The 57,671-nt window shown below is 34.8% G+C and carries 46 protein-coding genes and 1 tRNA gene (2 of these 47 cut by a window edge); 23 read left to right on the forward strand and 24 right to left on the reverse strand.

All coding sequences use genetic code 11. The features are described 5' to 3' along the window. Positions 1-2,038 carry the 3' portion of a PIG-L family deacetylase gene (locus VB264_RS05575; RefSeq protein WP_323247503.1) on the forward strand. The gene continues 455 nt to the left of window position 1, outside the view, so 2,038 of the gene's 2,493 nt are visible here — the last part of the coding sequence; its start codon lies beyond the left edge, outside the window; the stop codon is at positions 2,036-2,038. An 83-nt stretch (positions 2,039-2,121) separates the two neighbouring features. Then, on the forward strand, positions 2,122-2,553 hold the full coding sequence (locus VB264_RS05580; protein ID WP_323247505.1) for a CHRD domain-containing protein: 432 nt from the start codon (positions 2,122-2,124) through the stop codon (positions 2,551-2,553). Positions 2,554-3,061: 508 nt separating this feature from the next. On the opposite strand, the gene VB264_RS05585 is transcribed toward VB264_RS05580, so the two are convergent. Together VB264_RS05585 and VB264_RS05590 are read right to left on the reverse strand one after the other, a co-directional pair. Beyond that, complete coding sequence (locus tag VB264_RS05585) at positions 3,062-5,692, reverse strand: DUF5686 and carboxypeptidase regulatory-like domain-containing protein (RefSeq protein ID WP_323247507.1); 2,631 nt, start codon at positions 5,690-5,692, stop codon at positions 3,062-3,064. 172 nt (positions 5,693-5,864) lie between these two features. Further along, positions 5,865-6,671 carry an alpha/beta hydrolase gene (locus VB264_RS05590; RefSeq protein ID WP_323247509.1) on the reverse strand — a complete coding sequence of 269 codons (807 nt, stop codon included), beginning with the start codon at positions 6,669-6,671 and terminating at the stop codon, positions 5,865-5,867. 261 nt (positions 6,672-6,932) lie between these two features. On the opposite strand from VB264_RS05590, the gene VB264_RS05595 reads away from it, so the two are divergent. The 8 genes from VB264_RS05595 (at position 6,933) to VB264_RS05630 (ending at position 14,237) form a co-directional block, all read left to right on the forward strand. Then, complete coding sequence (locus VB264_RS05595; protein WP_323247511.1) at positions 6,933-7,637, forward strand: esterase family protein; 705 nt, start codon at positions 6,933-6,935, stop codon at positions 7,635-7,637. 63 nt (positions 7,638-7,700) lie between these two features. Continuing rightward, positions 7,701-8,684: an ATP-grasp domain-containing protein gene (locus VB264_RS05600; RefSeq protein WP_323247513.1), complete on the forward strand. Its 984-nt coding sequence runs from the start codon at positions 7,701-7,703 to the stop codon at positions 8,682-8,684. A gap of 73 nt (positions 8,685-8,757) precedes the next feature. Further along, positions 8,758-9,855 (forward strand): carboxylate-amine ligase, encoded by a 1,098-nt coding sequence (locus VB264_RS05605; RefSeq protein WP_323247514.1) that lies wholly within the window; start codon positions 8,758-8,760, stop codon positions 9,853-9,855. Between the two features lie 140 nt (positions 9,856-9,995). Further along, on the forward strand, positions 9,996-10,868 hold the full coding sequence (locus VB264_RS05610) for a type 1 glutamine amidotransferase (protein ID WP_323247516.1): 873 nt from the start codon (positions 9,996-9,998) through the stop codon (positions 10,866-10,868). 24 nt (positions 10,869-10,892) lie between these two features. Continuing rightward, positions 10,893-12,089, forward strand: a complete 1,197-nt coding sequence (locus VB264_RS05615; protein ID WP_323247517.1) for a hypothetical protein — start codon at positions 10,893-10,895, stop codon at positions 12,087-12,089. Between the two features lie 54 nt (positions 12,090-12,143). Further along, positions 12,144-12,800 (forward strand): RpnC/YadD family protein, encoded by a 657-nt coding sequence (locus VB264_RS05620; protein WP_323247519.1) that lies wholly within the window; start codon positions 12,144-12,146, stop codon positions 12,798-12,800. Next, complete coding sequence (locus VB264_RS05625; RefSeq protein WP_323247521.1) at positions 12,781-12,969, forward strand: hypothetical protein; 189 nt, start codon at positions 12,781-12,783, stop codon at positions 12,967-12,969. Before VB264_RS05620 ends, VB264_RS05625 begins: the two co-directional genes overlap by 20 nt. Before the next feature lie 59 nt (positions 12,970-13,028). Beyond that, complete coding sequence (locus VB264_RS05630) at positions 13,029-14,237, forward strand: exo-beta-N-acetylmuramidase NamZ family protein (protein ID WP_323247523.1); 1,209 nt, start codon at positions 13,029-13,031, stop codon at positions 14,235-14,237. Positions 14,238-14,307: 70 nt separating this feature from the next. On the opposite strand, the gene VB264_RS05635 is transcribed toward VB264_RS05630, so the two are convergent. From VB264_RS05635 to VB264_RS05665, 7 genes are all read right to left on the reverse strand, one after another. Then, positions 14,308-14,859 (reverse strand): tetratricopeptide repeat protein, encoded by a 552-nt coding sequence (locus VB264_RS05635; RefSeq protein WP_323247524.1) that lies wholly within the window; start codon positions 14,857-14,859, stop codon positions 14,308-14,310. A 4-nt stretch (positions 14,860-14,863) separates the two neighbouring features. Beyond that, positions 14,864-15,217, reverse strand: coding sequence for an MmcQ/YjbR family DNA-binding protein (locus VB264_RS05640; protein ID WP_323247526.1), 354 nt, complete (start codon positions 15,215-15,217; stop codon positions 14,864-14,866). Positions 15,218-15,224: 7 nt separating this feature from the next. Continuing rightward, a complete protein-coding gene (locus VB264_RS05645) occupies positions 15,225-15,413 on the reverse strand; it encodes a DUF6728 family protein (protein ID WP_323247527.1) in 189 nt (62 codons plus the stop codon). Between the two features lie 55 nt (positions 15,414-15,468). Beyond that, positions 15,469-17,517, reverse strand: coding sequence for a (E)-4-hydroxy-3-methylbut-2-enyl-diphosphate synthase (gene ispG, locus VB264_RS05650; RefSeq protein ID WP_323247528.1), 2,049 nt, complete (start codon positions 17,515-17,517; stop codon positions 15,469-15,471). Between the two features lie 160 nt (positions 17,518-17,677). Further along, positions 17,678-18,538 carry a sugar phosphate nucleotidyltransferase gene (locus VB264_RS05655; protein ID WP_323247530.1) on the reverse strand — a complete coding sequence of 287 codons (861 nt, stop codon included), beginning with the start codon at positions 18,536-18,538 and terminating at the stop codon, positions 17,678-17,680. Between the two features lie 28 nt (positions 18,539-18,566). After that, complete coding sequence (locus VB264_RS05660; RefSeq protein WP_323247532.1) at positions 18,567-19,643, reverse strand: GHMP family kinase ATP-binding protein; 1,077 nt, start codon at positions 19,641-19,643, stop codon at positions 18,567-18,569. Positions 19,644-19,832: 189 nt separating this feature from the next. Continuing rightward, positions 19,833-21,185 (reverse strand): Gfo/Idh/MocA family protein, encoded by a 1,353-nt coding sequence (locus tag VB264_RS05665; RefSeq protein ID WP_323247534.1) that lies wholly within the window; start codon positions 21,183-21,185, stop codon positions 19,833-19,835. 464 nt (positions 21,186-21,649) lie between these two features. Here VB264_RS05665 and VB264_RS05670 point away from each other — a divergent pair, with 464 nt between their 5' ends. From VB264_RS05670 to VB264_RS05680, 3 genes are all read left to right on the forward strand, one after another. Then, positions 21,650-22,069: a 6-pyruvoyl trahydropterin synthase family protein gene (locus VB264_RS05670; protein WP_323247535.1), complete on the forward strand. Its 420-nt coding sequence runs from the start codon at positions 21,650-21,652 to the stop codon at positions 22,067-22,069. Next, positions 22,029-22,733, forward strand: coding sequence for a GTP cyclohydrolase I FolE (gene folE, locus VB264_RS05675; protein WP_309916634.1), 705 nt, complete (start codon positions 22,029-22,031; stop codon positions 22,731-22,733). The genes VB264_RS05670 and folE overlap by 41 nt, the downstream gene beginning before the upstream one ends. Positions 22,734-23,086: 353 nt before the next feature. Continuing rightward, positions 23,087-25,810, forward strand: coding sequence for a T9SS type A sorting domain-containing protein (locus VB264_RS05680; protein WP_323247537.1), 2,724 nt, complete (start codon positions 23,087-23,089; stop codon positions 25,808-25,810). Between the two features lie 140 nt (positions 25,811-25,950). Here VB264_RS05680 and VB264_RS05685 read toward each other — a convergent pair whose 3' ends face one another. Further along, the gene (locus tag VB264_RS05685) at positions 25,951-27,474 is read right to left on the reverse strand and encodes a S10 family peptidase (protein WP_323247539.1); all 1,524 of its coding nucleotides are present in this window, start codon (positions 27,472-27,474) and stop codon (positions 25,951-25,953) included. A 117-nt stretch (positions 27,475-27,591) separates the two neighbouring features. On the opposite strand from VB264_RS05685, the gene VB264_RS05690 reads away from it, so the two are divergent. Next, complete coding sequence (locus VB264_RS05690) at positions 27,592-28,782, forward strand: aspartate aminotransferase family protein (RefSeq protein WP_323247657.1); 1,191 nt, start codon at positions 27,592-27,594, stop codon at positions 28,780-28,782. A 234-nt stretch (positions 28,783-29,016) separates the two neighbouring features. Here VB264_RS05690 and trxA read toward each other — a convergent pair whose 3' ends face one another. The 7 genes from trxA to VB264_RS05725 form a co-directional block, all read right to left on the reverse strand. Continuing rightward, a complete protein-coding gene (gene trxA, locus VB264_RS05695) occupies positions 29,017-29,340 on the reverse strand; it encodes a thioredoxin (RefSeq protein WP_309916624.1) in 324 nt (107 codons plus the stop codon). 135 nt (positions 29,341-29,475) lie between these two features. Beyond that, positions 29,476-30,624: a hypothetical protein gene (locus tag VB264_RS05700; RefSeq protein WP_323247540.1), complete on the reverse strand. Its 1,149-nt coding sequence runs from the start codon at positions 30,622-30,624 to the stop codon at positions 29,476-29,478. A 108-nt stretch (positions 30,625-30,732) separates the two neighbouring features. Next, a complete protein-coding gene (gene dnaE / locus VB264_RS05705) occupies positions 30,733-34,305 on the reverse strand; it encodes a DNA polymerase III subunit alpha (RefSeq protein WP_323247542.1) in 3,573 nt (1,190 codons plus the stop codon). Between the two features lie 76 nt (positions 34,306-34,381). Beyond that, complete coding sequence (locus VB264_RS05710; RefSeq protein ID WP_323247543.1) at positions 34,382-35,182, reverse strand: hypothetical protein; 801 nt, start codon at positions 35,180-35,182, stop codon at positions 34,382-34,384. A 37-nt stretch (positions 35,183-35,219) separates the two neighbouring features. Further along, entirely contained in the window at positions 35,220-36,173 is a 954-nt protein-coding gene (locus tag VB264_RS05715) for an SPFH domain-containing protein (RefSeq protein WP_323247544.1), read from the reverse strand. A 126-nt stretch (positions 36,174-36,299) separates the two neighbouring features. Then, positions 36,300-37,001: an SDR family NAD(P)-dependent oxidoreductase gene (locus VB264_RS05720; RefSeq protein ID WP_323247546.1), complete on the reverse strand. Its 702-nt coding sequence runs from the start codon at positions 36,999-37,001 to the stop codon at positions 36,300-36,302. A 256-nt stretch (positions 37,002-37,257) separates the two neighbouring features. Next, entirely contained in the window at positions 37,258-38,766 is a 1,509-nt protein-coding gene (locus VB264_RS05725; protein ID WP_323247548.1) for a succinate CoA transferase, read from the reverse strand. 364 nt (positions 38,767-39,130) lie between these two features. Between VB264_RS05725 and VB264_RS05730 the strand changes: the two genes are divergently transcribed. Together VB264_RS05730 and VB264_RS05735 are read left to right on the forward strand one after the other, a co-directional pair. After that, positions 39,131-39,919, forward strand: a complete 789-nt coding sequence (locus VB264_RS05730) for a LuxR C-terminal-related transcriptional regulator (protein WP_323247550.1) — start codon at positions 39,131-39,133, stop codon at positions 39,917-39,919. A gap of 90 nt (positions 39,920-40,009) precedes the next feature. After that, positions 40,010-42,337: a TonB-dependent receptor gene (locus VB264_RS05735; protein ID WP_323247552.1), complete on the forward strand. Its 2,328-nt coding sequence runs from the start codon at positions 40,010-40,012 to the stop codon at positions 42,335-42,337. Between the two features lie 387 nt (positions 42,338-42,724). Here VB264_RS05735 and VB264_RS05740 read toward each other — a convergent pair whose 3' ends face one another. Then, positions 42,725-43,696, reverse strand: a complete 972-nt coding sequence (locus VB264_RS05740; protein ID WP_323247553.1) for a glycoside hydrolase family 43 protein — start codon at positions 43,694-43,696, stop codon at positions 42,725-42,727. Between the two features lie 569 nt (positions 43,697-44,265). Between VB264_RS05740 and VB264_RS05745 the strand changes: the two genes are divergently transcribed. The 5 genes from VB264_RS05745 to VB264_RS05765 all read left to right on the forward strand — a co-directional run bounded on the left by VB264_RS05745 (position 44,266) and on the right by VB264_RS05765 (position 49,321). Further along, entirely contained in the window at positions 44,266-45,204 is a 939-nt protein-coding gene (locus VB264_RS05745) for a glycosyltransferase (RefSeq protein WP_323247555.1), read from the forward strand. Positions 45,205-45,307: 103 nt separating this feature from the next. Further along, complete coding sequence (locus VB264_RS05750) at positions 45,308-46,078, forward strand: SGNH/GDSL hydrolase family protein (RefSeq protein ID WP_323247557.1); 771 nt, start codon at positions 45,308-45,310, stop codon at positions 46,076-46,078. A gap of 216 nt (positions 46,079-46,294) precedes the next feature. Then, positions 46,295-46,960 carry a deoxynucleoside kinase gene (locus VB264_RS05755; RefSeq protein ID WP_323247559.1) on the forward strand — a complete coding sequence of 222 codons (666 nt, stop codon included), beginning with the start codon at positions 46,295-46,297 and terminating at the stop codon, positions 46,958-46,960. Between the two features lie 153 nt (positions 46,961-47,113). Further along, on the forward strand, positions 47,114-47,482 hold the full coding sequence (locus VB264_RS05760) for a BlaI/MecI/CopY family transcriptional regulator (protein WP_309916896.1): 369 nt from the start codon (positions 47,114-47,116) through the stop codon (positions 47,480-47,482). Positions 47,483-47,521: 39 nt separating this feature from the next. Next, a complete protein-coding gene (locus tag VB264_RS05765; protein WP_323247561.1) occupies positions 47,522-49,321 on the forward strand; it encodes a M56 family metallopeptidase in 1,800 nt (599 codons plus the stop codon). Positions 49,322-49,373: 52 nt separating this feature from the next. On the opposite strand, the gene VB264_RS05770 is transcribed toward VB264_RS05765, so the two are convergent. Continuing rightward, positions 49,374-49,457: transfer RNA gene (locus VB264_RS05770), tRNA-Leu, on the reverse strand. Positions 49,458-49,597: 140 nt separating this feature from the next. Between VB264_RS05770 and VB264_RS05775 the strand changes: the two genes are divergently transcribed. Then, a complete protein-coding gene (locus tag VB264_RS05775; RefSeq protein WP_323247563.1) occupies positions 49,598-49,999 on the forward strand; it encodes a DUF3127 domain-containing protein in 402 nt (133 codons plus the stop codon). 60 nt (positions 50,000-50,059) lie between these two features. Here the strand turns inward: VB264_RS05775 and VB264_RS05780 are convergent, their stop codons facing one another. The 4 genes from VB264_RS05780 to VB264_RS05795 form a co-directional block, all read right to left on the reverse strand. Further along, positions 50,060-51,388, reverse strand: coding sequence for an ABC1 kinase family protein (locus VB264_RS05780; RefSeq protein WP_323247564.1), 1,329 nt, complete (start codon positions 51,386-51,388; stop codon positions 50,060-50,062). Between the two features lie 129 nt (positions 51,389-51,517). Beyond that, positions 51,518-52,150 (reverse strand): TetR family transcriptional regulator C-terminal domain-containing protein, encoded by a 633-nt coding sequence (locus tag VB264_RS05785; protein ID WP_323247565.1) that lies wholly within the window; start codon positions 52,148-52,150, stop codon positions 51,518-51,520. Between the two features lie 99 nt (positions 52,151-52,249). After that, positions 52,250-53,548, reverse strand: a complete 1,299-nt coding sequence (locus VB264_RS05790; protein ID WP_323247566.1) for a M43 family zinc metalloprotease — start codon at positions 53,546-53,548, stop codon at positions 52,250-52,252. A gap of 113 nt (positions 53,549-53,661) precedes the next feature. Beyond that, positions 53,662-54,624, reverse strand: coding sequence for a PhoH family protein (locus tag VB264_RS05795; protein WP_323247568.1), 963 nt, complete (start codon positions 54,622-54,624; stop codon positions 53,662-53,664). A 255-nt stretch (positions 54,625-54,879) separates the two neighbouring features. On the opposite strand from VB264_RS05795, the gene dnaB reads away from it, so the two are divergent. Beyond that, entirely contained in the window at positions 54,880-56,490 is a 1,611-nt protein-coding gene (gene dnaB / locus VB264_RS05800; protein ID WP_323247570.1) for a replicative DNA helicase, read from the forward strand. A gap of 273 nt (positions 56,491-56,763) precedes the next feature. Here dnaB and rlmD read toward each other — a convergent pair whose 3' ends face one another. Continuing rightward, on the reverse strand, positions 56,764-57,671 hold the 3' portion of the coding sequence (rlmD, locus tag VB264_RS05805; protein ID WP_323247572.1) for a 23S rRNA (uracil(1939)-C(5))-methyltransferase RlmD. Its footprint extends 505 nt past the window's final position; only the last 908 of its 1,413 coding nucleotides appear in the window; its start codon lies beyond the right edge, outside the window; its stop codon occupies positions 56,764-56,766.

Raw genomic sequence — 57,671 nt, forward strand, 5'->3', positions numbered from 1 at the left:
TCTTCGTCCAGATGTAATTATTTGCCGTTTCCCGCCTGATGCTCGTGCGGGACATGGCAATCACTCTGCTTCGGCAGCTTTAGCAGAAGAGGCTTTCAAACTTTCGGGTGACCCTACCAAATTTCCCGAACAATTGAAATACGTAAAACCTTGGCAAGCCAAAAGAGTAGTTTGGAATACCTTTAATTTTGGTGCTGTTTCACAGAAACCTACTGAAGGTACATTTATACAAGTAGAAATTGGTGGATATAATCCATTGTTAGGAAAAGCTTATTCTGAAATTGCGGCAGAAAGTCGTTCACAACATAAATCGCAAGGATTTGGTGTACCTCGCACACGTGGTTTACGACCTGAATATTTTGTACACAAGTTTGGAGAGTTAGCGCAGAAAGATGTTTTTGATGGCGTTGATTTAACGTGGAGTAGGGTAAAAGGAGGGAAGGAAGTAGAATCTTGGATTAACCTTGCCATTAATAGTTATAATCCAGAGAATCCATCTACCATTGTGCCGTCTTTGTTAGAAGCCTATAAAACGTTGATGAAAATTGATGATGAATATTGGAAGGCTCAGAAGAAAAAGGAATTAGAAAACATTATTATTGCTTGCACAGGTCTGTATTTTGAAGCTAATCCTAATGAATATTCAGCTTCGGCAGGGGAAAAAATTAACGTATTGGCGACAGCAGTAAAGCGTTCTGACTTTGCCGTGACTTTACAGAAAATACGTTTAGTTGGTTTGGGAAAAGACAGTACTTTTAATGTTAGTTTGGGTAATAATGAATTACAAAGAATTAGCTTCCCTGTAGAAATTCCTAAAAATCAGCCTCTAACACAGCCTTTCTGGTTAGCAGAAAAGAAAATGGGCAAAGGTATGTATCGTGTAGATGACCAAACATTGATTGGCTTACCCGAAAAACCAGCAGATTTACAAGCAGAATTTACATTTTTGATTGATAATCAACCTTTTACTTTTAGCTCGCCTGTTATCTATAAATATACGGATGAGACCCGTGGAGAATTGTATCGTACTTTTGAGATTCGCCCAGAAGTTACTGCCAATATTTCGGATAAAGTATATGTTTTTGCCAATGACCAAGCCAAAGAGGTAGAAGTAACATTGAAATCAGGTAAAAGCAAAACCTCAGGAAGCGTTAGTTTAGCATTGCCAGCAGGCTGGAAGTCTAACCCTGCAAGCATTGATTTTAATTTGGAAAATAAATACCAAGAAGTTAAGCTAGTGTTTAAAGTAACGCCTTCTAGTACTACTCCCGAAGGTACAGTAAAGGCGGTAATTAAAACAGCGAATGGTACTTATGACAGAGGGATTTTAACAGTAGCTTACGACCATATTCCGCCACAAACACTTTTCCCATTGGCAGAAGCAAAAGTAGTAAAACTGGACATTAAGACGAAAGGCAAAAATATTGGTTATATCGTAGGTGCTGGCGACGACGTGCCAATGGCTTTGCGTCAGATTGGATACAATGTAACGATTTTGACGGAGAAAGAACTGAATGAAGATTTATCTAAATTTGATGCTATCGTAGTAGGAGTAAGAGCTTATAATACTGAAGAACGTATTACTTATTACCAGAAAAAACTGATGGAATATGTAGAAAATGGTGGTAACATGGTTGTTCAATATCAGGTAAATAGCAATTTACAGAAAATAGAAACGGGCATTGGCCCTTATCCGTTTAAATTATCGCGAGATAGAGTAACGGTTGAAGAAGCAGAAGTACGTTTCCTGAAACCTGAAAGTGTTTTATTGAATACGCCTAATAAGATTACAGCCAAAGATTTTGATGGTTGGATTCAAGAAAGAGGATTATATTTCTCAAATGATTGGGATGCAAAATATGATGCTATTCTATCCTCTAACGACCCTAATGAGCCACCTGCCAATGGAGGATTGTTGTATACAAAATATGGCAAAGGGAATTATATCTTTACAGGGTATGCCTTCTTCCGCCAGTTGCCAGCGGGCGTTTCTGGAGCTTATAGATTATTCGCCAATTTGATTTCGGCAGGAAAATAATTTTTCCGACGCAACTAATGTAGAGAAATAGCCGTAAGTGTAAATAAGATGCAAGTCTTCGATTCACTTAAACGAAAATTAACATGAAAAAAACACTATTTGCTTTTTTAATCTCTACATTATTGTTTGCCATTTCTTGTAAAAAAGATGAAGAAGTTTCACCAGAAGTGAAATTTAATGTTGCACTAAATGGCTCTGTAGAAGTACCCGCCAATACTTCAACTGCTACTGGTTCTTTTGTTGGAACTTATAACAAAACAACAAAAGTGATTTCATATACGATTAGTTACAATGGTGTTACTCCTACGGCTTGGCATATTCATAAAGGAGCTGTGGGCGTAAGTGGAGCTGTAATATTTGGTTTAGGAACCACATTTAATACAGCTTACTCTAGCACAACGGCTGCCTTGACTACCGACCAAGAAACGGATTTAATGGCAGGTAATTATTATGTGAATATTCACAGTGCCTCAAAACCTGGAGGAGAAATTCGTGGACAATTGATTTTGAAGTAATTTTAGCTGTGAGCTATAAGCTTTGAGCGATGAGTTTTTTGCTTCTTTTAGCATTAAAAAAAGCGGTCAGAAAATTAATTTTTCTGACTGCTTTTTTGTGACGTTTACTGATGGCATGACTTCAAGTCATGCCATCAATCTTATTTATATAATACTAGCCTGAAAATCATTTCCTATTAGCGGGTGACTTAGGTCCTATTGATTACCCACATCTTTTAAGAAAGTTGAAATGAAGATGTGATTATTGATAGAATTGATTGAAATGGGCTTAAATCGCCTTTCAAACCGAGCTTTGGTCGACTCATGTCACAGCCTGATTACTTGAATCTCTTATCTCTAGCGAGGGACTTAAGTCCCTCGCTAGAGATAAGAGATTGATTGTTAGTTATTTATACACTTGTGGGTAATCAGTAGGACTTAGGTCACCCGCTAATAGGAAGGGCTAGACTTAAAATTTACTAAAAATAAAAAATCTCATGGCTCAAAGCTTATAGCTCACAGCTAAAAACTACCTATTAAACTTAATCCTCAACACAGTAGCATCATATTTGCCATTCACAAAATTGCCTACTACTTCTAAGCCGAACAATTTACCAATGCCAGATAAACCATAGCCAACCTCCACATATTCAAATTGTTGATTAGGCACTTTTAAATAATTGGCAAAAACAGACTCTTTCAACCCATAAATCCTAAGCGGAGTAATTTGAGTTAATAGAAAGTGATTAAAATCATGTTGTGCAAATACTTCTAAATAATTGCCCGTAGTGCTATGTAAATAATAATCTAAGTTTCTAAAAGCATCAAATCTGAAAGAACGGAGGATAGTCTGATTACCATTGAAATGGCGGTAATCAATAAAGTAATTCGGTTTTTGTATAAATCCTCCATAATTAGTCAAAACGTGCAAATTTCCCAACTTCTCTAAATCAAAGAATTGTTCATAAGAACCTTGCAGGCGAGAAAACTGACTTTCAGATAATAATCCATTGGTAGATTTAAGTCTGAAAATAGGATTACCCGTATTAATGGTATATTCACGGTCGTTGAATTTGCGTTTTTTGGCAAAAGGTCTCCAAATGATTTCTCCTTCGGTCAAAAACGTTTTATGTTTTTCAAAGTCAGTATTGGCTAATTCTGCATTCTCAGGAGTATTAGAACTAAAACTTCTGTCTTTTACATCAATCCAAGGCTTAAAAGTCTCCAAATTTTTTAATGCCATTCTTTCAGCATATTCAAGGTTTAATCGAATAGTTACCTTTTCAGATAGTCGATTCCTATATTCAATACTAGCATAATCTTTTTGGTAAATTTTCAGATAATTGCGTTCCGCCAACATCGTATAAATGGTGTTAGCTGGTGTAGAAATAGGTCTGTCGTCATTAAACTGCTGAATGTATCGTCCAGTTTTTACTTCAATTGATTGCTGATTTTTTAAATAATAATACCCAAGATTCCAGTTAAGGGCTTTTCTTCCTAATGCATATCTTAAATCACCATAAAATGATTGCCTTTTAGTGAGTTTCTCTCGAATATCATATCTTAAAGAAGCCTTTAAAAAATATCCATCTACAGTATTAACAAAATCCAAAGAAGGAATTTGATCTAACGGAGAAGTGTAGCTAAGAGATTTATTAAAGAACCCGAACAAATCGTCTCTTTTACCATAGTTATACGTTTTGCCGAAAATCAAATGTGAAAATTTGAAAGCAGGCAAATTTCTGATTGAATCTTTCTGGTATTGCTGTTCGTTGGTTTTAGCGATGCTATCCGCTTGGGCATAACCTTTTATCTCCAAGTCTGTCAATGGCACTTGTCTTTCTTCATTCCAAAAATCAGCACTACGTTTACTGTGGAGGCTATCAATTTCAACGTTATACGACCGTACCAAATCTATATCTTCGCCCTTTTTCTTTCTCTCTTTCTTGTCTTCTTTTTCAGCTTCTTTCAAAAACTTGTTGAGTTGCTTACGAGTAACCTGTTTCTGATTAAGGGCTATTTTGCTGTTTACTTTCTCGCTTTTCAATTCTTTGGCCTCTGCTTTATCAATTTTCTCATCGATTACCACAGGTCGTTGATGATACTTTTCATTGACTGCAACGGTATAATTTCTAACGTTGGTAACATAATTAAAGAAACCTTTGAAGCCAAAAGCATCAAAATCAGAACGGAAAGTATAATTGATGGGTAACCAGATTTCTTTGTTAGGTGCAAAAATCATTTTAATTCTGTTTGAAATATTGTCGCTACTAAAGTGTAAATCCAAACTGTGGATATACCAAGAATCTTCTATGATATTGATAATACCATCAAATACATTATCATTTTTTGATTTAGGTGTCACACGTATTTTGTTTACCGTCTGCCCATTTTCTGTAAAAAAACCTTCATACTTAAATTTGTAATACGCCAAAGCAGTAGGTGACAACGGAGACACCATATCTCCAAAGGGTTTGGGATTATAAAAGTTGGTGCGTGATACAGGAATAAAGTTTGTTCCTTGGCTTTGTAATTGTTTGGGCAAGTTGTTACGCGTAGAAACTACTTTTTCTCTTACTGAAGATGGCTGTTTGAAAATAACATCATTGATAGATTCCAAAACATATACTTGTCCGATTTTTAATCCGGATTCCTTTTCAATTTTTTTTCCAGCCAACATCTTTATCAAACCTGATACCTCGCTTACTTGCCCAGTACCTTTTACATAAGTTCTAGCAGAGTATTCATTGAGTTCTAATATTTTGAAACGAGCCATCGAAATAGCCTTTCGCATGATAGTATAGGCAGGGTCTTCGCTCTTAGCAGAAAATTCCACTTCTTTCAAACTGATTGCTTGTTCCTCTAATACTATTTCAAGGGGTAAATAATCATTATTAACGACAACCTGCTTTTCTAAGGTTTTATGTCCTAAATATTGAAAGATGATGGTATAATTCCCAGGGTCTAAGGCGAGCTCATATTTCCCATCTTCGTTAGCCATCGTTCCTTTGGAGCTACCTTTTACGATAATGGAAGCAAAAGAAAGGTATTCACCATGAGTATTTTTAACAGTCCCTTTTATTCCTCCTGCAAATGTTGAAAAGCCAAAACAAATAGTGATAATAGTAATGATAAAGATTTTGTTGATAAATGAATTCATAATAACTCAGTTTAAAGATTAATAGCTTTGATATAATTAATAAAATACAGATGCAAGTTAAACGAAAAGGTTGCCTATATTAGACAACCTTTTGTTAAAAAACCCTAAATGTGATGACTAGTAAAGTTTTGGGATGATTGGTAAACGAGAAAAACGACTAAAATTAAAAATATTATTGCCCAAAAGCCCATGTAAGGAACTCGGGCATTACTTTGCTCCAAGTTTGTTGATTATGTTCTCCGCCTTCTACTTGTCTGTAAACGATGTCTTCATTCTTTTTATAGCCATGTTTTTCTAATTCTTTCATTAAATCGAGTGTATCGTCAATGGCATCAATGATGCCATTATTGTTTCTATCAGAAGTTTCATCATTGGTGCCTGCCTCAAACCAAAATTGTTGGTTTTTGTGGTATTTACCCTTTCTGACGATGTTGTGCATTATCCTATCGTTTTCATCCGTGTAACCATCCTCCTCAGCTTTTTGTCGCCACCACAATGCACCCGAGAAAACACCCACTTTGGCGAATACCTTCGGATGATTCCACGCAATATCCATTGCAGATAATCCACCTAAAGAAAAACCAGCCATTACTCTATTTTTTGATGATAATGAATAAGAATTTTCTAAAAAGGGTAACAATTCTTTTAAAACAAAGTTAGCGTGGTGATGAGCCTTATTTCCTCGGTTTTTATAGTCAGCTTGCGATGCTGTTCCGTATTCTTGTAAGCGTTCGTTATTGGCGTGAATGCCGACACATAAAATAGGAGATATTTTGTTGTCATCCATCAAAGATGAAATCCATTGTTTGATTTTTAAGGCATCAAAGTCTTGGCCATCATTAAAAATAATCAAGTTGAGCGAATTATTTTTTTTAGGATATATTAAAGTGATATGAACAGTTCTATTTAGGTAGGCTGAATAAATATTATCCTCAATTTGAAGGATTTCAGAGGAAGAATTTTGTGAATATATAGTCATATGTGAATTAGCAATTTTTGGATTATTCCCGAAAATAAACAAATTGTTAAATATTTCACAGATAAATTATTCCAATGTTTTGTTTTGAAAGTTAAAAACAGTTTCTATTTTAGAGTAAAGATTCTAACTAAAACAGAATTCTGAGTAAAACACCTACTTTTATCTGAAAGTATTGCCAAGTGGTAATTTTGTAGTAAATTAAATAGTCTAAATCTAGCTGTGAATAAATTTTTGAAATAATGTAAAACCCTCACCAACAAAATGCAAGAACGTTATATCAAGTATTATTCTCATCATCTCGGAGCAGATAATGAATTGTTGATTTTTGGAAATTGGGGCTATCCAGTGATTGTTTTTCCTACTACTATGGGGAGATATTACGAGGCAAAGGATTTTAAGCTAATTGAATCAGCAAAAAAGCAAATTGAAAGCAGCAAAGTAAAAATTTATTGCCCCGATAGTATTGATAAATATTCTTGGTATGGCAAACACTTGCATCCCTCAGAGCGTATACAGAACCATATTTATTACGACCAATATTTAAATGAAGAATTGATTCCTGCCATCATGCGTGAATGCAATACCACAAAAGTAGCTGTAGCAGGCTGTAGCTTTGGCGGTTTTCATGCGGCAAATTTTGCTTTTCGTCATCCTGATAAAGTATCACACCTTTTTACAATGGGTGCTGCTTTTGATATACGTTCGTTTTTGAATGGGTATTATAGCGAGAGTGTTTATTTCAACAATCCTCCTGATTATCTCCCTAATGCCATGCATCCAGATTTATGGCAAATGAATATCGTGTTGGGTACGTGCAATGCTGATTTTTGTAAACCCGAAACTGAACGCTTATCTAAAATTTTGGCGAATAAGAAAATCAACCACTGGCTAGATGTCCGTTGGCATGGAACACACGACTGGGATATTTGGCGAGAAATGTTCCCTGAATATTTAAATAGAATATAATCAAAAAATACTTCAAGAATGAATTAATCATTCATCAAACCTGTAAAATTGAATTTGAGCATTATGAAAAAAATAGGTATCCTTCACGGAATGGAATCCTCTTTTCCAGAGGCATTTGTAGAAAGAGTAAATCAAATAGCACCATCGGGCATCGTGGCTGAGCGAATGATTGTTGAGAAAGTAATACAAGGGGAATCTAGCGGATATGATGTAATTATCGATCGTATTTCTCAGGATGTACCATTTTATAGAGCAATGCTCAAAAATACGGCAATGGCTGGTACGGCAGTTATCAACAATCCTTTTTGGTGGTCGGCAGATGAGAAGTTTTTTAATAATGCATTAGCGTTAAATGTGGGCGTACCAGTACCCAAAACTGTATTATTGCCCTCAAAAGAACGCCCAACAGATACTTCTGAGACTTCATTCAGAAACCTGAAATTCCCATTACCTTGGGGAGATATTTTTGATTATATCGGTTTCCCTGCCTATATGAAACCTCATGCGGGTGGTGGCTGGAAAAGTGTTTATAAGGTAAGAAACCCCGATGAATTATTCTCTGCTTATGATGAAACCGACCAACTGGTGATGCTTTTGCAGGAGGAAATTACTTTTACAGATTACTTCCGTTGCTATTGTATCGGTGGCAAAGAAGTAAGAATAATGCCTTATGAACCAAGAAATCCACATCATTTACGCTATGTAGCCGAAATGCCTACAGGACCAGCAGCCAAGAAATTATTGGCAACGGTAAAAGACTATGTACTTAGACTGAACAAGGCATTGGGCTATGATTTCAACACAGTTGAGTTCGCTATAAAAGACGGAATTCCTTATGCGATAGATTTCTGTAATCCTGCGCCAGATGCAGACATTAATTCGGTTGGTCAGGAAAACTTTGAATGGGTAGTAGAGACTGCTGCTAAAGTGGCAATTGACCGTGCTAAAAAACATAAACCTGGTAAAGACAACCTTACATGGGGTACTTTCCTTACGTCGTCTGTAGCAGGGAATGCAAGAGATACTATTTTTGAAAGTAAAAAATAATGATGTTGTAAAAGGGAATCAGTATCGGACATTGATACTGATTTCTTTTTCAGCCCTTAAACCTTCCAAACTTATGCCTTTATTTACCATTGGAATTGAAGAAGAGTTTCAGACCATCGACCCCGTAACGAGGGAGTTACGCTCGCACATGAGTAAAATTGTTGAAGGCGGGCAGATTATTTTACAAGAACGAGTAAAAGCTGAAATGCACCAAGCTGTAGTAGAGGTGGGAACGAATATCTGTTATAATATTCAAGAAGCAAGAGAGGAGGTAACCGACCTTAGGCGAAATATCATCCAACTTGCCGAGCAAAATAACCTTCTATTAGCAGCAGCAGGGACACATCCATTTTCAGATTGGCAAGACCAACTGATTACCCCGAGTCCGCATTATGATTCTTTGATTGATGAAATGCGTGATGTCGCCAGAGGTAACTTGATTTTCGGATTACACGTACATGTGGGCATCCAGAGTAGGAATGAAGGCATACAGATATTGAATGCTGTTCGTTATTTCTTACCCCACATTTATGCGCTTTCTACCAATTCGCCTTTTTGGTGTGGAAGGAATACGGGTTTTAAATCGTATCGTTCGAAAGTATTTGATAAATTTCCTCGTACAGGTATTCCCGAGTTTTTTGCATCTGCTAGTGAATACGATGAATATATCAATTTGCTGGTAAAAACAAAATGTATCGATAGCGGAAAGAAAATCTGGTGGGATATTCGCTTGCATCCTTATTATGACACCATTGAATTTAGAATTTGTGATATTCCGATGCGGGTTGATGAAACCATTTGTTTGGCTGCATTAATGCAGGCGTTGGTGGCTAAAATCCATAAGTTGTTAAAACAAAACCTGAATTTTAGGTCGTACAGAAAGGTATTAATCAATGAAAATAAATGGCGCGCAGCCAGATATGGTATCCATGCAAAACTGATTGATTTTGGCAAACAAGAAGAAGTACCATACAGTGATTTATGTGATGAACTACTAGATTTTGTAGATGATGTATTGGATGAATTAGGCAGCCGCAATGAAGTAGCATATATCAAAGAAATCCTTAAAAATGGTACTGGAGCAGACCGTCAGTTAGCAGTATTTGAAGAAACTAACGATTTAAAAAGTGTAGTAGATTATATCGTTCAAGAAACAAGATTTGGTATTTAAAAGGGTAGTAAAGCTATGTTAAATTTTGTTTTGTATTCTGTAACAAATTGATTTTAAGGCTATTTTTAGTAAATTGCGTCGATTTAATAAGTTAAGTAGAGATTAAATCTTTGATAAAAATTCACATCAACAAATTTACGATGCAAAATATTTTGACAGAAAAACCACTAAAAATAGCAGTTTTAGATATGTATGACAACGTAGCTGGAGAAGGCATGCGTTGTATTATTAATTTGGTTAACGAATTCAGAGTACAAAAAAATATTGAAGTAAATACAGAGGTTTTTAATGTTCGTGCGAATACTGAAATCCCAAATTTAGAACATGATATTTATATATCCTCAGGTGGGCCGGGTAGCCCATTACCTTCTGATGAAGCATGGGAAAAGCCATATTTTGCCTTAATTGATTCAATATTCGCCCATAATAAATCTGAGGAAGTATTAAATGGAGAAAGCTCGCCAAAATTCTTGTTTTTGATTTGTCACTCTTTTCAGTTGGTAGCACGTCACTTAGAAATTGGGAAAGTGACCAAAAGAAAAAGTACATCCTTTGGTGTATTTCCTGTGAACCCAATTGACAAAACAATTAAAGAAGCATTGTTTGAAGGCTTACCCGAACCATTTTATGTGGTGGATTCTCGTGATTATCAATTGGTAAGTCCCAACTTGAAGATTATCAAAGAATTAGAAGTACAGATTTTACGCATGGAAAAAGAACGTCCACACGTAAACCTAGAGCGTGCTATTATGGCTATCAGGTTTTCTAACGAAGTATTTGGTACACAGTTTCACCCCGAGGCTGATGCACAAGGAATGCTAAAATTGCTGATGTCGGATGAAAAAAAGAAAGCTGTGATAAAAACGCATGGAATCGAAAAGTATAACGATATGATTGCGAAGCTGGACGACCCTGATAAAATCATGCTGACAGAATCTATCATCATTCCAAAATTTCTTGAAAAAGCCTATTCTACCATCAGTCAAAAAGAACTTTTTGGAGAAATGGCATAATTTGTTTTTGAAAATATCCTTGTTATGCAAAAAGAAATCAGAGCTTCATTTAATCAATCCTTTTCTGAAGTAAAGTATCAAGAGTTTTTGGCAGATTTAAACAATGCTACGCAAGGCTCTCTTGAGTTTAGAGTAGCAGAAACACCTGTTTTTGTGCCCAAATCCTTGAAAGATAAACTCATAAGTACTTGTGAAAGTATTATTGATGTAATAGCAGGGGATGATTTTAAGGCGAAGACTGATAAAGCTATACCAACAGAACAAAATGTGCCTAATGAAAATGAACATACCTCTTTCTTAGCGATAGATTTTGCAGTTTGTCAGGATGACCAAGGCGAATTTGTGCCACAGTTGATTGAATTACAAGGTTTTCCATCATTGTTTGGGTTTCAGTATTTATTGTCTGAAACTTTTCAAAAGCATTACAACATTCCTGACGATTATGATTTTTTGTTCAATGATTTTGATAGAAAATCATACATTGACGCTTTTAAAAAACTAGTGGTCAGCGATGAGCAACTTGAAAATGTTATCATTTTAGAGATTTATCCTGAGAAACAAAAAACAAGGGTTGATTTTGAAGTAACCGAAAAGCTCATTGGTGTTAAAGCTGTGTGTCTTACTAAAATCATTAAAGAAGGACGTAAACTATTTTATATTAACGATGGTGTAAAAACGCCTATTCATAGAATATACAACCGTTTGATTTTTGATGATTTAACTAATTTCCCAGATTTACGAACAGCATTTAGTTTAACAGATGATGTTGATGTTGAATGGATTGGACATCCAAACTGGTTTTTCAGAATCAGTAAATACACCATGCCATTTTTGAATAATCCTTATATTCCTGAATGTAGATTTTTAAGTGATTATACAGGTAAATTTCCAGAAAATTTATCAGACTATGTATTAAAACCCCTTTTCTCTTTTGCAGGGACAGGTGTGAAAATCAATGTATCGGAAAGCGATTTAACAACTATTACCGACCCTGAAAATTATATTTTACAAAAGAAAGTAAAATATGAACCTGTCATACAAACTACTGATGGTAGTGCAGTAAAGTGCGAAATAAGGATGCTTTATATTTGGCAAAAAGATGAAGCAAGACCAATATTATTGAGCAATTTAGCCCGACTTTCAAGAGGAGAAATGATTGGAGTACGCTTCAATAAAGATTTTGACTGGGTAGGGGGTAGTGTTTGTTTTATGGAGAGATAGGTTTAATGGAAACCTATTTTGATAAAATAATTTAAAGAATACAATAATAGTTCTATGGAAAAGAAATCTACAAAACAAGAAGGGAATCAGTATGACAAAATTGTTAAAGAGAATATTGACAGCATTATTCCAGCTTTGATGAACAACATACTAGGATTTAAAGTAAATGAAGCAATTGTTATCAAGGAAAAACTACAACAAACTAAAGAAAAAGAAGCAGATGCTTTGCGGATTATTAAAAATCCAAATGGAGAGGAATTTATTCTACATCTTGAATTTCAAGTAGATGATTATCCCAAAATGATTTACCGCATGATTGATTATTGGGTTTTACTAAAATCAAAATATCAATTACCAATACTTCAATACCTCATTTTTATAGGCAGTGGACAACCTAAAATGAAAAAAGACTTGTCGGAAGATGGGAATTATTTTCATTTTGAACTTATTAATATTACTGAGTTTGATTACACCCTATTCTTGACTTCCAATAATCCAGAAGAAATACTACTAGCTGTTTTAAGTGATTTTGGGAAAGATAAAGCAGAAGATGCTTTATATCAAATTGTACATCGACTTGAAGTTATAGTAAATGACCAAAGAACTTTTCAAAAATATTTAAGGCAATTGCGTGTTTTGTCAAAACTTCGTAAATTAGATGGCAACGGCCAACCGTATAAAATTCGACGATATGATACAGAACATGGATAAATACATTGATGCTGAAAATGATTATCTTGTTATCAATGCCAAAACAAAGATGATTGAAAAATTACTTGTTAAGAGTAATCATACCATCAATGAAATTGCAGATTTTGCAAGTGATAGTATTGATTTTGTTATTAGCATTAAGCAAAAAATGATAGATAACAAGTCTTAATTTCTTATTCTTTTCTAAAAAATAAATGGGTATAAAATTCATTTATTTCTTCTTCTTTCATGAAAATTTGCCTTTTTGTAACACTATCTTTTCTCATAAATTTCTATTCAAGCAATGAGCCTATAATAGTAGCTAAACCCAAACCAATCTTAACAGCTGCAGAACAAACTGATAAGTATTTGCCCTATTTAAAAGGTAAGCGTATCGGTATACTGGCTAATCCAACCAGTATTATTGGTAAAAGGCATTTAGTTGATAGCTTAGTAGCTTTAGGCATTAATGTTGTAAAAGTTTTCGGACCTGAACACGGCTTTAGAGGGAATGCTAGTGCTGGGGTAATAATCGGTGATGAAAAAGACCCAAATACAGGCATCAAAGTGATTTCATTATATGGTTCAAAAAGAAAGCCATCTGTTGAAGACCTCAAAGATATTGATTTAATGATTTTTGACATTCAAGATGTTGGGTGTCGTTTTTATACTTACATCAACGTATTGCGTGATGTGATGGAAGCTTGTGCAGAGAATAACAAAGAACTGTTGATTTTAGATAGACCCAATCCGAATGGGTATTTAGTAGATGGTCCTATCTTAGATATGAGTTTAAGGTCTGGTGTGGGTAGATTTCCGATTCCTATTGCCCACGGAATGACGATTGGAGAATTTGCACAGATGATAAATGGGCAAGGTTGGTTAGCGAACAAAATGATTTGTAAATTAAAAATCATTCCTGTGAAAAACTACACCCATGAGGATGCTTACACCTTGCCTGTGAAACCATCGCCTAATCTTAATACACAACAAAGTGTAATGCTTTATCCAATTATGTGTTTGTTTGAAGGCACTATTATTAGTCAGGGGAGGGGTACGTATTTCCCTTTTACAGTATTAGGGAGTCCAGCTTTGAAAGGTACTTATAGCTTTTCTTTTAAGCCCGTAAGTATTAAAGGCATGAGCGAAAAGCCTTTGCATATGGATAATGAATGCTATGGGATAGATTTTAGAAACTATGATATTGAGTTACTCAGAAAAAGTAAAAGAATCAATATTCAATGGATGATAGATTTTTATCAGGCTTATCCATTCAAAGATAAGTTTTTTGATAGATCTCAGAGTGACCAAATGTTGAATATTGATGTACTAGTAGGTAATTCTGAATTTAGAAAACAGATTATTGAAGGGAAAAGCGTAAAAGAAATTCAAGATTCTTGGGAACCTCAATTGTCGGAATACAAAACGATGAGAAAAAAGTATTTGATTTATAAGTAATGAGTGAGTTAGTGAATGTGTAATTTTTTTTAATCAGCTATCATTTTGAGTTCTTTAATTTTGATACTTTTTATCCTCTTTTTTTGATATACTCAAACTTTGTTCTTAGGATATAGGCTGCATCTTCGTCGCCTAATAATACCGCTTTGTTGAAATCATTAATGGCATTTTCTACCTGACCAATGCAATACCTGGCCATTCCTCGCCACCGTAAGGTCTCGGGGTTTTCACTTCTAAAGAACCAATCTGCTTTATCAAATTCCAGAAAGGCTCTATCATATTCTTTTAATTTATAAAGTACTTTTCCTTTGATTACATAAGCTTCGCCTACTGTATTATCAAAAGAAATCGATTGTTCAATATCATATAATGCCGAGAAGTAATTTTTTAGCATCAAGTTCGCTTTACTTCTGTAAAAGTAAGCTCTAGAAGATTTTGGAAAGTGGTTTAATTTTTCAGTGAAAAATAACTGTGCTTCAACAAATTTATTTTCATGAAGCAATATTTCGCCTTCTTCTAATTTTTCACGGTCACGAAACTTAAATAGCTTTTCCTCCAACCAGTTGAAAAACATCATGGTCAGTACAAATGGCAGGAAGAAAAACAATAATAACCACTCCATACAATTATAAATTTTGTAATTCTACTTGTACTTTTTTAGGTAAGCTTGAAACAACCAACTGATAAGAATGTTCAGTAAGTTCTTTTAATTGTGTTGTAGATGCATTATCTCCATTTACGGTATTCCAGTGCTTTTTGTTCATGTGATACCCTGGAGTGATATAATGAAACTCTTCTCGTAATTGAATCGCTCTGTCAGGGTCACATTTTAAGTTTACGGTAAAAGTCTCAGTATCAAGCCCCGTCAATGCAAACATTTTGCCCATTACTTTATACACCAAAGTATCGGGTCCAAAGGGTAATTCTTCTGTTACTCCTTTCATCGACAGGCAAAAATCTCTGAATTCTTCAATATTCATTGTTCCCTTATCTAAAGAATGCTCTGTAAATCATGACAATTACACACATCAAAAACATCAAAATTGATATTTTATTGATGACGTGCATCGTTTTAATGTTAAAATTAGTAGGCTTTGAAGGATCAGGCTTACTGAATATTCTAAAGAAGTATCCAAATGCTTCTCCTAATTTGAATTGGTCTTTTAATTTTGACATTGTCTTGTGTTTATAATGGTATATTGGTGAAAATGATTAATACAAATAGATAAAGTTATTCGAAAACAGCCTCTAAAGATGCTGCTGGTTCAAACCAAACACCATCTTCTTTGATAATCCCAATCAATTCATCAACCGCATTATCAGCATGAACCGATTTTTTTACCACGTTTTGCCCACGATATAGCGCAATTTTATCTTTTCCAACCCCTACGTATCCATAATCAGCATCTGCCATTTCGCCAGGACCGTTTACGATACACCCCATGATGCCAATTTTTACACCTTTTAAATGCTCTGTTCGCTTACGAATCAAGGCAGTGGTTTCTTGTAAATCAAACAGCGTTCTACCACACGAAGGACAAGAAATGTATTCGGTCTTGCTCATCCTAGTACGGGCGGCTTGCAAAATACCAAAGGCTGTTGAATTGTAACTTTTTGATTTCGTTAATAGTTCAGCTTTTTCTGATAAATCAGGTAATTTTAATAATATTCCATCACCGAAGCCATCAATCAACAATCCTCCGCAATCAGTAGCTGAAAATAGTTGAAAATCACTTTCTGGAAGGTTTTCATATTTTCTTACTAACACTCCTGGAGTACTTATATTTTGTGCTATCAATTCAAAAAACAAACGGCGTAACGCTGGCATAGCGTGTTCGTTATCTGTTTCTACTACCAAAACAAGGGTTTTGTCAGCTTTGATTTGCCCAATCACTGAGGTATCTAAATTGGATAGATTGATACTTAAAAAGTTTAAAAAATCATGCCTGTATGATTGTGTTTGATATTGTTCTAAAGTAAACAAAGGGAATTTATTTACTTTATCAGTTTGTTTATCCCACGCAGGAGCGTCCAAAATTTCTTTTAGCCCCATTGGCAACATATATTTTGCAGGGTTATTGGCTGTATAAATATAGTCAGCTCCCAAATCGTTCATTGTCCATTTATCTGGCAATGGTAAATAGAAATGTCCGATTGGCTTTAAATCATCATGGGCTGAAACTTCTATCTGAGAGAAATCCGCAATTACTCTAGGTACATTATGTCCACCAAAATTGGCTACTTCGTGGGTATGTCGTCTAAAATATTGAAATGGATTAATAGGAGAATCGAATGAGTGTTGAGTTTGGAGTGTTGAGTTGGGAGTGTAGGCTGAAATTGTTGTTGATTTTTCTTTTCTATGGGTATATCTGTCAATTAAAGCCTTGGCTACTGGTGCTTCAAATTCAGGGTCTTCCGTTAAAGAAACTCTTACAGTATCTCCCAGACCGTCTTCTAATAAAGTACCAATACCTACCGCCGATTTAATTCTTCCATCTTCACCTTCGCCTGCTTCAGTTACGCCTAGGTGCAAAGGATAGGGTTTTAGACCTTCTTCTGCTAGTTTTTTGCACAACAATCTGTAAGCTTCCACCATTACTTGGGTGTTGGATGCCTTCATTGAAAGTACGATATTGAAATAATTTTCATCTTCGCAAATTCTCAAAAACTCCAATGCCGATTCTACCATTCCTAGTGGTGTATCACCATAACGGCTCAAAATTCTATCACTCAATGAACCATGGTTGGTACCAATACGCATGGCAGTGCCATATTCTTTGCAAATATTTACTAATGGTAAAAATTTATCCCTGATTCTATCTAATTCTACTTGATAGCCAATCTCGGTATAATCTATCGTTTCAAAACGTTTTTTATCCGCATAATTTCCCGGATTGATTCTTACTTTTTCTACCAACCTTGCTGCCAATTCAGCGGCATTTGGTGTAAAGTGAATATCAGCAACTAATGGTACGCTATAACCTCTTACTCTCAACTCTTTGCGAATATTATCCAAATTCTGTGCTTCCTTCACTGATGGTGCGGTAATACGCACATATTCACAGCCAGATTCCACCATTCTAATGGTTTGCTCTACTGACCCAAGCGTGTCTAACGTATCAATGGTAGTCATAGACTGTACTCTGATAGGATAATCAGAACCCATAGGCACATCGCCGACGTTTACAGTTATCGTTTTTCTACGAGAATATTCAGTTAATGAATTGGCATAGCGGTTGCCATTTTCAATCAGGCTATTAATAGTTTGAGTAGTTGACATGGATTATTGAATTGTTCTATGCAAAGATACAAGATTCTGTAATTCACTTTTGAGTTTATACAAAAAACCCCGATAAACTTAAAACGTTTATCGGGGCTGAATGGTTATATTAAATTTGAAATAAAACACTTTCAAATTAATCATATTTCAAATTTATCGCTTAAAACTCCCCAAACTCATCTACCAAATATTTTTGTACGATACTAATATCGCCTTTTGAAGTAAGGTCAGGTACGTTTTCTTCTACAGGTACCGTAATTACTTTCTTAGCGTTTTCTTTAGCCATTTTCATGACAGCACTTGGCAATTCCCGTTCATTACGAACTGGATTAAATGGTTCTTTACTTACATATTCCAGAATATCATCATAATAAAAATGGAATACATTCATGTTTACACCAATCTTACCATTTTTGTCTTTGGCAGACTCTATTTGTTCATCATTTGGTTTCTCGATGATTTCAATCAAATAATCTTCCTCATCAGCTTTGATTACCGCAAAAGCCTTTACTCTTTCTGGAGCAACCCCTAAAGCAATACTTTCATAAGAAACAACAGCATTGGGTACAGGACAATCTTTCAACAAAGTAAGTACCTTGACCGAATACAAATTATCAGAATTACATACAGTGAATCTTTCGCCTTTCCATTCAGGGGTTTGTTCTAATGCCTGTTGAATGGCATCGGCTGTACCAGCAGGTTTTTCACGGTCTGGGGCAATTTGTTGTGTGGCGTATTTAAAAGTAATTCCCCATGCTTTGTTGTCGGTTACCAATTGGTCATAATAAGGTTTGGTAACGTTATCTTTTGGGTTTTTTAAAATCAATACTTCTGTATACCCAGCACGATGTGCGTTATAAATTAAATAATCCATAAATGGGCGACCATCTTTTCCTACACCAATCATTCCCTTCGGAAGTGTGTTTGCTTGTTCAATTAATGTAGAATCTAACGTTTCTGTGCCTTCTGCTTTTTTCATTCTTGACGACATTCCGCCCGCCATGATTAGTAATTTTGCCATTTAAAGATTTTTTATTTTGCTAGTTGGGTTAATTTTCTAAGCTTGTACCCTCGTCAATCTGAATGATATAAGCTTTACCTCCTTCATTTTCAATACTTTTAGCTACTGCTTCGGGATTTTCTGGGGCGTACACAAACATACATCCACCACCACCAGAACCGTTTATTTTGCCTCCTAATGCTCCAGAGGCTTTGGCTGCGGCTAACATTCTATCAATTTTAGGAGTTGATATTTTTAATAATGCTTGTAAATTTAATTGATGTTGATTTAATAATTCGCCAAATTTTTCATGGTTTAATGTTTCTGCCTTCAATAATGCGAGGGCTTCAATCAAAATTTCACGATTATCAATATTGGCTTTTATCAAATCTAATTCTTCATTATTCAACAATTTAACGAATGCCTCGACGTCTTCTTGTGTAACGCTAAACAATGAAAAATCTGGATACTCCTTTTTGATTTTTTCTACAGCTTCCAATACACCATACTTTACTCTTTTCAAAATACCGACTGTATCTTTAGGTTCAAGAGAATCTCCGAGTACAAAACTTCCAAATTTTGGTTTGAGCGTTTCTACATAAATCTTAGGCGTCGATTCCAAATAAATTACATTGCCAACGGCAGTTGAATAATGATCCATCATCCCTCCAGCTTCCTTAAATTCCACTACTTCTGCACGGTAAGCTATTTCTGCTATTTCGCTGGCAGATAGTGGTTTAGGTTCATCGGCTATTCTGGATAAAAAATGAATCCAGTTGGCCAATAATGCAGATGAACTTGATGTACCCGAATTAATCGGAATATTGCCTTCAACAGTACATTCTAATCCCTTTTTAAAAGAATATCCTTGTCGCTGTAATATATTCAAAGCTGACCTAAAGTAGTCTCTTTTATGTAAATAAGGTAATTCTGGATAGATATCGAAACTAATTTCTGAATCTATATCGGGTAAATGTAAAATTGCCTTCCCATCGTTCCTATTTTCGCCAGTAATGTGTACTCTTTTAGAAATTGCGGCTGCAATTACTGGCAGTCCTAGATAGTCTTGATGCTCACCAAAAAGACAAATTCTGCCTGGTGTTGATACTTTAATCTTATTACTCATCGATGGTCGGTAATTAATTACTGCAAAAATAGTGTTTTAATTTGAAAGTTTGAAAATTTGAAAATGAATTTTGGTCTATTTGATTTTACAAAAATGTTAATCAATCGTTTATCATAACTATCATTTAGCATTTTTTAAAAAGAAAACATCATTTTCAAATTTTCAAATCACCAAATCTTCAAATTATATTTAATATTCGTCTGTTAGTCCAAAGATACGTTTGTTGGTTTTCCATTTTCCTCTGGTAAAGTCTGGAATTTCAACCGAAGCCGAATTTTTCGCAATTGAAAGTTCTGATAATGGACTAATTGCCGACCACACCGCTGCATCATACACATCAATTGGCGGTGCTACCTTTCTTTTAATAGATTCTATGAAAGCTCTTAATACAAAGTAGTCAATCCCGCCATGTCCTGCGTTTTCAGCATCCTTGGCATGTGTTTTCCAAAGTGGGTGGTCGTATTTATCTTGATATTCCTTGAAAGGATCCCAACGGTCATGATTCTTCGCCAAGCTTTCTAAGTAAATAGATTTGTTATCTTCTGTCCAGATTCCTTCCGTACCTTGTACTCTAAAACCTAACGAATAAGGACGAGGTAAATTGGTATCATGTGTAATCAAAATAGTTTCTCCGTTGGCACATTTAATCACAGTCGTTACTACATCACCCAATTTGAATTTTACTTTAGCATTCGGATGGTCGGCACCGCCTTTCTTCACAATATAATCATGCAAACCTCTTGATTTGGTAGCAGTTGATGTCAGTGAAAGGAATCTGTTACCACGATTAATATCTATCATTTCAGCTACAGGTCCTAAACCATGCGTAGGATATACATCACCATTTCTATCTATCGAATGTTGTGTACGCCATTTAGCTTCAGAAAAACCCTTTTCTCCAAATTCCACCCCACCGCCATAAGGTTGTTTACCATCATTAAACTTTACACCACGTAAATCGTGCTGATAACCACATTGTAAATGTACTAATTCACCAAAAAGATTTTGGCGAACCATATTCAACACAGCCATCACATCTCGGCGATAGCATACATTTTCAAGAATCATACAATGCGAACCTGTTTTTTCGTAGGTATTTACCAAATCCCAAGATTCTTGTAAAGTAACCGTTGCAGATACTTCCACACCTGCATATTTGCCTGCTTTCATTGTAGCAACAGACATCGGTACGTGCCATTCCCAAGGAGTAGCGATGATGATTCCGTCTAAATCATCTCGTTTTACCATGTTCTCAAAATCATGGTCGTTTTTTTGATATACAGCAGGCTCTTTTCGACCTTTATCTTTCAACATTTTCAAAGAAATAGCAATTGCATTAGGGTCGATATCGCAGATGGCGTTAATTTCTACGTCATCACGATACATTGCCATCTCTAAATGATTCCTTCCCCTTAGTCCCACACCGATAAAACCAAGGCGAACCTTTTTTTCTTCTTGTTTAGCACCAAATACAAAATTGGGAATAGTCAGTGCGGCGGTACTTGCCAGAGCTGTTGATTGGATAAACTTGCGTCTTTGCATTTTTTTTATTTGAAGATAATGTTTTAGTAAGCATTGCAGAGTTCCTTTTAAATTTTTGAACTCAAAATCAAAAAAAGATGTTTTTAACCTAAGAAATAATTTTGAGAAAAATAATCATAATTTGTGGCTTCAAAAGAAAGTTTGACAAATAATTTATTGAAAGCCTTGAAATCAGTAATTGATTGCTGATAATTTTAAGATATTTGTTCTAAGAAAAAACTTTCTAAATAAACATGATGAATATTTGTTTAATCTTTTTTGTGATTAATTAAACAAATTTAAACCTTCTCATGTTATTCATTACGAATACCATTACGCTGATTTAGTTTAAGAGTGTTGCTGACAACCTTTCAGACGGCTTTTAAACTTTGAGACTAAATTCCGCATGATTGTCTCCAACTTACCATAATTAGTCGAAAAGCATGACTAATTAAAAGTTGAATTTAAAAAAAATCAAAGATAATATGATGCCAAAAAGAGTGTCGGTGTTTAGAAAAGAGCATTTTAATGCCGCACATCGACTGAATAATCCGAATTGGTCGGATGAGAAAAATGAACGTGTTTATGGAAAATGTAATAATTTCAATTATCACGGGCATAATTATGATTTAATCGTACAGGTAACTGGTGAAATAGACATTGAAACTGGTTATGTGATGGATATGAAAGTCTTGAGCGAACTTATCAAAGTTGAAATTTTAGATAGATTTGACCATAAAAATTTGAATTTAGATACTGAAGAATTCAAAGACATCAATCCTTCTGCGGAAAACATTGCTATCGTCATTTATGACAAACTAAAACCCAAAATCAACTCAAACTTTGACCTTAAAATTAGATTATATGAAACCGAACGAAACTTTGTTGAATACCCTGTTAGTTGATAACAATAATAAAATTAGGTTTACGGATGAAGAAATCGGGGATGAGCACATCATGACATCGGTAGATACTCCTATGCGTGATGATGCTTTTGATATGACTGACGATGAAAAGATGGCTCAGATAGAATACCACTTCAAGCAAATTATGGAGACTTTGGGATTAGATTTGACAGACGATTCATTAAAAGGTACGCCTAAAAGAGTAGCAAAAATGTATGTAAAGGAGATTTTTAGTGGTCTCGACCCTAAGAATATGCCTTCTGTGGCTCTTTTTGAAAATAAATATCAATACAATGAGATGTTAGTTGAAAAAAACATTTCATTCTATTCAAATTGCGAACATCACTTTGTACCTATTTTTGGTAAAGCCCACGTGGCTTATATCGCCAATGGACAAGTGATAGGTTTGTCTAAATTAAACCGTATTGTTCAGCATTTTGCCAAACGCCCACAAGTACAAGAACGTTTGACAATGCAAATTGCCAAAGAATTACAGAAACTTTTAGGCACAGAAGACGTAGCCATCATGATTGATGCCAAACACCTGTGTGTAGCATCAAGAGGAGTGAAGGATGATACATCAACTACTATTACAAGTTTTTATGGAGGTAAATTTGCAGAAGAAGCTACTAAAGCTGAGTTTTTGAAATATATTGCTGTGTAAAATTTTAGATAGGTTTCAATTACAAAAAAATCCGTTCAGGTTCTGGGCGGATTTTTGTGGTTTTGTGGCATAATCAGTAAAACAAATACCTTTTAAGCAAAATTATTTATTTAATGAGATTATTAAAGGCTCACAACTTGATATTGAGTTATATTTTGTAGTTTTGGATGCTGTATAATCGCTAAATTTATTAATTAAACACCTTATATTCTATGGATAAAACTTTTACCAACACATGCTATTATAAGCTTCTGGTATCATCTTCCAAGACTCATTTTGCTCACTGAAATATGATAGATTTTATAATATTAATATATCTAAATTCTTTTATTAAACTTTAATCTACTCTTTAAATGAAAAAAGTAATACTTCTACTAACGTTTATTTTACATTTTACCTCATCAATATCTTCACAATCTTACAGCATAGAAAAAACCTTTGGAGGTTTTGGTGAGATTGGAGAACAACTTAAAAATACTGTCAACACTTATTGTGTGTCAAATCAATCAATCTATTTTATTGATCCATATACAAGGAAATTAGTTATTGAAGTAGATGAACAAGGGATAATTAAAAATAAATATAAATTTCCTGTTTTATCAAAAGCTTTAAATAATGAGACATTTAATGAAATAGGCGAAATAACAATTGATAAAGAGGACCGAATTATTGTCTATTGTGAGAGTAATAAGCAAATTTTTTGCTTTGCAAAAGATGGCTCTATGGTTTATAATATTAGAAATCTGACATCCTATTTAGATAGTGAAATATGGTCAATGAGTTTTGCCACTGATTCTAAAAATAACCTCTATATTGGGACAAGAGATAAGATTACATTATTAGATAGAAATGGAAAAATTATAAAAACTATCGGGAAAAAAGGTACAAATAATGGAGAGTTTACTGGAAATATTTTTCAGATGTTTGTAGATAAAGATGATAATCTTTTTGTTGTAAATAATAATACAATGCAACAATTTGATGTTCAAGGTAATTTTATTAATAAATTCGATTGTATATATAAGGGTAAATTAGCCATAGATGAGAATGGTAAATTTTATGGAGCATCTGATTATTATACTATAAAAGTATTTGATAAAACAGGTAAGATATTGTCGAGTATAGAATTTGGAAGTTCAACTGTTTCTGTTCTGAATGTTGTTGCTGTCTTTTCTAATAAATTGATAGCCCATTCTCTTTCTGGATATAATACTTTTACTTTAGATGGGAAGAAAATTGCTGGCTTTATAAAATCTAGTGACTCAGATGGTTCATTATATTATATTGAGGACTTTAATTTTGACGAAAATGACAAATTATGGATATATGATTGGAATAAAATTCAACAATTTGGTTTGAGTAGTGAGTTTTTGCAAAGAATAAACTTTAATAAAACCAACTATTATTCGGCACCCATTATTAGTATCAAATCAACTAGTGAATTAATACACTATAATTCTCAAGACAGGACACTATATAGTGCTAACTATAAAAATAATACAAAAAAACAGATTATAGGGTTTAATAATACGGATAATCTAAACTATCTAAACATTGACTCAACTAGAAAAGAAATAATTGCGTTATGGAATACAAATTCTTCCAAAGATTATGTAAGTATTTATGATTTGGAAGGAAATTATAAACGTAATCTAGTAGAAAATAAAATTCTTGAGAGCATGGTTAGGGATAAACAAGGATATTATTACTTAATAACTAGCCAATCAAATAATAAATTTAATTTATTAATACTAGATGAAAATGGTAAAGAAGTGAATTTTTACAATTTAGCAATTGGAGAATTTGGCACTTCTGTTATTGGTATGACAATCGATGAATATGGCGTAATTCATGTAGGAATAAGAGATGTTTATGGTGGAAAAGGTTTTACAATGTATGCTTATAATAAGCAAGGGGTTATGCTTGCTTCTAAACTTAATATTGCTGATAATTCAGGTAATTTTACTGGAAACCAATCTTATCTGTTGAAATATTATAAAGGTTACTTGTATTTTGCTGATATTATTTCAAATCAAATTTTTAAAATTAAGTATACGCCTAATGGAAAAGAGCTGAAAGAAAATATTATTCTAAATCCAGATATTACTAAAACAATCGGTGAAACAGATTTCTTGTTAACTCCGACTGCTTCTTCTACTGCTCCATTTGTTTATACCCTTATCAGTGGAGACGCAATCAATTTATCTACAGATGGTAAAATTAAAATTTTAAAAAAAGGAGTAGCTAAAGTCAAAATTAGCCAGCTTGCTACGACAGAATATGCAGCGGCAGAAAGGATAGTAACAATTACTGTAAATTTATTAATGCCTGTATTCACTAATATAGAAGCAATTAATAAAAAAGTAGGTGATGCTGATTTTACTTTAAATCCGATTTCTACTTCAGATGGGCAAATTACATATAGTGTCACTTCAGGAGATGCGGTAACAGTTACTTCAAGTGGAATTGTTAAAGTAATAAAAGCTGGGAAAGCCAATATTACAATTTCACAAGCATCGAATAGTAAATTTGAAGCAAGTTCAATGATATTAGCAATTACGGTTTCTAAAGTTGCTCAGACTATCAATTTTACACAACTTCCATCAGAAATTTATCAAAATATTCGGGAGTTATCATTAAATGCTACTGCTACAAGTAATTTACCAGTTAGTTTTAAAGTTACCTCTGGTTCGGCTACTATTCTTGGAAATAATCTGAAATTGACAGGTAGTACAGGCAAAATAATAATAGAATCAAATCAAGCAGGTAATGATAAATATGAGCCCGCTCCTGCAATTAACCAAACTATTGAAGTTCTTTTGTTATTGGCTACTGATGAAGAATTACAGTCTAAAGTAAGCTTGTATCCCAATCCAGGACATGACTATTTAAATATTAAATCTGATAAAATCTTTTTAAACTACGAAATTATAAATATACATGGAGTAGAGATTGTTCCAACCAGTTTGTTGAAAGAGAATAAAATCAATCTTCAATTTTTGCCCAAAGGAGTTTATTTTATCCGTTTAATTGAAAAGAGTGGAATCTCTTCTGTGTTGAAATTTGTTATGGACTAATAAATTGTAAGGTAAGTATTCATAGATTGATTCCCGCATCAGCCTATATCTATTCGTTTTACGTAATGTTGCTTTTCAATAGCAACATTTCAAAATAAAGCCTTGACAAATTGCTCTGTCAAGGCTTTTATTTTTATTATTTACTTCAACGTCTCATCATAAAACTCATCTGCCTCTTTTTTCAGTTTAATCAATGATGCTTTGTGAATGTACATCATGTGTCCCGATTCAAAGTAGGTGAATTTTATATTCTTACGTTGTTCTGGTCGCAAACCCATGTGTGATACCACGTATTCTGCTGCAAAATAGGGCGTGGCTAAATCATAATAAGCCGAAGGTATCCATACTTTCAAATAAGGATTTTTAGCCATTGCTTGTCGCAACGTTTCGGCTACGTTCAAATATTTGTTTTGTACATTATTATAATTCCAAGGTTGTACTCTGCCTGTCAGCATCAAATAGGGCAAATCGTTTTCATATTTTAAATCCTGACGTAAATAGTTGTTTACTGTAGTAGAATAGGGCCCTGAAATGGTGGCATCCAAACTTGGGTCAAATTCATATCTTTCTCCAGCATTATCATAATCAATCCCAGTAAAACGTCCATCCAAGCGTCCAGCAGTTTTTCCTTCATCACGTAGTAATTCTTTGGTAAAACGACTGATTTCTATGCGAAGATTAGCATTGTTGATAAAAGCCTCTGAAACACCCGTCAACTTACTGAGTTTTTGAACAATTTGTTTTTTTTCATCTTCTGGTAATAAATCACCTTTCATCAATGCTGTAGCATATTCGTTTAAAGCGAAATGTTCGGCTTCACGCAAGGCTTTCTGTAAATCCCCTTGATATTCCTTCGCAATTTTTTTGTGATACCAAGCCATGGCTGTGTAAGTAGGTACATATAGAATATTCGGCAATTCATTTCCCTTGTCGAATAGAATGGTTTGGAAATTTAATACCGAAGAAATTAAAGAAATACCATTGATATACATATTGAATTTGTCTTGCAAATAACCCGAAAGTCCAGCAGAACGAGTAGTACCATAACTTTCGCCAGCCAAGAACTTCGGAGAAGACCAACGACCATATTTTACTGTGTACAATCTGATGAATTCTCCGACAGACTCAATGTCTTCCACATAACCCAAAAATTGTTTAGAGTCTTCGCCATTTACTGCTCTACTATAACCAGTATTGATAGGATCTATAAATACCAAATCAGTTTTATCAAGCCAAGAATATTCGTTGTTAACATATTTATAAGGTGGAGCTAAGGCATCGCCTTTATCCGACATCAAAATTCTTTTAGGACCAATAGCACCCATGTGAAGCCAAACTGATGCAGACCCAGGACCACCATTAAAAGTATAAGTCATTGGGCGTTTGGTAATGTCTGTTACACCGTCTTTGGTATAGGCAATAAAGAAAATGTTGCCTTTTGGTTTACCAGCTTCGTCTTTCAAAGTCATATAACCCGTAGTAGCCGTGTATGAAATAGGCTGACCATTGATAATAGTTTGGTGTTTGGTAACGACTGGAGCAGGAACTGATGAAGAGGAAGGAACTATGGCATTGGCTTGTTGAATACTTTTCAAATCTGTCTTTTCTTGGGCAAAAGAACAGAATGATAGTAGTACTAATAATAGTAAAAAGTGTTTTTTCATTTGGGAGTTAGTTAAATGATGAATGAATTGTAATTTTGTGTTTACTGAAATCTCTCAGCTTAGGCTTATTGCTTAAAGCTATTAGAAATACTTATCAACTAAAAATACAAAATCTTGATTACACATAGAGAACTATTCTTAAAAAATGTTGCCCAAACGTCTGATTTTCCGTTAGCCTTAGAAATTGAGCAAGCTGAAGGAGTGTATATGTATGGAAAAAATGGACAACAATACATGGACTTAATTTCAGGTATTGGGGTGTCAAATGTTGGACATCGTCATCCTAAAGTGGTTGAAGCCATTAAAAACCAAGTAGATAAATACTTGCATTTAATGGTATATGGCGAATATGTGCAAACCCCACAAGTAGAATTGGCGGAGGCGTTGGTAAAAACATTGACGCCTACTGAAAGTAATGTAAAACCTTTAGATAATGTTTATTTTACTAATTCTGGGACGGAGGCAGTAGAAGGGGCAATGAAATTGGCAAAGCGTTTTACGAGGCGACAAGAAATCATTTCGTGCTTTAATGCCTATCATGGTGCTACCCAAGGAGCATTGTCGCTATCAGGAAGTGAGAATTTCAAGAGAAATTTTCGCCCACTTTTGCCAAGTATCAGAAATATCCAACATGGAGTAATAGCAGATATTGCTTTAATTACTGAAAAAACTGCTGCCGTAATTATTGAAATTGTCGGTGGAGAAGCAGGGGTAAGGATTCCAGAAAAAGAATATTTTTTAGCCTTAAAAAAACGCTGTGAGGAAACTAAAACGCTGTTGATTTTAGATGAAATACAAACGGGCTTTGGTAGAACAGGTACTTTTTGGGCATTTCAACAATTTGGTATTTATCCAGATATACTGCTTTGTGCCAAAGGAATGGGAGGAGGGATGCCGATAGGGGCATTTATTGCCAATCATGAAGTGATGGGTGTATTTAAAAACAATCCTATTCTGGGGCATATTACTACTTTTGGTGGGCATCCAGTAAGTTGTGCTTCGTCATTAGCTACACTAAACGTGATTCTTGATGAAAACCTCTTGGCATTAGTGCAGGCTAAAGCTACTTTATTCAAATCGCTATTGGTGCATGAAAAAATCAAAGAAGTAAGAAATCAAGGTTTGATGATGGCGGTTGAGTTTGAAGATTTTGATACGTTGAAGTCTATTATCGACCGAGCCATCGAAAAAGGAATAGTAACTGATTGGTTTTTGTTTTGTGATAATTCAATGAGAATCGCACCGCCTTTAATTATTACCGAAGAAGAAATTAGGAAAGCTTGTGCGGTAATTTTAGACAGCATTTAGAAGTCTATGAGTTTAAAGCTTATGAGTTTATAGTTTAGGGTTTATGAGTATATGTATGATAGATTTATAAGTTTATGAATAAAAACAAAAAGAGGTCAAATTGATTTAGCAATTTGACCTCTTTTTTAATAAGTAATTTAATGTAATTTAGACACTCATAAACTTTAAACTTATAAACGCTAAACTCACTTTAAATACTCATAAGCTTTAGACTCATAAACCCTGAGCTCAAAACTAAGCGTGTTTCAACAAAGTTTGTGATAACACAGCTTTTGGAATATTTCCACCTACTAATCTTTCTTTCAATTCTCCATTTTTGAAAATCAATAATGTAGGAATAGAACGAATTCCTAAAGTTGAAGGAACAGTTGAATTTGCATCAACATCCATTTTAGCTACAATAGCTTGTCCTTCTACATCACCAGCCAATTCTTCAACGATTGGTCCAATCATTTTACAAGGTCCACACCATTCTGCCCAAAAATCTACTAATACTGGTTTATCTGAATTGATTAATTCTTGAAAATTATCATCGGTTGCTACTACGTATTTTCCCATTTTATTTTTTAATTAAGTTAATTTCTTTTCTCAAAGTTAAAACAAAATGTTTTAACATCTTAGTTCCTATGTTTTGGTAAAACAAAAAGGTTTTAAGCTTTCCTGTTGATATTCAAATGATTAATGCTATTATTTTTAATAATTTTCATAATATTTTTTTATTTTTCTAGTAATTTGGTCGTAAATAGGCTTGGTAAATTCAGTAAATAATTGCTGTGGAGGAGGTGGCAAGAGTTCTTTGTTTCTAGTAAGGCTAAGTTGTTGTTTTGTTAAAGCTCTTTCGTCGCCATTAAAATTTGCCCATTCATTTACCCAAACGAATTCTCCTGCTATTTTATCTTGATAAACTTTTTGTTTAGTTTTAAAATCAATCACCTGAAAATCTAATATTCCTTTTGACGTAATCGCTTTTCTAGATTGTGTCAATTTAGCTGTTACTTTATTATAAACAGCTATTTTTTTTCCATTTACGGTCGTTTCTCCCACTTTCACACTGTCTTTGCTTGTTACAGTATTAGTGTTAGTCTCTACGTATGTTTGTCCTACAATAAAGTCATCAAATTGTAAATGAATGATTTGGTCGGGCTTTAATTTATTTAGTTCTGCCTCCTCAGGTGCATGAAAACGTACAAATTGATTTAATTTGGGATTAGTACGCAAAAATTCGTTAATTTTTCCCTGAAAATACTCATTACTTAAAGCATAAGTTGGAGAATTAACGCTTACTTGTTCTACTACAACATCAATGCTCGCTAATTCATACGATTCATCCAATTTGGCTTTAATATTAGGATAAGTAGGTACTAATTCTTGAACTACCGAAAAATTATTGAAAGCATCTTTAGCTGCATTACGATTGTTATTGGCTTGGCTTAGTGCAGATTGTGCCTCAGCGAATCGTTCATCTGCTGCTAAAATTTTAGCAGTTTGTAATGCATCATAAAACCTTTTGGGTGTGCCTGCTACTTTTAAACAAGCTTGACAAGCTACTAAATCATCAGCTAAATGGTGAATCTGTTGATACTCAGCCACCACACGTTCCCAACGAAAATTTTCTTGTGAGTGTTTCCAATCTTCAATTTTGGTTAAATGAAAATTGAGTGCAGCAGGAAAAGCTTGTTTTAATACTTGTTGAGCTTTTGTATTGGTTGGACTTTTTTGTAATCTATTAATAGCCGTTTCTACGGCTTCATCATAATTGCCTTGTTCAAGGGCTTTTTTCCCAGAACTACAGTTCCAAGTGCAATAGGCTAGTAAAGTAAAAATGAATAATTTTTTAAGCATGAGGTTTATAATTGTGAGTTAGTGAATTGTGAATGAGTGATTTTAGTTAGAAAATATTAAAGAAGATTCTTTTCAGTATCACTAACTCACAATTCACTCATTCACAACTTAATTAAGTTTATACGTCACTCCCTGAATTAATTGTAATTCATTGAGGAATTCATTACTTGGTGAAATTTTATTTTTTCTTGAAAGCATCGTTACTTCTACCTTATCTTCTGGGTCATAGACCGTGACGGATAAATTACAAGTCCCTTGATTCTTAGCTACCAACTTATTTAACTGTTCAATAAAGATAGAATTTACTAATTGCAAGCCAATGCTTATCTTTAACTCTTTAGAAAATTGATTCCTAATTTCAGATAATAATCGAATAGAAACAGGTTTAAACTCCCATTCATCTTGGCGACCCCAACGGTTTTTAATTTGTCCCTTTATATACAAGAACCTATTAGGAGCAATGTATTTGGAAAGATTTACAAAATCTTCACCAAACAAAGCAAATTCATAGCTTCCGTTATAATCTTCCAAGGTAAAAAGCATAAATGGATTTCCATTCTTTGAGTACCTTTCGACAACTTTAGTAACAATTCCCCCTACAGAAACTTCTTTTCCTTTGAAAATAGGTTCCATTACTCTGTCAAGCGTACAGCTACAAAAGCTTTCTAGCTCTAAGCGATATTCATCTAATGGGTGACCCGAAATATAAATTCCGACCACTTCCTTCTCAAATTTCAGCTTTTCCATTTGTCCCCATTTTTCAATCAAAGGGATTTTAGGCGTTGCGAGGTCTCCACCACCACCGTCGCCAAGCATTCCAAATAGCGAACCTTGGGCAGAAGCAGCTACTTCAACAGCCTTGTTGGCATAACGGATAATTTTTTCTATAAAATTACTGCCTTCTACCTCAGCAAAGTAAATAGCTCTATGAATATCCTCAAAGCAATCAAAACCTCCTCCATAAGCCAGACTTTCCAACGTCTTTTTGTTAACCGTTCTAAGATTTACTCTTTTTACAAAATCAAAAATATCTTTGTAAGCACCATTTTTATCCCTTTCTTCAATGATACTCTCTACTGCTGCATCGCCAGTCCCTTTAATAGCACCTAAACCAAAACGAATTTCACCTTTTTTGTTCACTGCAAAAGAACGATACGATTCATTGATGTCTGGTCCTAATACAGGCAAGCCCATACGTCTACATTCTTCCATAAAGAAGGTAATCTTTTCGATGTTGCCTAGCGAATTAGACATCACCGCCGCCATATACTCTGATGGATAATGGGCTTTTAAATAACCTGTTTGATAGGCCACAAAAGCATAACAAGTAGAGTGAGATTTGTTAAAAGCATATTGTGCAAATGCTTCCCAGTCTGTCCAGATTTTATTGAGTTTATCTTCAGGATGTCCTTTTTCTTTGGCTCCATCTACAAACTTGCTTTTCATTTTATCAAGTGTGTAGCGATCTTTTTTACCCATCGCCTTTCTCAGAACGTCGGCATCACCTTTCGAGAAGCCTGCTATTTTCTGAGACAGCAACATCACCTGTTCTTGATAAACGGTAATACCATAAGTATCCGCCAAATATTCCTCCATATCGGGTAAATCATAAGCGATTTCCTCTCGACCATGTTTACGGGCAATGAAGTTAGGAATATAGGCAATAGGACCAGGGCGATACAAGGCATTCATGGCAATTAAATCCGAAAACTGATCGGGCTTTAAATCCAACAAGTGTTTTTGCATCCCTCCAGATTCAAACTGGAAAGTAGCATTGGTTTCACCTCTTTGATACAATTCATACGTCTTGACGTCATCAAGAGGAATATTATCCAAATCAATATCTATCCCGTGGTTTTGTTTAATCAATCGTAAAGCTTCTTTTAAAATAGACAAGGTTTTTAAACCCAAAAAGTCCATTTTAATTACACCCGCATCTTCAATTATTTTTCCTTCAAACTGCGTAATTAATAAGTTTACCTCTTTAGAAGAATAAACAGGTAGGATTTCGGTTAAATCCTTTGGAGCGATAATAATACCAGCTGCGTGAATACCCGTACCACGCACTGAACCCTCTAAAACAAGCGCTTCTTCTAATACTTTAGAACGCAATGACCCTTCACGCCTGATTTCACGAAGTTTTTTAACATTCTCAATATCTTCTGCTTGGAATTGTTCTTTTTCGGCTAATGACTTTTCACCAATCAACGGAGCATTCATTACTCTGTTAAGGTTTGTTCCGGGCTTATCGGGTACTAATTTGGCTAATTCATTGGATTCATTCAACGGTAAATCCATCACACGAGCCACATCTTTGATAGACATTTTAGCCGCCATCGTACCATAGGTAACGATATGGGCTACTTGTTGTTTACCGTATTTTTCAACCACGTAATCAATTACTTTTTGGCGACCTTCATCGTCAAAGTCCGTATCAATATCGGGCATTGATTTACGGTCAGGATTCAAGAAACGCTCAAAAAGTAGGTTGTACTTAATCGGGTCAATATTGGTAATGCCGATACAATAAGCCACTACCGAACCAGCCGCCGAACCACGACCAGGCCCAACAAAAACACCAAGTTCTCGACCAGCCCTGATAAAATCAGATACAATCAAGAAGTACCCCGCAAAGCCCATTGTACGAATGGTATGTAATTCAAAGCTCAGTCTGTCTTTTACTTCAATACTTTCCCAAGCTTCACCATATCGTTTTCTGGCACCTTCCCAAGTAAGGTGTTCTAAGTAATCATCCTGATTGACAAAACCCTGAGGAATTTCGTAATTAGGCAACATGATATCTTGTTTCAGACGCAGCGTATCTATTTTACCAACAATTTCATTGGTATTATCAATCGCCTCTGGAATATGCGACCATAGTTTGGTCATTTCCTGTGTATTCTTGAAATAAAATTCGTCATTATAAAATGCAAAACGCTTTCCTTTTACCGATTCGCCATCATCAACATCTTTGTAAGTAGGCGTAGCCTGTTTTTCTCCAGTGTTGATACATAACAAAATATCGTGAGCGTTGGCATCTTTTTGATCTAAGTAATGAGAATCGTTTGACGCTATTACCTTGACATTATATTTCTTAGCAAATTTCAGTAATACCTCATTACATTTTAATTGGTCAGGTATTTGGTGATTTTGTACTTCTACGTAATAGTCTTCTCCAAAAATATCCAACCACCATTTAAATTCTTTTTCAGCCTCCTCTTCGCTACCTCTTAAAATTGCCTGAGGCACTGATGCCCCAATACAACAAGTTGTAGCAATTAAACCTTTGTGATATTGCAGAATAAGCGATTTATCAATACGAGGGTATTTACCATAAAGCCCTTCAATAAAACCTAAAGAACACAACTTTACTAAGTTGGCATAGCCCTCGGCATTCTTGGCCAACATCAATTGGTGATAACGTTTGTCTTTTTGTTCTTTAGAAAATTGTTTTTTAAAACGGTCTTCCACTACATAGAACTCACAGCCTACAATAGGTTTTACACCTTCGTGTTTACTGGCTTCAGCCACAAACTGAAAAGCACCAAACATATTACCGTGGTCTGTGATGGCAACAGCAGGCATATTATCAGCTTTTGCTTTGGCAAAAAGTCCAGAAATTTTAGAAGCTCCATCTAAGAGAGAGTATTGCGTATGACAGTGTAAATGAGAGAATTGCATCAAATTGGTTTTTTACTTGTACAAAATAAACAAAAAAGCGACAATTTTAGTGTCGCTTTTTGGATAAAATGATTTTTTATTTTTTTGTAATTTTTAAATGCTTCTGAGCTTCAGGATGATACCAAATCCAATAATCTTCAAAACAAGAATATAGTTGTGTTTTAGTAAGTACATCATTAAGAGGGTCAATCACATCACTTTTCGATTTGAAAAAAGCAAGTCTTTTTTCTTTAGCATCAAAGATAAACACATAGACTGTATTTACATAAGCCAATTCTTTAACCCACATGCCAAATCCAGTAGCAGCCGCAAGACCTGTAGCTACCACTGCACCTACTGTATTCTTTAATCGTCTTGTAGAATCTCCTTTAGGAGTTCGTGTAGTACCAAAACTGACCACAGATAATGCGTATCTTGAATTGTTTTTCTCTATTATTTTTAAGACGTCATCAGAAACAATAATATTATCAAATACAACTCTATTTTTTTTATTATTAGCAATTTCAGAAAGACCGCTACTACCATTTATTTTGCTTAGTTTACTAAATGTAGTTACATAAGTTAATAACTCTCTATCTAAAATATGCACTTCTTCTTCGCTAAGTTGTAACTGTTCGTGGCTAATTCCTGCTAAATTTAAAAGATCCTCTGTTTTTTCCGTAGTTTTTACAGTTAAATCGTACATTAACTGTTTTGTCTTTAGGGTAATTTCAGGATTTTCATTTTCTTTTATATCAATAAACTTTAGAATATTAACAGGAGGTATAATTCCTATTTGTTTAATCTCTTCTGGTTTTACAGTAGATGTAAAAGGTTTATACATACTGCAACTATTTAAAAGAAAAAGGGCTAGACTAGCCAACAAAACTTTTTTCATAAATTAAAAATACTCTTTAATATTTAAGGGATTAGAACTATTTTTGAGCAGGCAATTTAGGAGCAACATAATCACCACCTTCTTTTAATTGCTGAATACCCATGATTTGTTTCATTGTTTTGTCCATTCCTTCTGTAGAACCATCCAAGAAGATAACGTTACCTTGACCTTGTTCCGCAAAATGTTTAACAGCCTCTGTCCACATTGAGAAAAGTATTAGCGAAGCATCCAGATTAGCCTCATTCATTACTTTAGCTGATTCAGCCATACCTCTCGCTACTTCTTCACGGAAGAGTGCCACACCTTGTCCACGTAACTGTGCCGCAATTTTTTCTGCCTCTGCCGATATTCTAATGGCATTACCTTCTGCCTCAGCAGCTTTTGTTTTAGTAATTAATAACGCCTGACCTTCGTTTTCAGCAGCAGCCTTTAGGTTATTCGATGCTACAACCTGTGCCATCGAACGCATGATAGCTTCGTCAAAAGCAATATCATTCAACTGTAAATCTATCAAATGATAACCCCATTGTTCTAGGGTTTCGTCTAATTCATTCTTGACGTTCAATACAATCTCACCACGTAATAACAATACCTCCGCTTGTTTTTTAGTAGCTACAAAAGCACGGATAGTTCCTTCTACTGTACGAATAAGGGCTTGCATAAACGAGCGCTCATCCATGTATTTAAATGCTACATTTTTAATAGTTTGTTCTTCCTGATTCAACACTGCATACACTAGCATGGCTTTGAAATTCACATTTGCTTGATCAGAAGTAATGGCCTGAAATTCTAATTCCATTGAGCGGTTTTGAATTGAGATTCTCTTGAAAATAAATTCGATAAACGGAATTTTAAAGTTTAAGCCGGGCGTCATCACTCTATGGTATTTACCAAAAACTGTTATTACCGCAACCGTACCTTGGTTGACAATAACAATTGAAAGAAAAACCACAACGAAAGCAAAAACCACTAAAATAATTAAAGCACTCATAGTTTTGGGGTTTAAGTATATATGTTATTAAATTAAAAATATAGAAACAGCACCAAAGTACGGAAAACTTTGATGCTGTCGCATATAATTGTAAGAGAATGTATATTTATCGTATAAAAGGTAATTTTATATCATTTTAATAGCGCTCATTCCGCCATCTACATTTAATATTTGTCCTGTAATCCAGCTTGCTTCCTCAGAAACTAAAAAAGCACTAATGTTTGCGATGTCTTTTGCATGACCAAATCTGCCAATGGGATGGCGTTTGTTAGAGGCTTCTACCTTTTCCTCGCTCGATAATAAGTTTTTCGCCAAAGGAGTAGCCGTTAGCGAGGGAGCTATACAATTTACTCGAATTTTATTACTAGCAAATTCTGCTGCCAAAGAACGAGTAAGCCCCTCTATGGCACCCTTAGCACTTGCTACAGAAGCATGGAAACCCATACCAATTTTTACAGCAACGGTACTATATAAAATGATTGAGGCACTACTGCTTTTTTTAAGCTTAGGTAATACCGCTTGAATAACCGAAACGGCACCTAGTACATTTACTTGGAAATCGTTCTTGAAATCATCTTGTGATAAGCGTTGAAAGGGTTTTAAATTTATTGTACCCGGACAATAAATTAAGCCATCTAATACGTCAGGAAGTTCATTAAACACCGTATTGTCTGGATTCAATGCATCCCAAGTAACATGTTTAATTCCTGCTATTGAAGGTGTAGTCCGAGAAGCCGAGAAAACTGTAAATCCTTTATTGATTAAAACATGAGCAGTCGCTTCTCCAATTCCTGAGCTTGCTCCGATAATTAATATATTTTTTGACATTCAATTTGATATTTATTGATAAGTAATTATTCGTAGAACTTAAGTATAGCAAGAATGTTTTTTTTAATATTAAAAATATAGTAAATAAGGTATTTGAGATATAAGTTTAACAAATTGAATAATCATTCAATTTGTTAAACTTATTGATTATTAGGTTGTTGAAAAATATTTCGTCAGATACTTAAATAAATGTAGCGTCAAAGATTATCAGCGAACTAAGGAGGGGATTGATGATAATCTTTGACTGTTGATTGAGCTAAACTAATGCAAATTCATCCACTTTCATGCTTCCAGTTTCTATTAACCTAGCCTGCCATTCAAGTGCTTCGTTGAGTAGGTGAGGAGTATGTCCGCCTTCCTGACAAGCTCTTTGATAATAGTCTAAAAGCAACGGTCTGTAGTCTGGATGAGAACAGTTGTTAATAATTTTAATCGCTCTTTCACGAGGTGCTAATCCTCTTAAATCCGCTAAACCATAATCGGTCACAATAATATCTACGTCATGTTCGGTATGGTCTACATGCGACACCATCGGAACGATGTGTGAAATATTATTTCCTTTAGAGGCCGCTTGCGTAACAAAAATGCACAGGTAAGCATTTCTGGCAAAGTCGCCTGAACCACCTATTCCATTCATCATTTTTGTACCATAAACGTGGGTTGAATTCACGTTTCCATAAATATCACATTCTATGGCAGTATTGATGGCAATAATGCCTAGCCTACGGATTACCTCAGCAGCATTACTTATATTCTGTGGACGCAATAGTATCTTATCCTTGTACTTATCAAAATTCATGAATATCTTTTCATAACATGCTGATGAAACAGTGATTGACGATGCCGAAGCAAACGTTAGCTTACCAGCATCTATCAAATCGAAAGTACTATCTTGCAATACCTCTGAATACATCGTAAGGTCGTGAAATTCACTATCAACAAAACCTTCAAAGATGGCATTCGCTACTTTGCCTATGCCTGCTTGTAATGGCAAAAGTGAATTAGTGAGCCTACCAGCCTTTATTTCGTCTCTTAGAAAGTCTAACAAATAACTAGCAATGGCGATTGTCTTTTGATCAGGTTCTGCAATAGTAGCAGGGCTATCGGCGATATTGGTGAAAACAATACCAATTACTTTCGAAATATCTAGGGGAATGCTATTTTGCCCGATTATTGTATTGGCTTGGGTAATTGGGATAATTTTACGATTAGGATATTCCCCAGGATAAAACACATCGTGAATTCCTTCTATGCTTGTCGGAATCGATAGGTTTATTTCAAGGATAATTGCTTTTGCTTTTTCTATAAAAGTGGCAGAGTTGCCAATAGATGTTGTAGGAATAACACTACCATCAGCTTTTATCATAGCCACTTCTATTACGGCTATATCTATTTCAGGTAAATGTTTATTATTAATCAATTCGGCAGTTTCGCCTAGGTGTTGGTCTATAAATAAAACCTCGCCACTATTAATATATTTTCTAAGGATGCTATCAGTCTGAAATGGCATTCTTTTAGCAAGGATATTGTTTTCAGCCAATTGTCCATCTACATCATGCCCTAATGAAGCACCCGTAATCAAAGTTATTTTTAATTCATCAGTATGTTTTCTTGCTGCTAATGCTTTTAAGACTGCCTTGCTGTCACCAGCACGGGTAAAACCACTTGAGCCAACGGTCATGCCATTTTTAAAAAACTGGGCAGCTTCTTGGGCTGTTATTACTTTATCACGTAAACTAGTAGGTTGAATTCTTTCTTGATTCATATCATTGAGTAGCTTTTATAAAGCACGAAATTCGGAGGAAATCATTTTTTACACTATGACGATTAATTTTTTAAATCATGACTATTATTAGTTTATGTTAAAAATGTGTGCCATTTACGGTGAACTAATACCAATAAATTAATGAAGCTGTTTAAACTTTCAGTTTCTTAGGTGAAAGTATTGTATTTTTGAATTGATTTTTTCAAAATTTGGGAAGCATAGCATCGCTACGTTGAGTAAATTTTGGAACAAGCTATTCTAAAAGACTTAGTTTAACCCGAAAGGGAAAGTTTAAACAGCTTCAATAGTTTGATGCATCAAATAAGCCAATTGAAAGATACATTTGCATAATAAATGAACCTCTATGACTGAAGAACAACAACACATTACCACTACCTACATAACATTACTAAACCAACAACAATTTGTTGAGGAGGAACTAGATTATGCTATTCTCGAAAAACATAAACCTCTGTTGCATACTTTGGCTCGTTTGGGGAATAGTGGTGTAAGTGTCTTTGACTCTTTTAGAAAAGAACACGTATTTTATTCTCCTAATTTTAGTAGTCTGCTGGGCTATGATTTAGCACAGATTGAAGTAAAAGACTATATCTTTCTGGATACCAAAATTCATCCTAAAGATTTAATGGAGCTTACCAGAAACGGAATCTCACTCTTGAAGCTATTTTTTGCTTTTTCAAAAGAACAGAAAACCGACTATAAGTTGATTAATGAGTATAGAATATTAAATGCGGAGGATAAATACATCAGGGTAGTAGAACAACATCAGATATTGGAATTAGATGCTTATGGCAATATGTGGTTGTCGCTCAGTATTATCGATGTATCGCCCAATCAGGAAATAAATGAGGGCTTAAAAAGCCAATTGTTGAATTTTAGAACAGGAAAAATAATTCCTTTTCTGAAAGATGACCACAAAGGAGTTGTGGAAGAACCAAGTGTGGCTTTATCACAACGAGAAATTCAAATTCTTCATTTGGTCAAAGATGGTTTTTTAAGTAAAGAGATTTCAGATAAATTAGCCATCAGTGTACATACTGTAAACACCCACCGACAACGTGTTTTAGGAAAACTAGGTGCTAATAATTCACTGGAAGCCATTGTTTTTGCTTCAAAGCTTGGCTTGATATAATGAGTTGAGTACTGAAAAATCAGTATTGTATGAAAATAGGTTATGAAAGACCTTTGTGCTTTCACATTAAACCGATTTATTCATACAATTATGCTAAAAATTAACCTACTATTACTGATTGTTGGAATGTTCTTGTTCCCATCAAAAGCGCAACAACCTACCCAGACCCTCAGAGGGATAGTAATCGACAATGCTTCTAATACAGCCCTTCCATTTGCCAATGTTATAATCCTCAATACCAAATTTGGCACACAGACTGATGCCTCTGGAAACTTTACTATTAACAATGTAAGTGTAGGCAGATATAACATTCAAGTAAGCATGGTTGGCTATGAGCCTATTTTGATGAAAGAGATTCTATTGTCGTCATCAAAAGAGGTTTTCCTGACTGTCTCCATGAAAGAAAGTACCACCACGTTGGCAGAAGTTACAGTAAAACCACAGGTGAATAAAGAACAGCCTCTCAATAGTACAGCCACACTCAGTGCAAGAATGCTGAGTGTTGAAGAAGCCAAACGATATGCAGGTGGATTTGATGACCCTGCTAGATTGGTTTCATCGTTTGCAGGCGTGACCAGTAATGTAGGAAACAATGCAATCGTGGTGCGAGGAAACAATCCCCAAGCTTTACAATGGAAATTAGAAGGCGTAGAAATTCCAAACCCTAATCACTTTGCTGATTTGAGTAGTTTTGGAGGAGGAGGATTAACAGCTCTTAGTAGCCAACTATTAGCCAATTCAGATTTCTTTTCTGGAGCGTTCCCTGCTGAATATAGTAATGCACTTTCGGGAGTATTCGATATTTTTATGCGGAAAGGCAATAACAACAAAGCCGAGCATACTTTTCAAGTGGGACTTACAGGCATTGATGTTTCGTCAGAAGGACCATTTAAGTCGGGGGGTAAATCATCTTATCTTTTTAATTATCGCTATTCAACGATGGCATTATTAGAGCCACTTTTGCCAGATAACGCAGGTGGTGTAAAGTACCAAGACTTTTCGTTTAAGCTTAATTTTCCTACTAAAAAGGCGGGTACATTTTCATTCTGGGGCATTGGTTTACTAGATAATTCTAGTGCTAAGATAAAAGAGGATAAGGCGGAATGGAAATACGATACTGATAAAGAAAACCAGTCTGTTAAACAGTTTATGGCGGCCAGTGGTATCAGTCATAAAATATTCTTAAACGATACACAGTATTTAAAAACAACCTTTGCGTCAACAATCAATGGTATTGATTTAACAACCGACAGAATCAATGATATATCACAGATTTTGCCTAAAAACAGGATTAATAATCAAAATATCAGCCTTGTTTTTAATTCATATTTAAATACCAAGTTTAGCTCAAAACATACTAACAAAACAGGGCTAGTGGCAACAAGTATGCGTTATGATATTTCATTGCAAAATGCTTCAACGTTTGGTAATTCTTTGGAAAAAGTGGTAGCAGAAAAAGGCAAAAGCTTTTTGCTTTCAGCTTATACGAATTCAACCATTAATTTCTCAGAGAAGGTAACGATGAATGTTGGGGCGAATGGGCAGTTATTTACCTTGAATAATCATTATACTATTGAGCCACGCTTGGGTATAAAATATCGCTTTGCTGAAACTCAGGCTTTCAGTGTTGGATATGGTTTACATAGCCGTTTAGAACGATTGAATTATTACTTTGTAAAAAATGGACAAGAGAATCTCAATAAAAACCTTGACTTTACAAAGGCACATCATTTGGTGTTAGGGTATGACCTGAATTTGTCGGAGTTCCATCATTTAAAAATTGAAGGGTATTATCAAAAACTGTTCAACGTACCTGTGATAAAAGATAGTTCTTTCTCAACCATTAACTTAACCAATGATTGGTTTTTTAAAGAAGCCTTACAAAATACAGGAGAAGGTAAGAACTATGGTGTAGACATTACTTTTGAGAAGTATTTATCAAGCGGTTTTTATTATATGATTACAGGTTCTGTTTTTAGTTCAACGTATAGAGGAGGAGACGGAGTATGGCGAAATACGAGGTATAATAGAAATTATGTTTTTAATTTTTTAACGGGGAAAGAATGGCAAATGGGCAAAAATCAGCAAAATGTATTTGGGATTAATATCCGATTGAGTTATCAAGGAGGTGACCATTATTCACCATTAGATGAAAAAGCTTCACAAAAAGCTCAAGAAGCAAAATTTGATGAAACGCTGGCTTTTTCGAAGCAATTGCCTTCAGCTTTTACGTCACACCTTACGGCAAGCTTCAAGATTAACAAGACGAAATCTAGTAGAGAAATTGCTTTAAAAATCATCAATGCTACGATGTATAAAGAGTTTATGGGTTTTCAATACAATTATCTTACTAAGGTCGTAGATGAATACCGTGAAGGACTTTTTATTCCAAATCTAAGTTATCGGGTTGAATTTTAAGGGAAGGGACTGAGGATGTTTTACCATTCTACCCATGTAGCGTTCCTAACGGAACTATAATCTACATCTATCAATCAAAACATGAGTCATCCCGAATTTCAAAATCATAAAAAAGCGGTCGAAATTAGTTTTTAGACCGTTTTTTTATGATTGATGAACACCGAATTCCTACTGTTTGAGCGGAGCGAGTCGGTTCGCCGATGCGATTAGGAATTCTTGATTTTCTTTTGCGGTCCGCCGCGCGGTTACTTTTCTTTCATCAAGGAAAGAAAAGTAAGGACTAGACGATAATTAAGTAGAAAACCTCACAAATTGTCTCCAAAACGCACAATTTTAGGAAAAATTCGGGATGACTCATGTTTTGATTTCAATACTCAATTTATCTCTTTATTTAATCGTTTTCTTCTCAACACCTTCATTCGTAATAATTACAGGCTTGATAAGTCCATTTTCGTCAAAAAACATTTTATCGATACAAGTAACACGGGCATTTCCATCAGTCTCTGTCAAAGGTCTTCTATGATATACAATGTACCAATCGTCTGTTTTAGGATTTTTAATCACAGAGTGATGCCCCGCACCTCTAGCAATTTTAGGGTCTTGTTGTAAAATTTTACCAATTCGTTTAAAAGGACCAAAAGGAGAATCGGCAATAGCATAAGCTACACAGTAGTCAGGGCCAGTCCAGCCACCTTCAGACCACATAAAGTAATATTTACCATTCTTTTTAAACATAAAAGGCCCTTCTACATAGTTTTCAGGAGTGATTTCCTTGAAAATACTGCCATCTGAATAGGGAATAAAGCCAGTAAAGTCTTTTTTCAAATGAGCAATATTGCAATGCTTCCAGCCACCATAAATCAAATAGTATTCGTTGTTATCTTTAAAAATGAACTGGTCGATAGGTTGTGCCCCATTATGAAACTTATCAATTAAAGGTTTTTTGAGGTAGTCTTTAAAAGGCCCCGAAGGCTTGTCGGCAACGGCTATTCCAATACCACCATATTCTTGGTCGCTCTGAATGTCATTCGCCCCAAAAAATAGATAGTATTTCCCCTCTTTTTTAATAATCGAAGGAGCCCAAATGGCTCTTTTAGCCCATTTCACATTAGCAGTATCCAATATCTTTGAATGCTTCGTCCAAGTCACTAAATCTTTAGAAGAAAAGGCATCAAAAAACACTTGTTTTTCGTAAGGGGCTGAATAAGTAGGATAAATCCAATAGGTTTTATCAAATATTATTCCTTCTGGGTCAGCATTCCAACCTTTGAAAACAGGATTACCAGCTGTAGTGGATTGAGAAAAAAGCGTTTGTTGAACAAACGTAAAAAGGATAATCAATAAAATTAGTTTTCGCATAAATAATTGGCTCAATATTTGTTGTGTTTATTATGATGTTTGATTTCCTATTTGAATTACATTCAAACAATAAATATCTTTCCTAACTGCCTATTTTATTGTATTAAACCAAGAATTAATTAGAAAATAGGCTCTAAAAGAAGCCTAAAATATCTAATTATAATAAAATCTCACCTCGATTCGCTCAAAGAGCAGCATTTTAGAAAAATCTTACACCATTTTACTTTAAAATTTCAATGTTTAAATCGCTAAGAGATTTAAACATATTGTTATATACAATAAAAATGAATCCTAAGTTATATTGAATTATTTTATTGAGTGTGCTTGTTAATCCTTACTATGAACAAGATATTGAATGATTAGCATTTTGGAGAAAGAGTTTTGGAATGTAATTCTTAACATACGGTAACTTTACATATGAATATAAGCTTTTGGTAACAGTTATTATTCATCCATATAAAATGTAATCGGGTATTAGTAATATTTCATTCGAATGAACAACATTTGTACATATTGTATAACAATCATTAACCATACTAAATTTATTTTTTAATCCTTATTTTAAAATCATGTCATTAGAGACCCCCCAGAATCCTGTAAGTTGTATCAGTGTAGTAATGTGTACTTATAATGGAATCAATTTTATTGAAGAACAATTAGACTGTATTATTAATCAAACGTATCCACTTAAGGAAATTCTTATTTTTGATGATGCTTCAACAGATGGGACTTGGGATAAGTTACAAGAATTAAAGGTAAAGTATCCTATTTTATCAATTCAGCAAAATGAAAAGAATTTAGGCTTTAATGTCAACTTCCAGCAAGCATTAATGGCTGCCAATGGTGATATAATAGCGATTGCTGACCAAGATGACATTTGGGCATTGAATAAAATTCAAAGGTTGATGGAGGCATGGACAGAAGATACGCCAATTATTCATTGTGATTCAATTAGATTTAATGGTGAAGTCCCTAAGAATCCGCAACCGACACCAAACTACCTAAGGTTTTCAGGTAATGACCCACGCAAGTTGTTTTTCTATAATACTGTTAGTGGTCATGCGATGTTAGTGAAGAAAAGCTTTTTAAAAGAAGTAATTCCTTTTCCAATTGCCGAAGGCTTTTTCTATGATTGGTGGATGACCGTCGTAGCAGCTTGTAATGGTGGGGTTAGTTATTTGAATGAAATATTGGTTTTTCAAAGAGTGCATGGTAAGAATGCTTCAATTGACTTTTCAACGAATGGTAATCAAAGTTTTATCAAGCACCGCAAAGATGCATTCAACCACATGAGCCAATTTTTGAAATATAATAAAATACCAGCAGAGCAATTGAAGTTTACAAGTAGACTGAATAAATTGTTTGAAAAGAAATCTGATAATATTATTTATAAACTGTTTTTCATGATGCTTATCTGGAAAAATAGGAATTTGCTTTTTAGCTGTATGGTTAGAAAACCTTCATTGTTGCCCTATACAAAATACTCAATTCAGTGGGCTATCAAATAGTCAGTGATTCTATTGAAGAAAAACTAAAAATAAGTAGTATTTTGTTTGTTAAGCGTCTTTTGATAATGAGAAAAGATTTTTAGCTAACAAATTGATGTTTAACATGAAAAACTTATTTACAAGACGTATATTTCTTCAATCGAGTTTTGTTACTGGCTTGGTATCTACCGTAAAGCCTTCGGAAATAAGGGCTGAAAAAATAGAAATACCTACTAAGCTTACGTTTCTTTTTCAAGGAGATTCTATTACTGACGGAAATAGAGGAAGAAACACCGACCCGAACCACATTATGGGGCATGGCTATGCCTACGGTGTAGCAAGTAGGATAGGAGCAGATTTTCCCGAAGCAGGCTTTACTTTTTATAATAGAGGGATTAGTGGAAACAGAATCCCTGATTTGCAGAAAAGATGGAAACAAGATACACTTGATTTGAAACCTGATGTATTGAGTCTATTGATTGGTATTAACGATGTAAATGCTGTTTTTGCCAAACCTAATGAATCACTGAATGTAGCACAATTTGAGATAGGTTACAGAGATTTGCTAGACCAATGTAAAGAGAGTAATCCAACTATAATTTTTGTATTGGGTGTTCCCTTTGTCTATCCCATCAGAGCGAAGAAAGATAATTATGAGGCTTGGCAGAAAGAAACTAATGAGAGAGCGGAGGTAGTGAAAAAACTTGCTAAAGAATATGATGCTGTATTGATTGATTATCCAGCGATGTTCGATAAGGCCTTTAAAAAGGCTGAAGGCGAGTACTGGATTTGGGATGGCGTTCATCCAACAGTTTTTGGGCATGAATTGATGGCTCGTGAATGGATTAAAGAAGCCAGTAGCAAAATGAAGTTTTTGAAAAAGTATAAATATTAGCACTACCTAGACCTTCAGAAAGAAGGTCTTTTTGCTTTATTATCGTTCATAACGAATAAACGTATTTTGATTTTAAACCTAAAAAGACCGAAATTTGTATGCTGGCAGTCAATTAAAATTGTCAGCAATTTGTTTTAAAAGAAAGTGTTCACCCCAAATGGGTGGTTTACAACATATATCCACTTTTTAATTCATCAATTTTAATAAAAATATACAATGCACATTGCCGTAACTGGAAACATCGGAGCTGGGAAAACATCGCTAGCTAAAAAATTGGCTGATCATTTTGGATGGGAAGTATTATTTGAAGCTGTGGAGGGAAATCCATATTTAGCTGATTTTTATGAAGACATGTCTCGTTGGGCATTTCATTTGCAATTGTATTTTTTGAAAAGCAGGTTCGAGCAAGTACTACAAATTCAGCAGTCAAACAAACGAATCATCCAAGATAGAACCATTTATGAGGATGCTTATATTTTTGCACAGAATCTTTATCAAGGTGGTATTATGTCTGAAAATGACTACCTAACTTATAAAGGCATCTTTGATTTAATGATGACTTCTGTAAAAGCTCCCGACCTTACTATTTATTTGAAAGCTGATATGCCTAAGTTGGTTTCTCAAATCAAAAAAAGAGGAAGAGATTTTGAAGCTAATATTTCAGTAGAATACCTGCAAGATTTGAATAATCATTATGATGCTTTTACTGAAAACTATACTTATGGCAAATTGTTGATTCTAGATGTGAATAATCTAGACTACCTCAACAACCCAGAAGATTTGGCTTTTGTGATAAATCAAGTTGATAAAGCTTTATTGTATGAAACCCCGCCACGCCCTAAGCCACTGAGCGTCCCATCTTTATTTGATAAATCTGAATAATTTTCAGCCATCATATTGACCGTTTAAGGTGAAATAATAGCCTTATGAATTTATTTACGAAAATATTCGTAGATAAATTTGTTTATACGAATTGTTTCGTAGTATATTTGTTACGAAATAATTCGTAACAAATATTGAATGCAAATGGAACCTATCAAACCTACAGAATCTGAACTACAAATTCTTCAAGTACTTTGGTCGCTGGGTAAAGCTAGTGTAAGACAAGTAAATGATGAATTGTCGAAAGTGAGAGATATCGGCTATACTACTACCTTAAAACTTCTTCAAATTATGTTTGAAAAAAAGATAGTATCACGTATAGAAGAAGGCCGTTATCATTTATACGAAGCAGCGATTAGTGAAGAAGCCACTCAGCAATTTTTAGTAGACAAATTTGTGGATACTGCTTTTCGAGGTTCGGCGATGAAACTAGTCATGCAAACGTTGGGAAATCATCAAGCTTCTAAAGAAGAGTTAGATGAAATTAAAAAATTGATTGCACAAATTGAAGACAACTCCTAAACCTTTTAAAATATCAAAATTTAACCCCTTTCTAAATCAATGAAATTAATGTTGAATTTTTTTCCAGAAAATGTAATGACAGCCATAGGCTGGACTTTACTTCACTCAGTGTGGCAATTGATTATCATTGCTATTGTCTTAAAAGTTGCTTTGTTGATATCAAAGAAGTCGGCTACTAAAAGATATTGGTTGAGTTTTGCAGGATTGTTTAGTCAATTATTAGCTACAGTTGCTACATTTTTGATGGTTTTTGAAGAAAACACAGTTTATTTGAGCACTAAAAGTAATTTTACTTTTGACAAGCTTACGCAAACTAACATAACTAATGCCTCTACGCTTTCTTCAAGTCCTAATCTATGGAATGATTTCCAACTGTTGCTTTCAAACAATCTGAATTTATTAGTATCTGCTTGGTTGATAGGTACCGTGTTTCTGTCGGTTCGTTTAATGGGAGGGTATATTTATACGGAACAACTGCGTTGGAAACACACAAAGTCTGTACACGGCGACACTTTGAATATTTTCAACGAACTATTGAAGAAAATAAATATTGGTAAAGGGATTAACCTACTAGAGTCATCACTGGCGACTACTCCTATGACGATTGGCTTTTTGCAACCTGTCATATTATTACCTATTGGTTTACTGACGGGCTTATCCAACAAAGAGATTGAAGCCATATTGGCCCATGAATTAGCGCATATCAAACGACATGATTATTTGATTAATATCGTGCAATCAATTGTAGAAATACTTTTCTTTTTTCACCCAGTTACTTGGTGGATTTCAGCTAAGATTCGCGAAGAAAGAGAAAATTGCTGTGATGATTTAGCCATTGAATTATGTGGAAACAACATTCATTTAGTAAAAGCACTTACAAAAGTCGAAATTTTTCAACAACAAACAAACCTAACATTAGCCATGGGATTTGCAGGAAAAAAACAAACTCTACTAGGTAGAGTACAGAGAATTTTAGGAGTAAAAAAAGTGAAATCAGTAAATTATGCAGGGATTATTGTGATGTCATTATTTGCCCTCACAACATTAGTTTTTGTTAATTTACCAAACAGTGCAGAGGCACAAACTGTTCCTGAGCCTCCGAAAGCCCCCAAAAGCCCTAAGGCACCTAAGCCTCCTAAAAAAGGAATTAAGATTGTTAGACATGACTTCAATAATAATTTTAATATTTCTGATGGAAATTTATATTTCAATGGGGAAAGAATTATTCTATCAGGTCAAGATAGTATTAAAGTAGCCCAAGAATTACAGGTAATTGACAAGTTGGAAAAACAAATGGAACCTCATTCTCAAAAGATAGAGGCACTTTCAAAAGAAATTTCCGAATACAGTCAAAAAATAAATGAGCAAAGTAAACCTATTAATGATTTTTCAGCAAAGGTTTCGACACTTGGTAGTCAGCTAGGTAAACTAGGCGAAAAACAAGGCAAAATTGCTATGAATATGATTAATCTGAAAGAAGGTTCGCAGGCAAAGAAAAATGCTGAGCTTGAAATGAAGCAAATGGAAAAACAGATGAAAGTATTGGAAGATCAGATTGAAAAGTATGGTGCTGAAATGGGAAAGATAGGAGAGAAGATGAATATTCATAGTGCTCCGATGGATAGTTTAAGTAAACTAATTGAATTTCAAGCAAAACCCATAGAAGCATTAGGAAAGGAAATAGAATTGCATGCAAAAGAAATTCAAAAGTATTTACCAGCTTCGATAAGAAATAAAATGAAAGGTGATATCAACGTTTCGATGCCAGATGCACCAGAACCACCATCGCCACCGGCACCCCCTGCGGCACCGCCAGCACCCCCAGTGAAAAAACAATAATAGACAGAAAGTAAAAAACATCTTTGGAATTTTCCAAAGATGTTTTTTTATGTGACAATGAGGAGACTCGAACTCCTACAGGATAACTCCCACTACCACCTCAAAGTAGCGTGTCTACCAATTCCACCACATTGCCTTTTTTGATGGTGCGAAATTAAAGAAAATTTACTTAATTGCAAAGATTTTCAGAGGCTAGACAACCATGTTAGCGGTTGGTTTAATTAAACCATTGAGAATCAAGGATACAATTAAGGAAAAAATAAAAAAAATATCACAATGGCATTAGAATTTGAAGGTAGTTTGATAAAAGTACTCCCAGAAGTGAGTGGTCAAGGAAAAAATGGTGCTTGGGTTAAACAAGATTTTGTCCTTGAAACGGAAGAGCAATATCCTAAAAAAGCTTGTTTTACTGCATGGGGTGACAAATCTGCGGATTTAAAAACGTTTTCTTTGGGCGATAAGCTGAAAGTAACATTTAGCGTAGAATCACGCGAGTATAATGAAAGATGGTACACCGATTTAAGAGCTTATAGAATTGATTTAGCGAGTGATGCTCCAAGCCAATCAGCGGGGTCATCTCCTGCGGCTTCTTCAAGACCATCAGCTCCTGCTAAGCCTGCTACTCCTGCTGCAGACTTGCCTTCGTTCAGCGAAGATGATCAGGATTTACCTTTCTAAACAAGAAAAAATTTTAGGCGTTAATAGCTCATTTATGGATGTTACTAACGCCTAAAAAAATTAGCAAAGGCTCAATGCTTGCGATCTGAGCCATTCTGGACGAGTTGTAGTCACTTTTGCTCTCAACTCATTCAAGATTGAATACAAGCCAAAATATGTACGATTAATGTACAATCCGTGTTGTGAACCACGAGCTACTTTAGAGCTTTTTAGTTCCTCAAGGTTTTGCAATTTCTCTGCATATAAATAAATGCTTTCAAAATAATTGTCGTCGGCAAAATCAAATTCTTCTACTGCAAAAGGTTTGCCTAGCAAAAAAATCATTTCTTTAAACAAATCCCTGAAGAATACAGCTTCTTTTGGTGAATCGACCTTTGTGATAAAATCTAATTTTTTGAAAATCTCTTCTGTTTTCTCATTATCATCTAAGTTATCAAAATTGAGCAGGGCAAAGTAATTATCATAGAATTCATCATTAATTACTTTTATACATCCAAAATCAATTACGCCCATTGTACCTTCTTTTGTCATTAAGAAATTCCCTGGATGTGGGTCTGCGTGTACTTGTCTGAGTGTATGTATCTGAAAATCATAGAAATCCCAGAGAGCTTGCCCTATCTGATTCCTAATTTCTTGAGATGGATTTGTTTTCAAAAACTCGTTTAAGTGAAGACCATCCAGCCAATCCATTGTCAAGATTTTCTCACACGATAACTCTGGGTAATATTTTGGAAAGAATAAGCCATTTAAATGTGCACAAGCCTCTGATATTTCCACCGAGCGTTTTAATTCTAAAAAATAATCGGTTTCCTCAATTAGCTTTTCAGCTACTTCGCCCATATACCTATCAACATCATTTTCATTCAAACCAAACATGGCAATGGCAATCGGGCGAATCATTTTTAAGTCACTACCAATGCTTTCTGAAACACCTGGATATTGTATTTTAACGGCTAACGATTTGCCATTTTTTGTAGCCTTGTGAACCTGTCCGATAGAGGCTGCATTACTAGCATTTATCTCAAAGGTATCATAAAGCTCAAGGGGTGATTTGCCAAAATATTTCTTAAATGTTTTCATTACTAAAGGACCAGAAAGAGGTGGCGCAGAGTATTGAGACATCGCAAATTTTTCTCTGTAAGCTCTTGGCAACATTCCTTTGTCCATACTTAACATTTGCGTAACTTTGAGGGCAGAACCCTTCATCTCACTCAAAGACGAGTAGATGTCAGTTGCATTGTCTTGGTGTAATTCATCGCGACTTATGGTGGGATCAATCATTTTTTTGACATTATGTTTTAAATAATTGCCACCAATTTTTACGCCTGTTTTTACAAATTTTGTAGCACGTGCAACTTTAGAAGTTGGTATTGAATTTTGTTCTTTCATTATCATAGAGAAAATCTATATCCATGTTTTGAATGCCAAATAATAAATATGTTAAAATATTAAATTATTGACTATCAAATATGTTATGGTTGTAATCCTAAATTAAACATTGAGAATATATTTTTCCTATTATCTGTTTTGAAACATGAATTTTGCAAAGTCGATGACAGAGTCTAATGCTGATGAAGCCATCAAATCAAATGAGGTATTGACCGACTTTTCAATCATTGCATCTGTTTGTTGAAAGTCTTTTGTCTTATCTTTTACCCAAAAATTAAGTACCATTAAGAACTGTAACCAGAAGGCATCTGGGTATCTTTCATCAATAAATTTCCTAGGTTGAACCTCATTACTTTCCTTTCCTTCAAAGATTAAATCACGGGTAAAATCTTTAAATGCTACTTTTAAGTCAACCATAAAAGCAGGCGTTTTTAGTCTACGTTTATCAATCTGACGCCACGTCTCTGTAGTATAGCTTCTGTGTTGTTTTAGTACTTCAACCCATGTGTAGTAAAATGCTAAAAGCTTTTCACGAACACTATACGTAGCGTAGATTTCTTCAGCTTCAATTTTAGCCTTTGTTTCCTTAAAAAAACCTAGCCAAATATCACTTTCCAATAGCTCGAACGAATTATAATACTCATAAAAATCACTCTCTTTCATTTTCAGCTTTTTTGTAAAAGCAAATACAGAAGGAGGTTGATTTCCATTTTCAAGAAAATACTCAATATAGGCTTGCTTGATTTTTTCTGTTTTATCCATGATTTTAATTTTTGTAATTCATCAACAACGATTTTAACACCAACTTATTGATTTAACAACATATAGTTGAAGAACTTTGTTCTTATTTTCTGCAATAAATTACCGTGTAATTACAATCTTTTTTGATACAGTCTCACCAGCAGCAGTTACATTAACGATGTAGTAGCCCGAAGCAAGCGATTCTGATTCAAAATAATAATAACCACTTCTTTGTTGTGTCAAGACTTTCTCTTCTACTAAAATACCTCTTAAATCATGCAATTGAATGAATAAATCTTTTTCATCTTTAAAGGTTACTTTCAATTTAATATTACCATTAACCGTAGGATTAATCGGATTGGGCGTTACTGTTACTTGCAATCGTTCCGAGTCGGTGAGTGGCTCCGCATTATCTAATAATAGCTTCCTTTTCGTACTCAAGCTTAGCGCTGCTCTGGTTCTATTCTTTTGATCAACTGTAAATACATTCATACATCTATCAGGCGAATAGTCCATATAATTTTCAATCATATTGGTAATACTAATACTATTACAATTAGACGTTAATTTATCACAGGTTGTATTTAAATTCAAGCTTTCAATTTGAGGTGTATCATTACAATAGTCAGTACCACAATACTCATCGCCATTAGGATGTAATAAACCCAGCCAGTGGCCAACTTCGTGCGTGGTGGTTCTACCTAAGTTATAAGACTGACTTAATGTTCCACAACAATTCCCAAAGTTTCTATAATCAATAATGACGCCATCAAACAATTCTTGGTCACTAATATTTTGTGTAGTAGCGCCTAAGCCCTCTAATTTGCTATCATAAGGGAAGCTCGCATAGCCTATCACACCATTATTACCACGGGTTACCCAAATATTCAAGTACTTTGTATTATCCCATTGAATAAGGGCGGCAATCTTGGTTTTTTCCTCTACAAAAGAGAACCCATTCTGTCTTACATAAGTACGGGTAATGCCAGTAGTGGGATTATTATTCGGGTCTCTGTCAGCTAATTTGAAATTTATTTCCATGTCCGTCCCTACAGCATTGGTATTGTAGCCATTTGTTCCCAATTTTTTTCTATAATCTTCATTCAAAATCTGAATCTGCGACATTATCTGTGCGTCAGCAATGTTTATGTTGTTTGCACCTCCGATAACATTGTTTGCGTTGTTGTGAATCACATGGACAACCACGGGAATGGTGTAAATTTTATCTTCTATGCGGGCAAGGCTGTTTTTACGTTGATTTTGTATTACTTGAATTTGGCTTTCAAACAAAGATTTTCGTTGATTCCAATCACTATATTTTTCTTGCATTTTTTTATCATCTAATGCAACACCACATTTATCTTGTGCCAACAACATAGAAGGCATTAATATGATTAATATGAATAATAGTTTTTTCATTTTGGATAATTGTTTTTGATTACTGAATATAAAAACGGCTTTAACCTGCATTTTTTTATAAAAAAATACAAATTAAAGCCGTTTTAGTGAGAGTCGTGTAATTTATTGGAATGTTATTTCAGTGCTTCTGATTTTTCGTAAGCCATGATAATGTCACGAACTAAGCGGTGACGAACCACATCTTTGCCATCTAATTCTACAAAAGCAATCCCCTTGATGTTATCTAGTATTCTGCTAGCTTCCGCCAAACCCGATTTTACTTTAGTTGGTAAGTCAATTTGAGTTTTATCACCAGTAATAATTACTTTAGATTGAATCCCCATCCTTGTCAAGAACATTTTCATTTGCATGGGTGTGGTATTTTGTGCCTCATCCAACAAGATAAAAGCATTATTGAGTGTTCTCCCACGCATATATGCTAACGGAGCGATTTCAATAACCCTATTTTCGATAAAATATTTCAGCTTTTCAGGCTGAATCATATCGTCTAACGCATCATAAATAGGACGAAGATATGGGTCTATTTTCTCTTTTAGGTCTCCCGGCAAAAAGCCTAGATTCTCCCCAGCCTCCACAGCAGGACGAGTAATGATTATTTTTTTTACTTCTTTATTTTTTAAAGCTTTTACCGCAATCGCAACAGCAGTATATGTTTTTCCAGTTCCAGCAGGCCCAATGGCGAAAACAATATCATTTTTTGAAGCCGCCTCAACCATTTTTTGCTGGTTAGGGGTTTTTACTTTAATAACTACCCCTTTGGTGCCATATAATAATACATCGTCTTCCTCTTTCAGATGTACATTGGGTTCAGTAGTAGGGTTTTTCTCAAGAGTAAGATAGGATTGAACTTGCTCTTTTGAAATCTTGCCATACTTTTGGTAGTGTTGGATGAGTGAATCCAAGATTTCGTTTATTCTTACTATTTCTGGCAATGAGCCTCGGATGGTAATTTCGTTTCCACGAGAAATGATTTTACTTTGAGGAAATGCCGCAGCAACTTGTTTGATATTACTGTTTTCAACACCAAGAAAACCAACCAACTCAAGGTCTTCTAAGGTAATTATTTTTTCTGTCAAATCTGAAATATGTTAAAGTTTGAATAATATTCTACTTAAACTTAATAAAAAAATGCGTCAATTGTTGCATAATTTTAGATTAAATCTCATTCAATGATTTTAAACTTTGATTATCAATAAATTATGAAATCTATGGTTTTATATTTTTCGGTTTTCTAAGAATTTCTTTGTAAAATTGTGTTGCGTAAAGAAAATCTCCTTTTTGAAATATTTTAAAATTTGTAAAATCTGGATAAGAAGGCTTGAATACTGAGAATGGAACAAACAAATCAAAATAACGGAAATTATAAAAAAAACGGTAATTATGCCGGTGGACGAATCTCTGCTCAAAACAGGTGGTTGGATACTGGATTAGGTAAAATCCCGCCCCAAGCGACAGACTTAGAAGAAGCTGTGTTAGGGGCTTTGATGTTAGAGCGTGATGCATTAACAGATGTAATTGATATATTAAAAGTTGAATCGTTTTATAAAGAAGCCCATCAAAGAATTTATGGGGCTATTACGCAATTATTTGCTAATTCAGAACCTATTGACTTATTAACGGTTAAAAATCAATTAGTTACGACAGGGGAATTAGAAATAGCAGGGGGTGTACAATATTTAGCTGAGTTGACACAAAGAGTAAATTCAGCAGCCAATATAGAGTTTCATGCCAGAATTGTAGTTGAACACTCGCTAAAAAGACAATTGATTACGGTATCATCTGAGATTCAGAAAATGGCTTATGAAGATACTACCGACGTATTCATGTTGTTAGATAAAATTGAGCAAGAACTTTTTAGGATTTCGGAAGCCAACATCAGGAAGAATTATTCTGATATGGGGCAGATTATGCGTTCGGCCTTATTAGAACTTGAGTTAAAGAAAAATCAAAAAGAAGGCTTAACAGGCGTACCAACGGGCTTTACGGCCTTGGATAGGGTTACTTCTGGCTTTCAGAAAACAGAATTAATTATTATTGCTGCCCGCCCAGGTATGGGTAAAACAGCCTTGATTTTATCAGCTTGTAGAAATGCTGCTGTGGACCATGGGCAAGCAGTAGCTTTCTTTTCATTAGAGATGTCGTCTGTTCAGTTGGTCAATCGTTTGATTTCAGCAGAAGCAGAACTAGAATCAGATAAATTAAGAAAAGGAAATCTAGCTCCACACGAATGGGCACAATTGCATGCGAAGATTGGTAAATTGACCAATGCACCGATTTTTATTGATGACACGCCTGCATTGTCTATTTTGGAGTTAAGAGCTAAAGCACGTCGTTTGAAAGCTCAACATGATATTCAGATGATTGTGATTGACTATCTTCAATTAATGTCTGGCGACTCTGGCGGAAAAGGCACAGGTAACCGTGAACAAGAGATTGCGAATATTTCTCGTTCATTAAAACAGCTTGCTAAAGAATTGAACGTACCTGTGATTGCACTATCGCAATTGAGTCGTGCCGTAGAAACGAGAGGGGGAGATAAAAAGCCTCAATTGTCAGATTTACGTGAATCAGGGTCGATTGAACAAGATGCTGATATGGTAATGTTTATTTATCGTCCAGATTATTATGGTATTACACAAGATGAATCAGGTAATTCGGTAGCTGGAATAGGAGAGTTGATTATCGCTAAAAACCGTGCGGGTTCATTAGATACTGTTCAATTAAGATTTATAGGGAAATATACAAAATATTGTGATTTAGATGCTGGTGATTATATGGGCTATGCAGGTGATAGTCTTCAATCTTTCCAGCAGATAGATAATCCTGCGGCCGCTTTTGAAGGTGGTGGTAAAATGTTGGGTAGCAAAATTAATAATTTGCCATCTCAAAATACGGGTTCTCCTTTCGGAACTACTTCGCCGAACCAAGATGTTCCTTTTTAAAAATATTAATGCATAAACATGAGTCATCCCGAATTTTAAAATCATAAAAAAGCGGTCGAAAAACAAATTTCGACCGCTTTTTTATGATTGATGGGTATCGAATTCCTACTGTTTGAGCGAAGCGAGACGGGTCGCCGTTGCGATTAGGAATTCTTGATTTTTTTGTTACTTTTTGCATCAAGGCAAAAAGTAAGGACGAGAATAAATCCAAAAAACATTAAAATCTTTTAAAACTTGCTTTTCCAAGAGAAAATTCGGGATGACTCATGTATGTTAACGTAAATCTAATCTAACAACATTCTCTACATGATGCGTCTGTGGAAACATATCTACAGGTTGTACAGCAGTTACTTGATACTTTTCGTCTAACAGCGCTAAATCTCTTGCCTGAGTAGCAGGATTACAACTTACATAAACAATTCGTTTAGGTGAAGCCTCTAGTAGTGTCCTTACTACAGGCTCGTCCATTCCTGCACGTGGTGGGTCAGTAATAACAATGTCTGGTCTTCCGTGTTTGTTTACAAACTCACTACTCAATAATTTCCTCATATCACCCGCATAAAACTCTGTGTTAGTCACATTATTAATCTGCGAATTTACTTTAGCATCCTCCACAGCCATTTCAACGTATTCTAATCCTATTACTTTTTTGGCTTGACGCGCTACGAAATTAGCAATTGTTCCAGTACCCGTATAAAGGTCGTACACAAAATCATTTTCTGTGATATCAGCATATTCACGCGTAATCTTATATAATTCGTACGCCTGTTTTGAATTGGTCTGAAAGAAAGATTTTGGGCCTACTCTAAACTTTAAATCCTCCATTTCCTCAATAATGTATGGTAAACCTTTAAAGTTTATAATCTCTAAATCAAAGAATGTATCATTGCCTTTGGTATTGATAACATAATTCAAGGAAGTGATTTCAGGGAAAGTCTCCGCAAGGAAATTCATTACTAAATCAATATCCTCTGGCTGGCAGTAGGCAAATTGAACTACGACCATTAAATCCCCCGAACTGGCAGTCCTGATAATCAGGTTTCTTAAAGCCCCTTTTTCTTGGCGAACTTGCTCATAATAGTCTAAATTATGTTTAGCCGTAAAATCTCTCAAAGCCAATCGGATGGCATTCGAAGGGTCTGGTTGTAAGTAGCAATGGTCGATGTCTAATATTTTATCAT

The organism is Arcicella aquatica (assembly GCF_034928825.1).
GTDB lineage: Bacteria > Bacteroidota > Bacteroidia > Cytophagales > Spirosomataceae > Arcicella > Arcicella aquatica.

Bases quoted from the DNA above. Each gene is read 5' to 3' on its own strand.
- VB264_RS05580 (WP_323247505.1), top strand. From the start codon at position 2,122: ATGAAAAAAACACTATTTGCTTTTTTAATCTCTACATTATTGTTTGCC.
- VB264_RS05635 (WP_323247524.1), bottom strand. From the start codon at position 14,859: ATGGAGTGGTTATTATTGTTTTTCTTCCTGCCATTTGTACTGACCATG.
- dnaB (WP_323247570.1), top strand. From the start codon at position 54,880: ATGGAACAAACAAATCAAAATAACGGAAATTATAAAAAAAACGGTAAT.
- VB264_RS05755 (WP_323247559.1), top strand. From the start codon at position 46,295: ATGCACATTGCCGTAACTGGAAACATCGGAGCTGGGAAAACATCGCTA.
- VB264_RS05585 (WP_323247507.1), bottom strand. From the start codon at position 5,692: ATGAATTCATTTATCAACAAAATCTTTATCATTACTATTATCACTATT.
- VB264_RS05595 (WP_323247511.1), top strand. From the start codon at position 6,933: ATGCAAGAACGTTATATCAAGTATTATTCTCATCATCTCGGAGCAGAT.
- VB264_RS05615 (WP_323247517.1), top strand. From the start codon at position 10,893: ATGCAAAAAGAAATCAGAGCTTCATTTAATCAATCCTTTTCTGAAGTA.
- VB264_RS05630 (WP_323247523.1), top strand. From the start codon at position 13,029: ATGAAAATTTGCCTTTTTGTAACACTATCTTTTCTCATAAATTTCTAT.
- VB264_RS05740 (WP_323247553.1), bottom strand. From the start codon at position 43,696: ATGCGAAAACTAATTTTATTGATTATCCTTTTTACGTTTGTTCAACAA.
- dnaE (WP_323247542.1), bottom strand. From the start codon at position 34,305: ATGCAATTCTCTCATTTACACTGTCATACGCAATACTCTCTCTTAGAT.
- VB264_RS05660 (WP_323247532.1), bottom strand. From the start codon at position 19,643: ATGAGTAATAAGATTAAAGTATCAACACCAGGCAGAATTTGTCTTTTT.
- VB264_RS05640 (WP_323247526.1), bottom strand. From the start codon at position 15,217: ATGAATATTGAAGAATTCAGAGATTTTTGCCTGTCGATGAAAGGAGTA.
- VB264_RS05655 (WP_323247530.1), bottom strand. From the start codon at position 18,538: ATGGCAAAATTACTAATCATGGCGGGCGGAATGTCGTCAAGAATGAAA.
- VB264_RS05790 (WP_323247566.1), bottom strand. From the start codon at position 53,548: ATGAAAAAACTATTATTCATATTAATCATATTAATGCCTTCTATGTTG.
- VB264_RS05645 (WP_323247527.1), bottom strand. From the start codon at position 15,413: ATGTCAAAATTAAAAGACCAATTCAAATTAGGAGAAGCATTTGGATAC.
- VB264_RS05720 (WP_323247546.1), bottom strand. From the start codon at position 37,001: ATGTCAAAAAATATATTAATTATCGGAGCAAGCTCAGGAATTGGAGAA.
- VB264_RS05590 (WP_323247509.1), bottom strand. From the start codon at position 6,671: ATGACTATATATTCACAAAATTCTTCCTCTGAAATCCTTCAAATTGAG.
- VB264_RS05685 (WP_323247539.1), bottom strand. From the start codon at position 27,474: ATGAAAAAACACTTTTTACTATTATTAGTACTACTATCATTCTGTTCT.
- VB264_RS05670 (WP_323247535.1), top strand. From the start codon at position 21,650: ATGATGCCAAAAAGAGTGTCGGTGTTTAGAAAAGAGCATTTTAATGCC.
- VB264_RS05680 (WP_323247537.1), top strand. From the start codon at position 23,087: ATGAAAAAAGTAATACTTCTACTAACGTTTATTTTACATTTTACCTCA.
- VB264_RS05610 (WP_323247516.1), top strand. From the start codon at position 9,996: ATGCAAAATATTTTGACAGAAAAACCACTAAAAATAGCAGTTTTAGAT.
- VB264_RS05605 (WP_323247514.1), top strand. From the start codon at position 8,758: ATGCCTTTATTTACCATTGGAATTGAAGAAGAGTTTCAGACCATCGAC.
- VB264_RS05750 (WP_323247557.1), top strand. From the start codon at position 45,308: ATGAAAAACTTATTTACAAGACGTATATTTCTTCAATCGAGTTTTGTT.
- VB264_RS05710 (WP_323247543.1), bottom strand. From the start codon at position 35,182: ATGAAAAAAGTTTTGTTGGCTAGTCTAGCCCTTTTTCTTTTAAATAGT.
- VB264_RS05725 (WP_323247548.1), bottom strand. From the start codon at position 38,766: ATGAATCAAGAAAGAATTCAACCTACTAGTTTACGTGATAAAGTAATA.
- VB264_RS05600 (WP_323247513.1), top strand. From the start codon at position 7,701: ATGAAAAAAATAGGTATCCTTCACGGAATGGAATCCTCTTTTCCAGAG.
- VB264_RS05765 (WP_323247561.1), top strand. From the start codon at position 47,522: ATGAAATTAATGTTGAATTTTTTTCCAGAAAATGTAATGACAGCCATA.
- VB264_RS05745 (WP_323247555.1), top strand. From the start codon at position 44,266: ATGTCATTAGAGACCCCCCAGAATCCTGTAAGTTGTATCAGTGTAGTA.
- VB264_RS05625 (WP_323247521.1), top strand. From the start codon at position 12,781: ATGATACAGAACATGGATAAATACATTGATGCTGAAAATGATTATCTT.
- VB264_RS05780 (WP_323247564.1), bottom strand. From the start codon at position 51,388: ATGAAAGAACAAAATTCAATACCAACTTCTAAAGTTGCACGTGCTACA.
- VB264_RS05785 (WP_323247565.1), bottom strand. From the start codon at position 52,150: ATGGATAAAACAGAAAAAATCAAGCAAGCCTATATTGAGTATTTTCTT.
- VB264_RS05715 (WP_323247544.1), bottom strand. From the start codon at position 36,173: ATGAGTGCTTTAATTATTTTAGTGGTTTTTGCTTTCGTTGTGGTTTTT.
- VB264_RS05730 (WP_323247550.1), top strand. From the start codon at position 39,131: ATGACTGAAGAACAACAACACATTACCACTACCTACATAACATTACTA.
- VB264_RS05665 (WP_323247534.1), bottom strand. From the start codon at position 21,185: ATGCAAAGACGCAAGTTTATCCAATCAACAGCTCTGGCAAGTACCGCC.
- trxA (WP_309916624.1), bottom strand. From the start codon at position 29,340: ATGGGAAAATACGTAGTAGCAACCGATGATAATTTTCAAGAATTAATC.
- VB264_RS05775 (WP_323247563.1), top strand. From the start codon at position 49,598: ATGGCATTAGAATTTGAAGGTAGTTTGATAAAAGTACTCCCAGAAGTG.
- ispG (WP_323247528.1), bottom strand. From the start codon at position 17,517: ATGTCAACTACTCAAACTATTAATAGCCTGATTGAAAATGGCAACCGC.
- VB264_RS05620 (WP_323247519.1), top strand. From the start codon at position 12,144: ATGGAAAAGAAATCTACAAAACAAGAAGGGAATCAGTATGACAAAATT.
- folE (WP_309916634.1), top strand. From the start codon at position 22,029: ATGAAACCGAACGAAACTTTGTTGAATACCCTGTTAGTTGATAACAAT.
- VB264_RS05735 (WP_323247552.1), top strand. From the start codon at position 40,010: ATGCTAAAAATTAACCTACTATTACTGATTGTTGGAATGTTCTTGTTC.
- VB264_RS05700 (WP_323247540.1), bottom strand. From the start codon at position 30,624: ATGCTTAAAAAATTATTCATTTTTACTTTACTAGCCTATTGCACTTGG.